The 57,671-nt window shown below is 47.4% G+C and carries 53 protein-coding genes and 1 riboswitch (2 of these 54 only partly in view); of the genes, 21 read left to right on the top strand and 32 right to left on the bottom strand.

Annotated features, from left to right (window positions below):
• Both hemE and nudC read right to left on the bottom strand, forming a co-directional pair.
• Positions 1–952, bottom strand: partial view of a uroporphyrinogen decarboxylase gene (gene hemE / locus CWI76_RS09885; RefSeq protein WP_126760179.1) — the 5' portion only. 125 nt of this gene lie to the left of the window's left edge; 952 of the gene's 1,077 nt are visible here — the first part of the coding sequence; it begins with the start codon at positions 950–952; its stop codon lies off the left edge, out of view.
• 49 nt (positions 953–1,001) lie between these two features.
• On the bottom strand, positions 1,002–1,823 hold the full coding sequence (nudC, locus tag CWI76_RS09880; RefSeq protein WP_126760178.1) for an NAD(+) diphosphatase: 822 nt from the start codon (positions 1,821–1,823) through the stop codon (positions 1,002–1,004).
• Between the two features lie 88 nt (positions 1,824–1,911).
• Between nudC and rsd the strand changes: the two genes are divergently transcribed.
• Entirely contained in the window at positions 1,912–2,382 is a 471-nt protein-coding gene (gene rsd / locus CWI76_RS09875) for a sigma D regulator (RefSeq protein WP_126760177.1), read from the top strand.
• 22 nt (positions 2,383–2,404) lie between these two features.
• Here the strand turns inward: rsd and CWI76_RS09870 are convergent, their stop codons facing one another.
• On the bottom strand, positions 2,405–3,184 hold the full coding sequence (locus CWI76_RS09870) for a BamJ family beta-barrel-assembly machinery protein (protein ID WP_126760176.1): 780 nt from the start codon (positions 3,182–3,184) through the stop codon (positions 2,405–2,407).
• Between the two features lie 87 nt (positions 3,185–3,271).
• Here CWI76_RS09870 and CWI76_RS09865 point away from each other — a divergent pair, with 87 nt between their 5' ends.
• Both CWI76_RS09865 and CWI76_RS09860 read left to right on the top strand, forming a co-directional pair.
• On the top strand, positions 3,272–3,505 hold the full coding sequence (locus tag CWI76_RS09865; RefSeq protein ID WP_126760175.1) for a SlyX family protein: 234 nt from the start codon (positions 3,272–3,274) through the stop codon (positions 3,503–3,505).
• A 67-nt stretch (positions 3,506–3,572) separates the two neighbouring features.
• Positions 3,573–4,451, top strand: coding sequence for a phosphoribulokinase (locus CWI76_RS09860; RefSeq protein ID WP_126760174.1), 879 nt, complete (start codon positions 3,573–3,575; stop codon positions 4,449–4,451).
• Here CWI76_RS09860 and CWI76_RS09855 read toward each other — a convergent pair.
• The 8 genes from CWI76_RS09855 to rpe all read right to left on the bottom strand — a co-directional run bounded on the left by CWI76_RS09855 (position 4,448) and on the right by rpe (position 11,975).
• Positions 4,448–5,296: a 23S rRNA (adenine(2030)-N(6))-methyltransferase RlmJ gene (locus tag CWI76_RS09855; protein WP_126760173.1), complete on the bottom strand. Its 849-nt coding sequence runs from the start codon at positions 5,294–5,296 to the stop codon at positions 4,448–4,450. The two genes, CWI76_RS09860 and CWI76_RS09855, sit on opposite strands and share 4 nt — an antisense overlap.
• On the bottom strand, positions 5,297–5,710 hold the full coding sequence (locus tag CWI76_RS09850) for an OsmC family protein (RefSeq protein ID WP_126760227.1): 414 nt from the start codon (positions 5,708–5,710) through the stop codon (positions 5,297–5,299).
• A gap of 37 nt (positions 5,711–5,747) precedes the next feature.
• Positions 5,748–7,217, bottom strand: coding sequence for a succinylglutamate-semialdehyde dehydrogenase (gene astD, locus CWI76_RS09845; RefSeq protein WP_126760172.1), 1,470 nt, complete (start codon positions 7,215–7,217; stop codon positions 5,748–5,750).
• On the bottom strand, positions 7,217–8,245 hold the full coding sequence (astA, locus tag CWI76_RS09840) for an arginine N-succinyltransferase (protein WP_126760171.1): 1,029 nt from the start codon (positions 8,243–8,245) through the stop codon (positions 7,217–7,219). The genes astD and astA overlap by 1 nt, the downstream gene beginning before the upstream one ends.
• A gap of 18 nt (positions 8,246–8,263) precedes the next feature.
• Complete coding sequence (locus CWI76_RS09835) at positions 8,264–9,478, bottom strand: aspartate aminotransferase family protein (protein WP_126760170.1); 1,215 nt, start codon at positions 9,476–9,478, stop codon at positions 8,264–8,266.
• A gap of 211 nt (positions 9,479–9,689) precedes the next feature.
• Positions 9,690–10,277, bottom strand: a complete 588-nt coding sequence (locus CWI76_RS09830) for an anthranilate synthase component II (protein WP_126760169.1) — start codon at positions 10,275–10,277, stop codon at positions 9,690–9,692.
• Between the two features lie 3 nt (positions 10,278–10,280).
• Positions 10,281–11,285 carry a tryptophan--tRNA ligase gene (gene trpS, locus CWI76_RS09825; protein ID WP_126760168.1) on the bottom strand — a complete coding sequence of 335 codons (1,005 nt, stop codon included), beginning with the start codon at positions 11,283–11,285 and terminating at the stop codon, positions 10,281–10,283.
• Between the two features lie 15 nt (positions 11,286–11,300).
• The gene (gene rpe / locus CWI76_RS09820; protein ID WP_126760167.1) at positions 11,301–11,975 is read right to left on the bottom strand and encodes a ribulose-phosphate 3-epimerase; all 675 of its coding nucleotides are present in this window, start codon (positions 11,973–11,975) and stop codon (positions 11,301–11,303) included.
• A 139-nt stretch (positions 11,976–12,114) separates the two neighbouring features.
• Between rpe and CWI76_RS09815 the strand changes: the two genes are divergently transcribed.
• Both CWI76_RS09815 and CWI76_RS09810 read left to right on the top strand, forming a co-directional pair.
• Positions 12,115–12,417: a hypothetical protein gene (locus tag CWI76_RS09815; protein WP_126760166.1), complete on the top strand. Its 303-nt coding sequence runs from the start codon at positions 12,115–12,117 to the stop codon at positions 12,415–12,417.
• A gap of 6 nt (positions 12,418–12,423) precedes the next feature.
• Complete coding sequence (locus CWI76_RS09810; RefSeq protein WP_126760165.1) at positions 12,424–12,660, top strand: DUF2970 domain-containing protein; 237 nt, start codon at positions 12,424–12,426, stop codon at positions 12,658–12,660.
• Here the strand turns inward: CWI76_RS09810 and prlC are convergent.
• Positions 12,635–14,692, bottom strand: a complete 2,058-nt coding sequence (gene prlC, locus CWI76_RS09805) for an oligopeptidase A (RefSeq protein WP_126760164.1) — start codon at positions 14,690–14,692, stop codon at positions 12,635–12,637. The genes CWI76_RS09810 and prlC overlap by 26 nt on opposite strands.
• 121 nt (positions 14,693–14,813) lie before the next feature.
• Here prlC and CWI76_RS09800 point away from each other — a divergent pair, with 121 nt between their 5' ends.
• On the top strand, positions 14,814–17,108 hold the full coding sequence (locus CWI76_RS09800; RefSeq protein WP_126760163.1) for a S9 family peptidase: 2,295 nt from the start codon (positions 14,814–14,816) through the stop codon (positions 17,106–17,108).
• Here the strand turns inward: CWI76_RS09800 and CWI76_RS09795 are convergent.
• Positions 17,105–17,827, bottom strand: a complete 723-nt coding sequence (locus CWI76_RS09795) for a M48 family metallopeptidase (protein ID WP_126760162.1) — start codon at positions 17,825–17,827, stop codon at positions 17,105–17,107. The two genes, CWI76_RS09800 and CWI76_RS09795, sit on opposite strands and share 4 nt — an antisense overlap.
• Positions 17,828–17,941: 114 nt before the next feature.
• On the opposite strand from CWI76_RS09795, the gene gorA reads away from it, so the two are divergent.
• Complete coding sequence (gene gorA, locus CWI76_RS09790; protein WP_126760161.1) at positions 17,942–19,294, top strand: glutathione-disulfide reductase; 1,353 nt, start codon at positions 17,942–17,944, stop codon at positions 19,292–19,294.
• Here gorA and CWI76_RS09785 read toward each other — a convergent pair.
• The gene (locus CWI76_RS09785; RefSeq protein WP_126760160.1) at positions 19,291–19,965 is read right to left on the bottom strand and encodes a DNA-3-methyladenine glycosylase I; all 675 of its coding nucleotides are present in this window, start codon (positions 19,963–19,965) and stop codon (positions 19,291–19,293) included. The genes gorA and CWI76_RS09785 overlap by 4 nt on opposite strands.
• Positions 19,966–20,070: 105 nt before the next feature.
• On the opposite strand from CWI76_RS09785, the gene CWI76_RS09780 reads away from it, so the two are divergent.
• Together CWI76_RS09780 and CWI76_RS09775 are read left to right on the top strand one after the other, a co-directional pair.
• Entirely contained in the window at positions 20,071–20,817 is a 747-nt protein-coding gene (locus CWI76_RS09780; RefSeq protein WP_126760159.1) for a PepSY domain-containing protein, read from the top strand.
• Positions 20,814–22,406: a PepSY domain-containing protein gene (locus CWI76_RS09775; RefSeq protein ID WP_126760158.1), complete on the top strand. Its 1,593-nt coding sequence runs from the start codon at positions 20,814–20,816 to the stop codon at positions 22,404–22,406. The genes CWI76_RS09780 and CWI76_RS09775 overlap by 4 nt, the downstream gene beginning before the upstream one ends.
• An 18-nt stretch (positions 22,407–22,424) precedes the next feature.
• Here the strand turns inward: CWI76_RS09775 and CWI76_RS09770 are convergent, their stop codons facing one another.
• Positions 22,425–23,873, bottom strand: coding sequence for a DUF3300 domain-containing protein (locus CWI76_RS09770; RefSeq protein ID WP_126760157.1), 1,449 nt, complete (start codon positions 23,871–23,873; stop codon positions 22,425–22,427).
• A gap of 116 nt (positions 23,874–23,989) precedes the next feature.
• Positions 23,990–25,342: an NADP-specific glutamate dehydrogenase gene (gene gdhA / locus CWI76_RS09765; protein WP_126760156.1), complete on the bottom strand. Its 1,353-nt coding sequence runs from the start codon at positions 25,340–25,342 to the stop codon at positions 23,990–23,992.
• A 123-nt stretch (positions 25,343–25,465) separates the two neighbouring features.
• Between gdhA and CWI76_RS09760 the strand changes: the two genes are divergently transcribed.
• Positions 25,466–25,906, top strand: a complete 441-nt coding sequence (locus CWI76_RS09760; protein ID WP_126760155.1) for a DUF488 domain-containing protein — start codon at positions 25,466–25,468, stop codon at positions 25,904–25,906.
• Between the two features lie 2 nt (positions 25,907–25,908).
• Complete coding sequence (locus CWI76_RS09755; RefSeq protein WP_126760154.1) at positions 25,909–26,604, top strand: 2OG-Fe(II) oxygenase; 696 nt, start codon at positions 25,909–25,911, stop codon at positions 26,602–26,604.
• Here CWI76_RS09755 and CWI76_RS09750 read toward each other — a convergent pair.
• On the bottom strand, positions 26,593–27,084 hold the full coding sequence (locus CWI76_RS09750) for an OsmC family protein (RefSeq protein WP_198678605.1): 492 nt from the start codon (positions 27,082–27,084) through the stop codon (positions 26,593–26,595). The genes CWI76_RS09755 and CWI76_RS09750 overlap by 12 nt on opposite strands.
• Before the next feature lie 29 nt (positions 27,085–27,113).
• Here CWI76_RS09750 and CWI76_RS09745 point away from each other — a divergent pair, with 29 nt between their 5' ends.
• The gene (locus CWI76_RS09745; protein WP_126760153.1) at positions 27,114–28,793 is read left to right on the top strand and encodes an NAD-dependent malic enzyme; all 1,680 of its coding nucleotides are present in this window, start codon (positions 27,114–27,116) and stop codon (positions 28,791–28,793) included.
• Between the two features lie 66 nt (positions 28,794–28,859).
• Positions 28,860–29,819 (top strand): hypothetical protein, encoded by a 960-nt coding sequence (locus CWI76_RS09740; RefSeq protein WP_126760152.1) that lies wholly within the window; start codon positions 28,860–28,862, stop codon positions 29,817–29,819.
• 2 nt (positions 29,820–29,821) lie between these two features.
• Here the strand turns inward: CWI76_RS09740 and CWI76_RS09735 are convergent, their stop codons facing one another.
• Positions 29,822–31,030 carry an Nramp family divalent metal transporter gene (locus CWI76_RS09735; RefSeq protein ID WP_126760151.1) on the bottom strand — a complete coding sequence of 403 codons (1,209 nt, stop codon included), beginning with the start codon at positions 31,028–31,030 and terminating at the stop codon, positions 29,822–29,824.
• Between the two features lie 113 nt (positions 31,031–31,143).
• On the opposite strand from CWI76_RS09735, the gene CWI76_RS09730 reads away from it, so the two are divergent.
• Positions 31,144–31,599: a methylated-DNA--[protein]-cysteine S-methyltransferase gene (locus tag CWI76_RS09730; protein ID WP_126760150.1), complete on the top strand. Its 456-nt coding sequence runs from the start codon at positions 31,144–31,146 to the stop codon at positions 31,597–31,599.
• A gap of 24 nt (positions 31,600–31,623) precedes the next feature.
• Here the strand turns inward: CWI76_RS09730 and CWI76_RS09725 are convergent, their stop codons facing one another.
• Complete coding sequence (locus CWI76_RS09725) at positions 31,624–32,142, bottom strand: WYL domain-containing transcriptional regulator (protein ID WP_126760149.1); 519 nt, start codon at positions 32,140–32,142, stop codon at positions 31,624–31,626.
• 198 nt (positions 32,143–32,340) lie between these two features.
• On the opposite strand from CWI76_RS09725, the gene CWI76_RS09720 reads away from it, so the two are divergent.
• Both CWI76_RS09720 and CWI76_RS09715 read left to right on the top strand, forming a co-directional pair.
• Positions 32,341–32,607 (top strand): hypothetical protein, encoded by a 267-nt coding sequence (locus CWI76_RS09720; RefSeq protein ID WP_126760148.1) that lies wholly within the window; start codon positions 32,341–32,343, stop codon positions 32,605–32,607.
• A 137-nt stretch (positions 32,608–32,744) separates the two neighbouring features.
• Positions 32,745–33,665 (top strand): MaoC/PaaZ C-terminal domain-containing protein, encoded by a 921-nt coding sequence (locus CWI76_RS09715; protein WP_241968011.1) that lies wholly within the window; start codon positions 32,745–32,747, stop codon positions 33,663–33,665.
• On the opposite strand, the gene CWI76_RS11710 is transcribed toward CWI76_RS09715, so the two are convergent.
• The 7 genes from CWI76_RS11710 to recC form a co-directional block, all read right to left on the bottom strand.
• Positions 33,666–34,103 (bottom strand): NAD(P)/FAD-dependent oxidoreductase, encoded by a 438-nt coding sequence (locus tag CWI76_RS11710; RefSeq protein ID WP_241968010.1) that lies wholly within the window; start codon positions 34,101–34,103, stop codon positions 33,666–33,668.
• 24 nt (positions 34,104–34,127) lie between these two features.
• Positions 34,128–34,946, bottom strand: a complete 819-nt coding sequence (locus CWI76_RS11705) for an NAD(P)/FAD-dependent oxidoreductase (protein WP_241968009.1) — start codon at positions 34,944–34,946, stop codon at positions 34,128–34,130.
• Between the two features lie 157 nt (positions 34,947–35,103).
• Positions 35,104–37,623 carry an acylase gene (locus CWI76_RS09705; protein WP_126760147.1) on the bottom strand — a complete coding sequence of 840 codons (2,520 nt, stop codon included), beginning with the start codon at positions 37,621–37,623 and terminating at the stop codon, positions 35,104–35,106.
• A 94-nt stretch (positions 37,624–37,717) separates the two neighbouring features.
• On the bottom strand, positions 37,718–38,134 hold the full coding sequence (gene arfB / locus CWI76_RS09700) for an alternative ribosome rescue aminoacyl-tRNA hydrolase ArfB (protein WP_126760146.1): 417 nt from the start codon (positions 38,132–38,134) through the stop codon (positions 37,718–37,720).
• On the bottom strand, positions 38,127–40,061 hold the full coding sequence (gene recD / locus CWI76_RS09695; protein WP_126760145.1) for an exodeoxyribonuclease V subunit alpha: 1,935 nt from the start codon (positions 40,059–40,061) through the stop codon (positions 38,127–38,129). The genes arfB and recD overlap by 8 nt, the downstream gene beginning before the upstream one ends.
• Positions 40,055–43,675 carry an exodeoxyribonuclease V subunit beta gene (gene recB / locus CWI76_RS09690; protein WP_241968008.1) on the bottom strand — a complete coding sequence of 1,207 codons (3,621 nt, stop codon included), beginning with the start codon at positions 43,673–43,675 and terminating at the stop codon, positions 40,055–40,057. Before recB ends, recD begins: the two co-directional genes overlap by 7 nt.
• Entirely contained in the window at positions 43,672–47,142 is a 3,471-nt protein-coding gene (gene recC / locus CWI76_RS09685; protein WP_126760143.1) for an exodeoxyribonuclease V subunit gamma, read from the bottom strand. The genes recB and recC overlap by 4 nt, the downstream gene beginning before the upstream one ends.
• 131 nt (positions 47,143–47,273) lie before the next feature.
• Between recC and CWI76_RS09680 the strand changes: the two genes are divergently transcribed.
• The 4 genes from CWI76_RS09680 to CWI76_RS09665 all read left to right on the top strand — a co-directional run bounded on the left by CWI76_RS09680 (position 47,274) and on the right by CWI76_RS09665 (position 49,683).
• On the top strand, positions 47,274–47,804 hold the full coding sequence (locus CWI76_RS09680; RefSeq protein ID WP_126760142.1) for a protein tyrosine phosphatase family protein: 531 nt from the start codon (positions 47,274–47,276) through the stop codon (positions 47,802–47,804).
• Positions 47,805–47,877: 73 nt separating this feature from the next.
• Positions 47,878–48,807 (top strand): oxygen-dependent tRNA uridine(34) hydroxylase TrhO, encoded by a 930-nt coding sequence (trhO, locus tag CWI76_RS09675; RefSeq protein ID WP_126760141.1) that lies wholly within the window; start codon positions 47,878–47,880, stop codon positions 48,805–48,807.
• An 81-nt stretch (positions 48,808–48,888) separates the two neighbouring features.
• Positions 48,889–49,362, top strand: a complete 474-nt coding sequence (locus CWI76_RS09670) for a Dps family protein (protein ID WP_126760140.1) — start codon at positions 48,889–48,891, stop codon at positions 49,360–49,362.
• Between the two features lie 123 nt (positions 49,363–49,485).
• The gene (locus CWI76_RS09665) at positions 49,486–49,683 is read left to right on the top strand and encodes a DUF3185 family protein (RefSeq protein ID WP_092857114.1); all 198 of its coding nucleotides are present in this window, start codon (positions 49,486–49,488) and stop codon (positions 49,681–49,683) included.
• Between the two features lie 47 nt (positions 49,684–49,730).
• Here CWI76_RS09665 and CWI76_RS09660 read toward each other — a convergent pair whose 3' ends face one another.
• The 6 genes from CWI76_RS09660 to ubiD all read right to left on the bottom strand — a co-directional run bounded on the left by CWI76_RS09660 (position 49,731) and on the right by ubiD (position 56,878).
• A complete protein-coding gene (locus tag CWI76_RS09660) occupies positions 49,731–51,056 on the bottom strand; it encodes an MFS transporter (protein ID WP_126760139.1) in 1,326 nt (441 codons plus the stop codon).
• A 23-nt stretch (positions 51,057–51,079) separates the two neighbouring features.
• Positions 51,080–51,820 carry a phosphotransferase gene (locus CWI76_RS09655; protein WP_157980828.1) on the bottom strand — a complete coding sequence of 247 codons (741 nt, stop codon included), beginning with the start codon at positions 51,818–51,820 and terminating at the stop codon, positions 51,080–51,082.
• A 23-nt stretch (positions 51,821–51,843) separates the two neighbouring features.
• Positions 51,844–52,410 carry a nicotinamide riboside transporter PnuC gene (gene pnuC, locus CWI76_RS09650; protein ID WP_241968007.1) on the bottom strand — a complete coding sequence of 189 codons (567 nt, stop codon included), beginning with the start codon at positions 52,408–52,410 and terminating at the stop codon, positions 51,844–51,846.
• A gap of 14 nt (positions 52,411–52,424) precedes the next feature.
• The gene (locus tag CWI76_RS09645; protein WP_126760136.1) at positions 52,425–54,497 is read right to left on the bottom strand and encodes a TonB-dependent receptor; all 2,073 of its coding nucleotides are present in this window, start codon (positions 54,495–54,497) and stop codon (positions 52,425–52,427) included.
• A 57-nt stretch (positions 54,498–54,554) separates the two neighbouring features.
• A riboswitch (TPP riboswitch) is annotated at positions 54,555–54,674 on the bottom strand.
• 23 nt (positions 54,675–54,697) lie between these two features.
• Positions 54,698–55,396: an NAD(P)H-flavin reductase gene (fre, locus tag CWI76_RS09640; protein WP_126760135.1), complete on the bottom strand. Its 699-nt coding sequence runs from the start codon at positions 55,394–55,396 to the stop codon at positions 54,698–54,700.
• 15 nt (positions 55,397–55,411) lie between these two features.
• Positions 55,412–56,878: a 4-hydroxy-3-polyprenylbenzoate decarboxylase gene (ubiD, locus tag CWI76_RS09635; protein WP_126760134.1), complete on the bottom strand. Its 1,467-nt coding sequence runs from the start codon at positions 56,876–56,878 to the stop codon at positions 55,412–55,414.
• Between the two features lie 106 nt (positions 56,879–56,984).
• Between ubiD and CWI76_RS09630 the strand changes: the two genes are divergently transcribed.
• Positions 56,985–57,671, top strand: partial view of an endonuclease/exonuclease/phosphatase family protein gene (locus CWI76_RS09630; RefSeq protein WP_126760133.1) — the 5' portion only. The gene runs 309 nt beyond the window's last position; the window shows 687 of its 996 coding nt (coding positions 1–687); it begins with the start codon at positions 56,985–56,987; its stop codon lies beyond the right edge, outside the window.

The following is a 57,671-nucleotide window of genomic DNA, read 5'->3' as shown; positions in this document are numbered from 1 at the left end:
TTTCTAATATCGTTGCAACTTCTGCTTCAATGCGCGCTGGCGGAGCGTACAACACACTCGGATCCATATTTCCTTGCAATGCAACCTTATCGTTCACGGCTACTCGTGCAGTACCCAAATCAGTGGTCCAATCGACACCTAAAGCATCACAACCGGTCGCGGCCATATCTGCCAGCCAAGCACCACCATTTTTGGTAAACAAAGTTACCGGCACCTGTCGACCATCGGCGTGGCGAGTTAGGCCATTTACGATTTGCTGCATGTACTTTAATGAAAACTCACGATAATCACGCGGGCTTAATACACCACCCCATGTATCGAATACCATCACTGCTTGAGCACCTGCTGCAATTTGTGCATTCAAGTAGCTGGTCACTGATTGAGCTAGTTTATCTAACAATAAATGCATTGCCTGTGGTTCGCTGAACATCAGCTTTTTTACTTCGCTGAAGTTTTTGGTGCTACCGCCTTCAACCATGTAGGTTGCCAGCGTCCACGGGCTTCCAGAAAAACCAATCAATGGTACTTGGCCATTCAATTCGCGGCGAATAGTGCGCACGGCATCCATTACATAACGAAGCTCTTGTTCCGGATCTGGTACGCCAAGCTTCTGAATACTCGCGATATCACGAACGGGACGTTCAAATTTCGGACCTTCACCTGTTTCAAAATACAGCCCCAGCCCCATCGCATCTGGAATGGTTAGAATGTCTGAAAATAAAATAGCGGCGTCTAACGGAAAGCGACGTAATGGTTGCATAGTCACTTCGCAGGCAAGCTCTGCGTTCTTACACAGCGCCATGAAGTCGCCAGCCTGTTTACGCACTTCACGATACTCTGGCAAGTAGCGCCCCGCTTGGCGCATCATCCAAATAGGTGTGCGTTCAGTAGGCTGACGCAAAAGCGCACGAAGATACAGATCGTTTTTAAGTTCAGACTTTGCTTCAGACATTATAGCTATCCAAGTTACCCTTTAAATTTTGCCGCATATTTTACCAGCATTAGGAATTTCTTTCCTGATCAATTTCAGCTTTTAGGCGTTTAATCAGTTTATTTGCGATGGTTCCCTCTTGCGGTATTCGCGGTAGTTTATTGATGTCGTACCAACCACCTTCTTCTAGCTCAAACGGATCAATACGAATATCGCCGCTCTCCCATTCGGCAATAAACCCAATCATGAGTGAATTCGGGAATGGCCACGATTGGCTGGTAACATAGCGCGGATTTTTAATGCGTACGCCAGCCTCTTCCATCACTTCGCGGATGAGAGTTTGCTCGAGTGGCTCGCCAGCTTCAACAAAACCCGCTAACACTGAATATAAACCCTCGGGGTGCCGCTTACCGCGAGCCAAGAGAACTTGGTTATCTTTACGAATCGCAACGATGATGCATGGCGAAATACGAGGGTAGCAGCGATGCTGACAACTATGGCAGTGCATCGCGATTTCCCAGTCAACCGCTTGCATGCGCGCGCCACAGCGTCCACAAAACCGGTGAGTGGCTAGAAAGTCGGCGATTTGTTTCGCTCTTGCTGCCATAGCAAACAACTCATCATCAGAACCAACAATTAGCTCTCGAACACTCAAAAACTCACCCACTGCATTAAAATTGGTATCGCCGTAATCAGCAATGACTAAGTAACAATGACGCTCTCGCAATTCGCCAATAAACACAGTTTTGTATTCATTTAGATCAGGCAATGGTAAGTCTTCAAGAAGGCCATGCGGTATCTGTTTGGCTTCGGTCATTAATAGTTCGCCACCGGAGATCACAAACCACCATACAGGTTCGTCTTGCGCTGGGCGTTGGTATGGTTTCGTCATGTAAAATAACCTGCAAGTCAGCGAAAATAGTTGACGCTAGCTTAGCATCATCAGTAGATTGGTGGCTATCAATCAAACGGAGAAAGACATGTTAAAGCGTAACGAGCAAGCCAAGCAACGCTGGGGAGGCGCCCACGCTGCCGTGGATACTTGGTTACAAGAACGACAGGCCATGCTTATTGAATACTTCAAACTGGCAGGTCTACCACCCTATGAACGCGAGGCACACGCGCTTCCAGCCGCGCAAGATATTACGCATTTCTGCGAATTGCTCATGGATTACATTTCAGCGGGACATTTTGAAGTGTTTGACACCATCATTCGCAATAGTCAAAAGGCTCCTAAATCAACCCGTGAGCTCGCTGATGAAATTTTCCCATTAATTGGTGACACAACCGAGATTGCGCTTGATTTTAATGATAGCTATGGCGAGGTGACGCCTGAGTCTGAACTGAATGGGTTTGATCGGGATTTATCGAATTTAGGTGAGGCACTTGAGTTACGGATGGAATTTGAAGACCGCCTATTGAACACGCTAGAGCAGCATCAGCTACTCTAGCGTGACCTGAGCGAAGTAAGAATTATTGCTTCGCTTCAATCTCTACTGTTTCTTCTTCGGTTGCTTCCGGATCAACAATGTTGAGCAGTTCAACTTCAAAGATTAACGTCGAGTTCGGTGGAATTTGACCATTACCAGCGCCACGTTCACCGTAAGCAAGATCGGATGGAATAACAAAACGATACTTATCGCCAACGCTCATCAGCTGAACGCCCTCAGTCCAACCAGCAATAACACGATTCAATGGCAACACTAGCGGCTCGCCGCGGTCTACTGAGCTATCGAATACTTCACCGTTTACCAACGTGCCGTGATAATGAACTTCAACTAAATCAGTTGCCGACGGTTGCGCGCCACCTTCAGGCCCTTCTTGCAACACTTCATACTGTAGGCCCGATTCAGTAACGGTAACGCCTTCTTTCTTAGCATTTTCTGCCTGATAAGCTTCACCTTCTGCTTGAGCTTTACCACCAATCACCGTTGCCGTTTGCTCAGCAATTTGAGTTTGCATGGTCGTAATCAACTCTTCAGCTTCTGCTTGTGAAATTTTTGCATCGCCTTTAATGGCATCAACAAAACCAGCAATAACTAGTTCTCGGTCTAAAACAAACTCAGCTTGTTCTTGACGCTCAAGTGTTTCACCAACGTATTCACCCAAGGTTGAACCGAATGCGTAGGCCATTTTGTCTTGCTCAGCCTCTGGTGCTGATTCACTTACAGGAAATTTTTCCTGCTGCTGCATACAGCCAGTTACGGCAAGTGCGATTATTGTCAGCGCCAAAGGCTTTTTAAATTGCTTCATTTATTGTCTCCAGGATTGAATTCTCTGTCAGAGTAAGTTGTAATTCGTCGCGCTGAATATACTACACACAATTAGGGGTGTTTGCCTATGGCTGCGCAACACGAACATGATCTATCACGACGTATCGCCGATTTAGAAAGCCAATTGGCATTCCAAGAAGATACCATTGAAACATTGAATCAATTGGTGACGCAACAAGCGGGTGAATTGCAACATCTACAACGTAAGATGCAATTATTGATCGAAAAGTTCCAACAATTAAATGATAGAGAAGGTGGCACATCGACCAACCCCGCTGACGATATTCCACCGCATTACTAATCTGAACAAAACTTGACCGAGTGTAGCTGACCCCGTATAACATTCTTTCTACGTTTTCGGAGGTTTCATGTCGGTTCAACACCCTATCATCGCAGTTACTGGTTCATCAGGGGCCGGTACAACCACAACCAGTCAGGCTCTGCGGCATATTTTCCGCTCATTAAATGTTGAGGCTGCATTTGTGGAAGGTGATAGTTTTCATCGTTATTCTCGACCTGAGATGGAATTAGCCATTCGCAAGGCGCAAGAGCAAGGTAGGCACATAAGCTATTTCGGTCCTGAAGCAAATGATTTCACCCGGCTTGAAGCTCTGTTCCGAGAATACGGGGCAATCGGAAATGGTGAAATTCGACGTTATTTGCATAGCTTCGATGATGCCGTGCCATACAATCAAGTTCCGGGTACGTTCACGCCGTGGGAACCATTACCGAAAGATACCGACCTACTTTTCTACGAAGGCTTACACGGTGGCGTCGTCGGTGAAGGCTATGATGTTGCCCAGCATGTTGACTTATTAATCGGCATGGTGCCGATTGTTAACCTCGAGTGGATTCAAAAATTACTCCGCGATACTTCTGAACGCGGTCATTCAAGAGAAGCCGTAACGCAAAGTATTGTGCGCAGTATGGAAGATTACATTCATCACATAGTGCCGCAGTTTTCGCGTACTCATATTAACTTCCAGCGGGTACCGACTGTTGATACGTCGAATCCGTTCAGTGCGAAAGACATTCCGTCATTAGATGAAAGCTTTGTGGTCATTCGTTTTCGCGGCATGAAAAATGTCGACTTCCCGTATTATTTACGCATGATTGACGGGGCGTTTATGTCACGTATGAATACCTTAGTGGTGCCGGGAGGCAAAATGGTGTTTGCGATGGAACTAATATTAGCCCCACTGATTGAAGAGATTTTGGAGAAACAGCGCGGCATTAACCGCGCTTAAAGCCAGATACTTTGATATTCTGCACCGCGATCTTGAGCCAACAACGGTGTTAAATAATCCATTATTTCGTTCACTTGCTGAGTTAGACCAAACGGCGGATTAATAAATAGTATGCCGCAGCCATTTAGCTTGGTTCTATCTACTGCTGTACGAATTAATAAATCAACTGCAAATACCTTCTCGACCCCAGCAATTGCTTTCACTTTTTGATGGAAATCGCCGATAGCTAACGGATCTTTAATTGGATACCACACAGCGTATATACCGGTTGCCCAGCGCCGCACACCATCGGTAAGCGCGCGTACCACTTGGTCAAATTCATCACGCTGCTCAAACGGTGGATCAATGAGTACCATGCCACGCTTTTGTGGTGGCGGTAATAACGCTTTTATCGCACCATAACCATTGGTGTGCTCTAACACCTTGATTTGTTTTGCGGCAGGAAATTCGTTGCGTACGTTTTCAGCGAGGGCTCCGCTGTCTTGCGGATGCATCTCACAGAGCGTTAAACTGTCTTGCGGGCGCAAATGCTGAGCACTAAACCAAGGCGAACCTGGGTACCAACGCAGCTCGTTCGGGCTATTTACTTCTTTAACAAAATTAACATAGCGTTGAATGGCATCGGGTAAATCATCGCGCGTTAATAAACGCGCGATACCATCAATTGCTTCACCCGTTTTTTGCGCTTGTTCACCTTGCAGATCATACATACCGATTCCAGCATGCGTATCAAGCAGCCAGAACGGTTTCTCTTTCTGCTGCAGATAATCCAGCGCAACACATTGAAGAACGTGCTTGAAAACATCGGCAAAATTGCCGGCATGGTAACTATGCCGATAATTCATTTAGGCATTCTCGCCTTCATTTTCAATTACGTAGCTGTGCGTCACTTTTACCGATGCTTCGAGCATTTTAGCGACCGAGCAGTACTTGTCTGCTGACAGCGCCACCGCCCGCTCCACATGCTTTTCAGCAACATCTGTACCGGTGACAATGAAGTGAAGATGAACGTGGGTAAATACAGCAGGAACTGTATCGGCACGCTCACCTTTTACTTCACATTGAACGCCAGTTACTTGCTGACGCGCTTTTTCTAAAATACTAACCACATCAACCGAGGAACAACCACCAGCGGCCATCAAGACCAGCTCCATTGGGCTTGCGGCTTCGGTTTTATTACCATCCATTGTCACCGCATGGCCTGAGCCTGATTTGGCCTCAAACACTAAACCGTCACGCCAATTTACTGTTGCATGCATGGTCGCCGCCATTTATTACTCCTCGCTTTATTGTCGGTTAGAATTTAAGACCAGGTGCTAATTTCTCTGGCAAGCTGACATGTTCAGCTTCTACCGAGGCAACTGGGTATGCACAGTAATCAGCGGCGTAGTACGCGCTAGCACGATGATTACCGCTCGCACCAATGCCACCAAATGGTGCAGCACTACTGGCACCAGTAATTGGCTTATTCCAGTTCACGATACCGGCACGAATGCGCTTGAAGAAGTAGCGATAGGTTTCTTCGCTGTCGCATAAAATACCTGCTGAAAGGCCGTATTTGGTGTTATTCGCTTCTTCAATTGCCGCATCAAGGTCGGTGTAACGATAAACTTTTAACAACGGACCAAAGTGCTCGATATCCGGCATTTCAGTTACCTTGGTAACGTCTAAAATACCTGGTGTTACGAAGCCTAGGTTATGGTCTTTCTGCAACATTTTCAGCAGCACTTTAGCGCCAGCGTCAATCAAATCATTTTGCGCTTTGACCATATCCGCAGCTGCTTTTGCCGAAATCATCGCACCCATAAATGGTTGCGGATCGGCTTCATAGTCGCCAACTTGTATGTTTTCAGTCACTTCAATGAGGCGCTTCAATATTGCGTCACCTTGTGGGCTCTTCTCGATAAATAAGCGACGCGCACAGGTACAACGCTGACCTGAGGTAACAAAAGCGGATTGCACAATATCGTGCACCGCAGCATCAATGTCAGCAACATCCTTGACGATCAACGGATTATTACCGCCCATCTCAAGTGCTAAAATTTTATCTGGGCGTCCAGCAAATAATTTGTGAAGCACATGACCCGTGTTTGACGAGCCAGTAAAAAATAAGCCATCAATTTGTGGGTGCGCCGACAATGCTTTGCCGGTATCAACTAGGCCTTGAACTAAATTCAGCACACCGCTTGGAAGCCCTGCTTTTTCCCACATTTTCACCGTAAACTCGGCAACTTTCGGCGTCATTTCGCTTGGCTTGAATATGACTGTATTACCAGCCAACAACGAAGGGACAATATGACCATTTGGTAAATGACCAGGGAAGTTATATGGGCCGTAAACAGCAACAACGCCGTGTGGTTTATGACGCACAAACGCCTTCGCACCTGGCATGGTATTCTCTACGGTACCTGTACGTTCGTGGTAAGCACGCTCAGAAATGGCTACTTTACCAATCATCGCAGCGACTTCGGTCAACGTTTCCCACACTGGCTTGCCTGTTTCTTCAGCAATAATGTGTGCAAATTTTTGCTTATTTTCTTCCAACAATTCAGCGAAACGCTTACAAATAGCTAAACGTTCTTCAAAGCTTTTATCTGCCCACGCAATGAACGCTGCGCGCGCAGCCATAACAGCGGCGTCGACCTGCTCGTCAGTTGCGGCTTTCGCTTCCCAAATAATTTCATTGCGAGCTGGATCAATTGATTGAAATAACTCGCCTTCACCGGCAACCCAGTTGCCATTGATAAATAAATTCTGTTCAGACATTAGTTTGCTCCTGTCAATGTGACAAATCGAACGTAATCGCCTTCTTGCACACGCAGCGCAGCAGCCGCTTCGGCGTCAATAATGACTTGTTCGTGCTGTTCATCAAGTTGTGTTTGAATGGCACGAAACTCAGCAACATTCGTATTACATACAATGAATCGAGGCTTATCATCAGCAACCTTTCCAATGGTTACTGGTAAGCGCTTACTATCCCTAACGCTCTTAATATTCGCCACGTCGGCTTCGACGGTCGGACCGGCATCAAAAATATCGATGTAGCCACGACTACGGAACCCTTCGCTTTGTAGCATACGCAAAGCTGGGCGTGTATTCTCATGAACTTTGCCAATAACTGCTTGTGCTTCTGGTGGCAATAGTTGCACGTAAATAGGTAGCTTCGGCATCAATTCATAGACAAAGGTTTTCTCGCCTATACCTGTTAGGTAGTCAGCTTGGGTGAAATCCATTGAGAAAAAGTTTTTCTGCAACCAACCCCAAAATGGTGATTCACCATTTTCATCCGATACGCCTCGCATTTCGGCAATCGCAATATCGCTAAAGCGGTTGCGAAACTCGGCCATAAATAACATACGAAAGCGCGATAGCACGCGACCATTCATATTTTTGCGAAATGGTTCACGCAAAAACAAAGTGCAAAGTTCACTTACGCCAGTGTAATCGTTACATAACGTTAATGTTTCGAGTGCATTGTAGATATCCAGCTCTTTAGAGTGATGGACTACTTTGCCAATATGATAATGATAGAAGGCATCGGTGAGGCCTACCGCGGCCTCAATTCCACTGCAACCGACAACCTCACCGGTGTCCGTATCTTCCATGACAAAGAGATAACCTTCTTCACCCGGCTCACTCACTTGCTCACGCGCAAACGCTTCTTGCGCGCGCGCAATGCGACGACGCAGCAAGTCCTCGTCGACAGGCAATGACGTGAAACCATATCCAGACTCAACTGCACAGGTGTAAAGCGCCGCATAATCCTGCGGCGCAATCGGACGCACCACTAACATAGCGTGTCTCCGCTTCAATTAACCAGCAAGCTTAGCAACAGCTCGTTCAAATCGCGCCAAACCTTCAACAATATCTTGCTCAGGAATGATCAGCGACGGCGTAAAACGAATCACACTTGGGCCAGCAACTAACACCATCGTGCCTTCGTCAGCCGCAGCATTTAGAAAATCACGCGCTTTACCTTCAAATTGCTCGGTTAATTCAGCACCCAACAACAAGCCTTTACCACGGATATCTTTGAATACGTTGTATTTGTCGTTGATTTTCTGCAGAGCATCTTTGAACAATTGCTCGCGTTTCTTAACGCCCTCAAGCACGTCATTGGTGTTCACCACGTCAAACACCGCTTCGGCAACAGCACATGCCAATGGGTTACCACCATAGGTGCTACCGTGTGTACCTGGCTTCAAGTGTTGCGCGATTTCTGTTGTGGTTAGCATGGCACCAATAGGGAAACCACCACCAAGCGCTTTCGCCGTTGAGAGAATGTCTGGCGCAACACCAAGCTGTTGATAGGCATACAAGCTGCCAGTACGACCAAAGCCAGTTTGAACTTCATCAAAAATCAAGAGCGCATTGTATTTATCGCACAGTGCGCGTACGCCTTTAACGAATTCAACGTCGGGGCTAATGACTCCGCCTTCACCTTGCAACGGCTCCATCATGACCGCGCAGGTTTGCTCTGACATCAGTTTCTCAAGGGCTGCGAGGTCGTTGTAATCAACATGTTCTACCGCCCCTGGTTTCGGTCCAAAACCTTCTGAGTAAGCTGGCTGTCCGCCAACCGTTACAGTAAAGAAAGTGCGACCATGGAAGCCTTTGTTGAAAGCAATAATTTGGTTCTTATCAGCACCGAACTTATCGAGTGCCCAGCGACGTGCTAATTTCAAAGCAGCTTCGTTCGCTTCCGCACCAGAGTTTGCGAAATAGACGCGCTCGGCAAAAGTCGCGTCGGTTAATTTTTTCGCCAAGCGAATAGCTGGTTCATTGGTGAATACGTTACTTAAGTGCCAGAGCTTGTTACCTTGCTCGGTTAACGCCTTCACCATAGCTGGATGACAATGACCTAAACAGTTCACGGCAATACCGCCAGCGAAATCGACGTACTCTTTACCTTCTTGGTCCCAAACGCGAGAGCCTTCACCTTTTACCGGAATCATTTTTGCCGGGTTATAGTTAGGTACCATTACGTCATCGAAGAGTGCGCGATCGACTTTATTCGTCGTTGTCATATGTATCCCTCATTGCTATTCAAATCGGTTCAAATTGACCTTCAAAAGAGGCCGTGTAAAGTGGCTATATTATTGCAGAAAAAAGCATCGCTGTCGTGCTTGAGGTACAGAAAAAGTAGGGGTTTTAGGTAACTTAGCTTGATTTGCAAGCGCCTTGCATAAGTATGCAGAAGCGCCTATTTTGGATGAATATCTAACGCCCTAAATTTACTCAAATTAGGTCGCAAAACTCTAAAAATCGCTGAAAGATGGCATGCCCATGTTCGGTTTCGATCGCTTCTGGGTGATATTGAACGCCCCAAACTGGCAGACTCACGTGACGTATCCCCATCACCTCTTGTTCACCGCTTGCTCGATTCACCCAAGCATCCACAATGAGTTCGTCTGGTAACGTGTCGTGGTCGAGAAGTAGAGAATGATACCGCGCGACTGTAAATGGCGACGGCAGGCCTTGAAATAACCCCTGATTGTTGTGGTGAAGTTCGGAGGTTTTCCCATGCATGACTTGTTTGGCGCGCACGACCTGCGCACCAAACACTTGTCCAATCGCTTGATGACCTAAGCAAACACCCAGTAAGGGAATTTGACCCGCAAACTGTTCGATAACTGGCAACGAAATACCGGCCTCATTTGGCGTACATGGCCCAGGCGATATGACAATACCGGCTAGCGGTAACTGGTTTATCTCTGCAAGGCTAATTTGATCATTACGAACAACTTTGACGTCGGCATTTAATTCACGCAAATAGCGAACCACATTGTGCGTGAACGAGTCATAGTTATCGATCATTAACAGCATAAGTTATGGCCGCGGTACAAACCCAATCACGTCATACACTTGACGCAGCGTTTGCGCTGCATGCGCGCTTGCCGCTTCGGCACCTTTTGCCATCACGTGATCCAGATAAGCGCGGTCATGGCGCAATTCGTTGTAGCGCTGTTGAATTGGCTCCAGCATAGCAACAACAGCTTCCGCTGTATCACCTTTCAAGTGACCATACATTTTGTCTTCGTACTCTGGCACCAGATCAGCAATTGAACGACCGGTTGCTGCCGACAAGATGGATAATAAATTCGATACGCCCGGCTTTTCTTCGGTATCAAAGTAAATACGCGCCTGCTCATCTGAATCCGTTACGGCACGCTTTAGCTTCTTAGTAATTTTTTTCGGATCTTCTAACAACCCAATAAAGTTATTCGGATTATCGTCCGATTTCGACATTTTCTTGGTTGGGTCTTGCAAGCTCATAATTCGAGCGCCAACTTCCGGAATAAATGGGTCAGGTATCGTAAACACCTCGCCATAAAGGTTATTAAAACGCGTAGCGACATCACGAGCGAGTTCAAGATGTTGCTTCTGATCATTACCGACTGGCACTTCATTGGCTTGATACAATAAAATATCAGCAGCCATGAGTGCAGGGTAGGTATACAAGCCTGCATTTATATTATTGGCGTGACGATCCGATTTGTCTTTGAATTGCGTCATGCGATTCAACTCACCCATTTGGGTATAGCAGTTGAGAACCCATGCCAATTGCGCATGTTCCGGCACATGCGACTGAACAAAAATGACGCTTTTCTCTGGATCAAGGCCGCATGCCATGTATAAAGCCAGCCCATCTAAGGTTGCTTCTCGTAGTTTTTCGGGTTCTTGGCGAACCGTAATTGCGTGTAAATCAACCAACATAAAGCGGCAGTCATGAGTGTCTTGCATTTTTACCCACTGACGCAGCGCGCCAATGTAATTACCAATTGAAAGTTGTCCAGATGGCTGACAGCCGCTAAGTACAATGGGTTTACTCATATTCTGTATGTTCCGTTATTTAACTATTGTTGCAAGCTGTTGACGCATTTCGTCAATCACTTGCGCATAATCAGGTTGATTGAAAATGGCTGAACCAGCAACGAACATATCGGCGCCAGCGGCAGCAATTTCAGCGATGTTATCAACTTTCACGCCGCCATCAATTTCAAGACGGATATCGCGACCACTGGCATCAATAATTTGTCGCGCCTGACGCAATTTATCTAACGTGGCTGGGATAAAGGCTTGGCCGCCAAAACCGGGGTTCACTGACATCAACAAAATGACGTCAACTTTATCCAGAACATAGTCGAGGTAATGAAGTGGCGTGGCTGGATTAAACACTAACCCAGCTTGGCAGCCCGCCGCTTTGATTTGCTGTAAAGAGCGATCGATATGTGTTGATGCTTCTGGATGAAAGGTAATAATTGAGGCGCCAGCAGCAGCGAAATCATCAATCATTCTGTCAACCGGCTGAACCATCAAATGCACATCAATCGGTGCGGTAATACCATAGTCACGCAACGCTTTGCACACCATCGGGCCAATGGTTAAATTGGGCACGAAATGGTTATCCATGACATCGAAATGCACAACGTCTGCGCCGGCCGCAAGAACGTTCTCAACCTCTTCGCCAAGCCGAGCAAAATCTGCTGATAATATCGATGGTGCGATTAGAAAGTCGCGCATAGGCACCTCACCTGTTAAAAAGTCGCCATAGTGTACCAAAGGTTAGTGCGCTTAGCAGTCAAAAAAATACGCGAATTAGCTTGGCAGTAGCGCCTTTTTCCTGCTATTTTATGAGTTCATTTATTAACCGGAGGTTCCCATGAAACTGTCAGCGATGTCAGTCATAGTGGCTACAAGCATTGTGCTCACTAGCGCAATGGGGGCTTCTGCGTGGCATACACAGACCAGCAAGTCGCTCGAAGAGTGTCAGGCGCTGATGCAAAATAGCGAACAACCAAATGCTCAACAAGTTTGCCAAGCACAACAGCAAAATGTGACATGGGGTAGTTGGTTTAGTGGTAAAAGCCGTTCAACTCAGTTTCATTTCTTAGATTTATTCGAATTACTGTTTGGTTCGTCAGAATCGAGCAAGCGTGATTACAACCGTCCAATCAGTGGTTAAGCTGCAATGTCTTTCGTTAAGACAAGAGCCAAAACAAATACCGAACAGCCGAACAAACCTTCCGTTTTAGACATTATCATCAGCGTACTAGCTGCGTTGTTTGGCGTTCAGTCTGACAAGAACCGACAGCGCGATTTCAATCACGGTAATCCAGTGATTTACGTCGCGGTCGGTGCCGTATTTGTCATCTTGTTTGTGCTAACACTCGTACTTGTGGTTAGCTGGGTTGTTCCAAACTCGTAATGCCCGAGTGGCGAAGCAACGCATCAACTTGCGGCTCACGACCACGAAACTCTTTGAACAACACCATTGCTTCACGCGAACCACCTCGTTCTAAAATGGCACGTAAAAAATCCTGCCCAGTTTCGCGATTGAAAATGCCTTCTTCTTCAAATCGTGAAAAAGCATCGGCGGATAATACTTCTGCCCACTTATAGCTGTAGTAACCAGCGGCATAGCCACCGGCGAAAATATGTCCAAAGCTGTGTTGGAAGCGATTGTAAGCCGGTGGTTTGCGCACAGCAACTTCATCACGCACGGCATCCAACGTCGATTGAATGGTATCCCCGTGCTCTGGCTTGTAGTCGCGATGAATGCGTAAATCGAACAGGCTAAACTCTAACTGCCGCGCCATTTGCATCGCCGACTGAAAGTTTCGTGCCGCTAGCATGTTATCTAATAATTCTTGTGGCAATGGCTCACCGGTTTCATAGTGACCCGAAATCATCGCCAAAGCTTCTGGCTCCCAACACCAGTTCTCTAAAAACTGTGACGGTAATTCAACTGCATCCCAAGCCACACCATTGATTCCTGACACTCCAGCTACGTCAACTTTGGTCAACATATGGTGCAAGCCATGACCGAATTCATGGAATAACGTGAGCACTTCGTCATGGGTAAATAACGCCGGTTTATCACCGACCGGCTTATTAAAGTTACAGGTGAGATAAGCAACGGGTAACTGCAACGCATGATTTGCGGTAATCCGTCGCACCGCACACTCGGCCATCCATGCGCCACCACGCTTACCTGATCGAGCGTATAAATCTAAAAAGAAACTACCACGTACGTCACCGTTGTTATCGGTAATTACAAAATAGCGTACATTCGGGTGCCAAGAAGCAACGCTGTCTTGCTCCTCAATGTGAATCCCAAATAGCGTTTGTACAACGTTAAACAAGCCTTTAACAACTTGATTCTCAGGGAAGTACGGGCGTAATTGCTCATCAGAAATGGCGTAGCGTTGCTGTTTCAACTTCTCGCTATAATAAGCAACATCCCAAGCATTCAATTCATTCACGCCATAGTGTTCACGGGCAAAATCGAGTACTTCTTGATAATCCGCGCGCGCCTGAGGCAACGAACGCTGTGCTAAGTCTTGTAAGAACTGTTCTACCTGCGTGGTTGATTCGGCCATTTTCGTCGCCAATGATAGTTCTGCATAGTTTTCAAAACCGAGTAAAACGGCCAATTCATGACGCAGTGCCAATGTTTCGGCCATAATCTGCGAGTTATCAAATTGCCCTGCTTGTGGTCCTTGATCCGAGGCGCGTGTGGTAAACGCTTCATACAAGGTGCGCCGCAATTCACTATTATCGGCATAAGTCATCACCGGCAAATAGCTTGGAAAATCTAACCCAAAGCGCCACCCTTTTTGCTCATTCTCTTCGGCTGCGGCTTTAGCGGCGGCAATGGCACTCTCTGGCAATCCTGCTAGCTCACTTTCATCAGTGACTAAATAGTGCCACCCGTCGGTTGCGTCGAGTAAATTATTACTAAACTGCGACGAGAGCTCTGACAATTTTGTCTGAATTTCTGCATAACGTTTTTTCTGCTCTGCCGGCAGGGCAATACCGGAAAGTTCAAAGTCTCGTAACGTATCGGTAATGACTTTACGCTGCGCTTCGGTCAGCTGATTGAACCCCTTGCTCTCTTTTAGCCATTTAAAGGCAAGATACAGCCCTTCATGCTGGCCCACGAAAGTGCCATATTCAGATAATAACGGCAGACATTGGTCATGCGCTTCGCGCAATTCCTTTGAGCTCACCACAGCATTGAGATGTGATACGGGTGACCAGCTGCGCTCTAACAAGTCATCAACTTGCTCAAGGGGTTCAACGAGGCCATCCCAAGTGAAGTCCCCTTTCTCAATAACCGCAGCGATGGTTGCCTTACAATCACGAATGCGTTGCTCAATTGCTGGCACAATGTGCTCAGGTTGAATCGCTTCGAATGGCGGTAAATGGTAATCGCTGAGCAAAGGGTTTTGACTCATGGAACTTCCTCTTGAATAATGCGTGAATACTTTTGTACTGATCTTTTACCGATTTTCTAAAAGTTAGATATGGGGTGCTCGGGCTAATATCAAGGTCAGCACGCAACAACAGGGAATTACAATGACACAAAATACATCCTATTGGCTACGCCAAACTTTCACTGCAGTGACTGCGGTGATTTTTATCTCTGGTTGTAGTTCGTTACCAAGCATGAGTGATACGAGCACCGCATCATCATCGCAAGGTACTGAAACGTTACAATTCGACCAATTATACGGTGAAGGTAAGTTCAATGCACGAGGCGTTGGCCCAACGCGTTGGCTTGCAAATGGTAGTGGTTATACCGTGCTTGAAACGGCCGAAAATGGTGGTCAAGATCTCGTCAGATATCATCCTGAAACACAACAACGCACGGTGCTTGTAGAGGCGGATAACTTGCGCCCTAGCGCAACTGAAGAACCGTTAAACGTTGCCGACTACAGTTGGTCTGAAGACGGCAAGAAATTATTAATTTTCACCAACACCAAACGCTCATGGCGCACTCACACCCTTGGTGATTATTGGGTTTACAACCTATCGACCAAACGCCTTCAAAAGCTTGGCGGCAAGGCTGAACCGTCAACACTGCAATTTGCAAAGTTTGACCCACAAGCAACCCGTGTTGCTTACGTGATGAAAAACAACATCTATGTTGAAGACTTGAACTCAAAGAAAATTACCCAGTTGACCAAAGACGGTGACGAAACCATTGTTAACGGCACCTTCGATTGGGTCAACGAAGAAGAATTTTTCTTACGTGATGGTTTCCGCTGGAGCCCTGACGGCCGTTCAATTGCGTATTGGCAGTTGGATACCGAAGGAACGCCGTTGTTTACCATGATCAATAACACCGATTCGTTGTATCCAACGCTCAAACAATTTCCATATCCGAAAGTTGGTGAAACCAACGCAGCCATGCGCATTGGCGTGATGCCGGCAAATGGCGGCGATACGACTTGGATGAAAGTGCCGGGCGATCCTCGTCAAAATTATTTAGTGCGGATGCAGTGGGCCGGTAATAGCTCACAATTGCTAATTCAGCAACTGACTCGCTCGCAAGCAGTCAATAAAGCCTACCTAGCCAATGCACGCTCTGGTGCGGTGCGCGAGTTATTGCAAGAAGTGACTGAGAGCTGGGCTGAGTACGTTGATGACTTACAGTTTATTGACGGCGGTAAATCATTCACCTGGTTAAGTGAGCGCAGTGGTTTTCGTCATATCTATGTCGTACAGCGAGATACAGGGCGCTTGAGTACAATTACCCGTGGTAACTGGGACGTCATTGAAGTACTTCAAATTAATGAAGACGACGGTTGGGTTTACTTTATTGCATCGCCGGAAACACCATTAGAGCGCTATTTGTTCCGTGCGAGCCTTGATGGTAGCGGTAAACTAGAGCGGTTAACGCCAGATCAACCAGGTACCCATAGCTATCAGCTCTCAGCTGATGCCAAGTACGCAGTACACACCTATTCAGACGTTGATAACATGCCTGTGGTCGACATGATTTCACTGCCCGACCATCGCCGTATTCGTGTCATCAAGGATAACCAGAATGCGCAAGATGCGTTTGATCAATTGAAACGCGGCATGTTTGAGTTCTTTCAAGTGGAAGCGCAAGACGGCTTAAAGCTCGATGGCTTTTTGATGAAGCCGGCTGACTTCGATGCCAGCAAAAAATATCCAATCGTGTTCTATGTATACGGTGAACCTTGGGGACAAACCGTTGCAAATAGTTGGGGCGGTGAGCGCTTTTTATTCCATACCTACTTAACTCAGCAAGGCTACATTGTTGCTTCGGTCGATAACCGCGGGACCCGTTCGCCGCGCGGTTTTGAATGGCGCCGTTCAATTTATAAAAATCTGGGTGACATTACCGTTCGTGATCAGCACGATGCACTCCAAGCCATGTTAAAGCGCTGGGATTTCATTGATGGCGATCGCGTGGGCATTTGGGGACACAGTGGTGGCGGTTCACAAACCTTGAACGCATTGTTCCGCTACCCAGAAGCCTACCATGTCGGGATGGCATTAGCGCCAGTACCTGATCTCACCCTTTACGATACGATTTATCAAGAACGCTATTCAGGCTTGTTGCCCGAGTCGGCAGACCGTTATCGCGAAACGTCAGCAATTACTCACGCGGCAAACCTACAAGGTGATTTGTTATTGGTGCATGGCACCGGCGATGACAATGTTCACTTTCAAGGTTCCGAGCGCTTAGTCAATGAATTGATAAAGCATGGTAAGCAATTCGACTATTTTGCCTACCCAAATCGTACCCACGGGATTAGCGAAGGCAAAGGCACCACGCAACATTTACGCACCATGATGGTCGAATTTTTGAAAGAGAATTTACCAGTGAGTGCACCTTAATCATCACTGTAATCTAAATACTGGTTGTTCAGCACGGTTACGCCGTGCTGACGCAACCACTGTTCAGCCTCTTCATAATCCGGCGAATGCGTCGCCACCAATTGCCAAAATGCTTTACTGTGGTTGAACTCGCGCAAATGGCACAATTCATGAATCACCACGTTGCGTACAACCCATTCTGGCGCCAGCCATAACTTCCAGGTGAAACGCAGTTCGCGTTTACGCGTGCAATGACCCCATTTACTGGTGAAGTCACCCACTGACCAGCCGGCGGGAGTTAACTCGTGAGTTTGCGGCCACGAATCGAAAAAAGCATCGAGCCACGCTCTGGCCTCAATTTTGTACCAATCAATGATCGTGCGCTTCGGTTCATGATCACGATTACTGCGTGCCGTGGTGGTTACAAATAATTCGCTGCCGTAGCGTTGTGCTGTTTTGCGCGTTGCAACCGCTACTTTGAGTTTTAACGGTTGCCCCAGCCAGCGCAAACGTTCACCCGACTGCCATTCACGCGGCGTTAAGCTTGCAAGCCGCTTTTGCTGACGATTTAAATGCTTTGAAATCCATTCGTGCTTCTGTTGCACAAAGTCGGCAATGGTCGCCTCTGACATATGCCAAGGAGCCTGCACTTCCAATTTTCCTTGGGCAACTTTTAGGGCTAAGTTGCGCCGTTTCTTGCTGCGATTGATTTGGTAGATAAGGCTCATCGATTTTTTCATTGGTTAATTCTGTTCATTGGCGGGCTGTTGCATTGCACCCGCTGTCTTTTTCGGCGATCATAGCCTGATTCACATTATGAACCATTACTCTAGCATGTCACAGGAGTTGAGCACATGACCCGACATTATGATTATCTTGCCATTGGCGCCGGTAGCGGCGGCATTGCATCAGCTAACCGAGCAGCAATTCGTGGTGCTAAAGCAGCCGTTATCGAAGCTAAAGCAGTTGGCGGAACCTGTGTCAACGTCGGCTGTGTTCCGAAAAAAGTCATGTGGTATGGCGCACACATAGCCGAGGCCATCAAATACAGTTCAGCGTACGGTTTTAATATCGAACAAAAAGGTTTCGATTGGAGTACCTTAGTCAAAAATCGCGAAGCCTACATTGAGCGTATTCATGGCGGCTACAAACGGGGTTTTGAAAGCAATGGCGTTGATTATATCGAAGGCTTTGCGCGCTTTGTGGATTCACGCACCGTTGAAGTAAATGGTGAGCACATTACCGCAGACCACATTACCATCGCGGTTGGTGGCCGAGCGATGATCCCTGACGTGCCCGGCGCAGAGTATGGTATTGATTCTGATGGATTCTTTGCCTTAACTGAACGCCCCAACAAAGCTGTAGTGGTTGGCGCCGGTTATATCGCTGTTGAAATTGCTGGCGTGTTGCATGCTCTTGGTTCCGACGCGCATTTATTGGTGCGCGGTGATCGTCCATTGCGTTATTTCGACCACGACATTACCGATGCTTTGCTTGAACGCCTCAAGCAAGATGGCCCTACGTTACATACCGGCTGTATTGTTGCACGAGTCGAAAAGAATAATGATGGTTTACTCTCTATCCACTGTGACAACGGTGAATTGATTGAAGGCGTTGATTGCTTAGTTTGGGCGATTGGTCGTGAACCGGCTACTGATAAGATTAATCTAGAGGCTGCTGGTGTGACCGCCGATGCCCATGGTTTTATCCGCACCGACAAATACCAAAACACCAACGTCAAAGGCATTTATGCCGTCGGCGATATTACTGGTGAGGCACAGCTCACACCAGTTGCGATTAAGGCAGGTCGCCTGTTAGCCGAGCGTCTATTTAATAAAGACATGCCTGATGCACATATGGATTACAGCCAAATTCCGACAATTGTGTTTAGTCACCCAACCATTGGTACTGTTGGCTTAACGGAAACCGAGGCCCGCGAAGTACATGGTGATAACGTGAAAGTGTATCGCTCGCAGTTTGCGGCAATGTACAATGCCGTAACACCACATCGCGCGCTGAGCACATTCAAACTCGTTTGTGTTGGTCCTGAAGAGCGTGTAATCGGTTTGCACGGCATCGGCGAAGGGATGGACGAAATTCTGCAAGGCTTCGCGGTTGCCATGAAAATGGGCGCCACAAAAGCCGATTTCGATGCCACGGTTGCACTTCATCCAACCAGCGCCGAAGAATTTGTGACGTTGCGCTAACCTTTCACATCAATCGTCATGGACAATATTCGAGACAGATGGCTGTACGGCAGCCCTGTCTCGCTGTGCCATTGATTAAACGTATCTTGAATTTGCTTTGCGCCGCGACGGCTATACGGCGACGCATCAAGTAAGTTGTGATTACGCAACGCCGTTAGGTTATCTGGGGTTAATAGATAGCCATCCCAACCAAGGCGCCGTAGTACGTGCTGTGCCGCCGTGCCACCTAACCGAGCGCCATGCTGTTTAAAGAATCGAAGTAACTCAGCCTGCTCTGCTGATGGCCACTGCGCTAAAAACTTACCGAAACTACCATGTTGCTCAGCCACTTCAACAATCATGCGAGCATTGACTGGAACCGTCGCGATTTTTTGCAAATTGCGCACAATACGTTCGTCACGCGCCAGCTCATCAAGGCGTTCTGGCGGCACTTGCTGCCAATATAATGGTAAAAAACCAGCAAAAGCAGCTTCAAACCCCGCCCACTTATTTTCAATAACACGCCAGGCGAAGCCAGCGCGAAACACACAGCGCGTCATTTCAGCAAGCACCTGATTATCTGAAACGTTTTCAAGATCACCTTTGGTTGCGAGCTTTGGCATGCGCTGTTTAATTGCTTGCTCGCCGCCGTGACGTTTCATGGCGCGCTCATAGAAATAATCAAATTTCATTTTCTCTCATCATCTTTATAGGAATCAGCATCAAAGTTTTATACCATTTGTTAGTTACAATAAACGGAATCACCTACCGTTTCATCCATTAATCTAGAGTACCCTATGACAATAGCAGCCGGGCAGGCGAAACAGAGTTCGAGTAAGTGGCGAGTTTGGCATCGCTGGTTATCACTAATATTTGGCGTACAGATGGTTATTTGGAGCATAAGTGGCGCCTACATGGTGTTCTTCGAACTCAGCTTTATTCACGGCAATCACCTCGTTCAATCCACTCCGCAAGAGCTACCAAACGCGACGAGTGTACGCTCGGTGCAAGATGTGATTGATGCCTATCCCCGCGCTCGCGAAGTGACATTGCAATCGGCATTCGTCGACGGCGAATGGGTTGCTGTTTATAAAATATTTGCGCACCGCCAGACCTTTTTAGTGAATGCTCAAACACTGCATACGGTAGAATTTAATGAAGCTGATATCCGCGCTAATGCAGAGCGACTTTACGCCCCGAGCAAGCCGGCTCCCATTGCAAGCGTTTTATTGCTAACGCAGAATGCACCGTCTGAAATCAGCCCAAGCTTGTTACCTATTTGGCAAGTTAATTTCGACGATTTTGGCAGCTCTAGCTTTTATATGTCGCCAATTACCGGTGAACTAATTACCAAACGTCATGATTTCTGGCGCGGCTTTGATATCTTCTGGATGTTACACATCATGGATTATGAAACCCGTGAAGATATCACCAACTGGTTACTTCGCAGTTTTATTCTTGGTACTGGCCTTTTGAGTATCACCGGCATTGTCTTGTTGGTTTTCACCATTGGTCGCTCACGTCGCAAAGGAGCGCAATCATGATGCGCTTTGCTCAATGGCTTCACCGCTGGGTTGGGCTTGTTATGCTCATTCAAGTGGTATTGTGGGTTGTCAGTGGCTTTTACTTTTCGACACAAGGGCATCATGCGATGTCTGGGCACCAATACAAAGTAAATCCTACCGGGTTGGTTATCCGCCACACTATGCCAGAAGTTGGTATTGACGAAGTTTGGCAGCGTTATCCGCGCGCGCTGTCAATCAAGCTCTATCGCGTTGCAGATGAGCCACAGTATCGCATTGAACTTGCATCCGAGCGTGTCTATTTACACGGCGACACCGGTCAACCTTGGCATACTAACGCTGAACAAGCGAAACAGTTAGCAGTTGCCACCTACGATGGTCCCGGCAGCGTAAACTCAGTGGTGCCGATTACCGAAACAAATGAATTAGTCGACTGGCACGGCCAAGGTTACCAAGTTTTATTTGATGATGACCTTAACACGCGTGTTTACGTTGATGCAGCTAATGGCCAAGTCATTGATCATCGCAATACGCCATGGCTCATTGCGGATTGGGCATTTAAATTGCACTTTATGGACTATTCAGGTGCACGCAGCTTTAACCACTTATTAATTTATACCGCTGCGCTGTTAGCCTTGTGGTTTACGTTATCTGGTGCCTTGTTATTGGTGCAAAACCTGCGTCGCGGCGATTTTAATCCGCGGCGCAAACCGACACTGTTAGAATCGCTGCAGCATCAAAATAAACCGATTGCTAGCGGCTGCGGAGGCGGCGGTACCTGTGGCTTATGTAAGGTGAAAATAACTGAGCCAACAACTGTGACCACGGCCGAAAGTCATCTGTTAACGGCAACAGAGCTAAGTGCAGGAATTCGACTTGCTTGCCAACATCGCGATCATGGCCAAATTGTCACGTTGTTAAATGACCAAGTGCGCGACTTTGAGCTGACCCTAGTTGGTAAATATGAACATTCTGAGGCCATTACTGAAATGGTCTTCGATAGTGCGCCTGTCTGCGACTATCAAGCGGGACAATTTATGCAATTTAAAATACCCACCGCCAATAGCGGCGCGCTGTTTCGCCATTATTCCTTTGCGACCAAGCCAGGCGGCAATCAACAGCTTCACTTTTTGGTTCGCCGTGTACCTGGCACCAAAGAGTTTCCGCGAGCAGGTGTTGGTTCATCTTATTTGCTAAGTTTACAGGTCGGCGATTCGGTTAACGCTTTTGGCCCATTTGGCGACTTCGTTGCCACGGATTCCAGCGAAACTAGTCGTGAGCAAATTTATATTGCTGGCGGCGTAGGTATCGCGCCAATTCATGCCCTAGTTGCAAATGAGCACGCAAGACAACGTCACCTGTTTCATGGCGCGCGCACTGAGGAAGAACTTATTTTTGCCGATGATTTTCGTGCCGACGCATCGTTACATTACTATCCAGTGATAGATAAATTTGTGCACGAAGAAGTAGCGACGTGGTTGGAGCAGAACCCTGGCGATTATGACTTTTATGTCTGCGGCCCGCCGGCAATGCTAGCGGCCACACTGCAACTGTTGGCAGACAAAAAAATACCGAAGTCTCGCATTCGTTACGACGACTTCGGTATTTAACTTAACGATTGCGTTTCTTTAGAAATCTTGCATTCGGTTTTGCTTCGCTCGATTGTTCGAAGCCGCTGGCCGATTGACCTGCCCGCGAGGTGCCGCTTTTGCTGGTGCCTCATAGTGCTTCGAACTTTTCACAGTAGCACGCGGTTGTTGGTAACTTGGCTGTGGTTTCGGCGTTGCTCGCGGCGTAACCGTCACAGCACGTTCACTTACTTGCGGCTGTTTTGGCGCACGCATATAAGGTTCACGTACGTCACGGTTTTTTACCTTAGGTTGAACACGAACATTCCGCTCACGTACCACAGAATCACCCCACTGAGGCGATTTACTGCGTGGTGTTACTTTTACTTCAGTTCGCGATTCCACCGCCACCTGAGCTGGTTTTCTGTCGCGCAACGTGCGCACAATGCGATCTTGCTCTGGGCGCTTATTGCGCTGAGTAACAACGTTGCGAGCAGTTACCTGCGGTTGCGCTGGTTGCGCTCGCGGTGATGTCATCACGCGTTGGTGATTCACTGCTCGCTGAGACACTTCCGGTCTGACGATTTCATCACGACCATATTTGCCACCGTTGACCATATAGTATTTCGGCCGTTCGGGCTGCAAATCGCGATGGCGATAATCAACACCTCGACGATGACGCGGATTGTGATACCAACGTTTGCTGTCTTTACCCGTCATATAATAATCACGACGTTTTTTCGGCGGCTCACGATAATAATGGTGGTTGATCACCACATAACGCTGTGGCCAATAGAAGTGACTAAAATAATAACGGCTTGGTATCGAGTAGCTAATACCCCAATAAATACCTGACCCAATACTTACGGTAAGCGTTGGGCGCGACCAGAAAACTGGTTGGTAATCATGCCAGCGCCACGAACCATAGACGACCCGCGGGTCATAGTAAGGCACATAAACCACTTCGCGACGAACGTTTTCAATAACAATCGTACGATCTTCGCGCGCGACATTCACGTGCTGGTTTGAACGCAGGTTACCGGCAACATAAGCATCATCACGTAACACTTGAACACGTTCTAACACTTCATCTTGTTGAGCTAGAAATGCCTCGCCGATGGCTTGTGTCCACTGCAGGTCATCACTCATCTGCTTCAACACCTCAGGCGTGCCTACTAGAGCCTTGACACTAGCATCCCACGTCTCACCAGCAGCGCGTTCCAGCGCCTGCTGCGGTGACAAATGCTCATGACGGCGAACCCAGCGCTCCGCTTCAACCACTTCCAATGGGTAGGTTGCGGCAATCAATACATGCGAAAGTAAGCTATCCGGATACAGTGCAATTGGCGCAAGTAACCGATCTAATTCAGCCTTTGAATAATAGACAACTTGCTGCTGCGTCGTTTCAGCCTGCGCTACTTGAGGTGCAATAACGAGTCCGGTGACTCCCATTGCACATAGCATTGCGACAGCACTGAAACCGCGCTTAACCTGGTGAATTTGCATCATAATGCCTCCAAACGGCAGATAGCGAAAAGCTATCAGTTACTAGTTTAGTCGCACTGCTGAGCAATTTAGTTTCATCTAAACAATTATTTTTTGTAAAGATTAGGTTAACCAATTGATTATACAAGGCCTTGTTCTAACATGGCATCGGCCACTCGTTTAAAACCAGCAATATTGGCACCTAGTACTAAATTGCGCGGCTTGCCGTACTGTTCAGCCGTGCGTGAAATATCCTTATAAATATTTTTCATTACCTGCTTTAAGCGCTCATCAACTTGTTCAAACGTCCAACGTTGCATACTGGCGTTTTGCGCCATTTCAAGTTGACTCGTGGCTACACCCCCGGCATTGGAGGCTTTACCAGGACCATAAGCAATTGAACTTTGTTGTACCGCATCGAAAGCAGCTTCTGTAAGCGGCATATTCGCGCCCTCGACAATGCCCAAACAACCATTTTCTAAAAGGCATTCAATATCTTCTCGTGTCACTTCATTTTGAGTCGCACATGGGAAGGCTAAATCGACTTTGTAGCGCCAAACTTGATGACCGTTTTCGGGGTAATCTTTGCGAGGCGTGTATTCTGCTTCAGAATGCGTTTCCAAATATTTTTCTAAGCGCTCGTGTTGCTGCTCTTTCAAGCGTTTCACTAGATCTAAATCAATACCGGCTTGATGATAAATCGTCCCTGAAGAGTCACTGCAAGTAACCGGCTTAGCACCAAGCTCATAGAGCTTCTCCATCGTGTAGATTGCCACGTTACCTGAGCCAGATACGGCACAGCACTTTCCTTCAAGCTCCTCATCACGGTCTGCCATCATGTAATTGGCAAAGTAAACACATCCAAACCCAGTTGCCTCTTTGCGCACGAAAGAGCCTCCCCAAGCCAAGCCTTTTCCTGTTAACACGCCGTCAAACGAATTCGCGAGTCGCTTGTATTGTCCGAACAAAAAGCCAAGTTCGCGTGTACCAACACCAATATCGCCAGCCGGTACATCCGTTGTCGGGCCGATATGACGGAACAACTCGGACATAAATGACTGGCAAAACCGCATGATTTCAGCTTCAGATTTACCTTTTGGATCAAAGTTTGCGCCGCCTTTACCTCCACCGATTGGTAACCCTGTTAGCGCATTTTTAAAGATTTGCTCAAAGCCAAGAAATTTAATAATGGAACCATTAACGCTCGGATGAAAGCGCAAGCCACCTTTATACGGCCCCAATGCGGAATTGAACTCAATACGGTAACCTTTATTCACTTGAACTTGACCATTGTCGTCAAGCCAAGGCACACGAAACATGATTTGTCGCTCTGGCTCAACAAGACGGGCAATGATGGCTTGTTCACGATACTTTGGGTGCTGCTCGAGAATTGGCTCTAAACTCTCGAGTACATCTTCGACTGCTTGATAGAACTCAGTTTGAGCTGGGCTGGTCTGTTGCAATTGTTCAATGGTATCGTGAATATATGTCATACACGGGTCCTTTTTTGTGCATTAAAAGTATTATTAACATTAGTCTCTTAGAACGGCTAAAAAAAGGAAAAAGCTCATAATTGAAACAATTCATTCAATTGATAACTCGCAATTAGGCATCAAATGACTACTTCATACTCGATAAAATTTAAGCGCGTTTATGACGCAGCAGAGGATAGCGATGGTATTCGCATATTGGTTGACCGACTATGGCCGCGTGGGGTGAAGAAAGAAGCGTTATCGCATCAAGATTGGTGTAAAGACGCCTGCCCGTCGAATGAATTGCGAAAATCTTATCACGCTAAAGAAATCGACTATGAACGCTTTGCCAAACGCTATTTCGACGAGCTTAGCGCTAACCCAGATAATTTAACGCCACTATTGCGCTACGCTCGACAATCGCAAGTAACACTGCTTAGCGCCGTGAAGACGTTTGAATATTCGCACCTTCCAGTGCTAAAACATGCCATGATTGAGGCACTAAAATTAGAAGACCAACAAGCCGACGACGATAAACTGAGTTCACCGGTATGTTTTGGTAAAGATTTCAACTATTGGGGATAACAGTGACCACAGATTTTATTGAAGTTTATGACGACGCCTTACCTGCTGAGTTTTGTGAACAGTTTATTCGACGCTTCGAGCAAAGCCCACATAAACAGCAAGGGCGCACTGGCGGTGGTGTTGATACTGACAAAAAAAGAAGCGAAGACCTCTATCTCAACCAACATCAAGACTATGCCGATGACTTACGCACTATATGCGATATCACCACGCGCTACGCGTTGGAGTACTTCAAGAAATACCACTTTGCGCTGATTGCGCCGGTAGCCCTGAAGGTCAGGCATCCAAAGACTGGCGCGCCAGTGAATTTAACTCACGAAAACTTTGACGAAGTGGTTGCTGGAAATGAACAAGCGTACATGCAATTGCTTTACCGACTCGGCCCCATTCAAGCGCAGAAGTATTTAAAAGATCACGGGAATTACAATTATTGGCACTGCGAAGTTTTTCCTGAGAAAAACAGTGTCGAGGCTTTGCATCGCAGTTTGTTGTTCATGTTTTACTTAAATGATGTGGATGAAGGCGGCACGACTGATTTTTACTATCAACAGCGCAGCATCAAACCGAAGCGTGGGCGCATGGTGATAGCACCCGGCTATTTCACCCACACCCACCGTGGTACGGTACCCATATCGAATGATAAATACATTCTCACTAGCTGGATTCTGATGAACTCAGGTCAGCAGCTATTCGGGTGACTTCAATACTTGACCATCTTCATCCAGCACCGTGACATCCACATGAATACCGTTGCGAACGCTCTGGGTGACCACGCAAAAATTTTCAAACTGTTCAAGTACACGGTCTAGTTTGTCAATATTATCAGCCGCTTGCCCAAGATTTAACTCAACTTGCATGGCACTAATGCGTAAGCGGCCATCCACGCGTTCCATATCGCCTTGCACTTTAGCGGTGACTTTACCTGGGTCACCTTTGAATTTTCGAATGGCAAACATTAAGCTCGCCGCCAAGCAATTCGCAACAGCTGCTGCCAATAATTGACTTGGCCCTGGGCCTTCGCCATTTCCGACCGGTTCGTGCTCGTCAGTAATAATTTGCCCAAACTCACCAAAATCGACTTCAAACTTATAATTATCAATCAACGCAAGTTTTACTTCGAATGCCGGATTTTCCATGTGTTCCTCCAGTTTTTCTGCAATAATTACCGATTCATCCATGTCATCACGTCGCGCGAGGAGAATGATTCATGAAGAATCCGCTGTATATTCCTTATGCAGGCCCTAATTTGCTTGAAACGCCGCTATTAAACAAAGGTAGCGCGTTCACCCGAGAAGAGCGAGCTGCGTTTAACCTTACCGGATTATTACCGCCTCGGTATGAAACCATTGAGGAACAGGTTAAGCGTTGTTACATGCAGTATTCAAGCTTTGACACTGCCATCAATAAGCATATTTATCTGCGTGCGATTCAAGATAATAACGAAACGTTGTTTTATCGATTATTACAGCAACATCTTGAAGAGATGATGCCGATCATTTATACGCCAACTGTAGGCGATGCCTGCGAACAATTCTCTGATATTTATCGTAGTTCTCGTGGATTATTTATTTCCTATGAAGATCGTGACCAGATGGAAGATATTCTTCGCAATGCCACGAAACGAAAGGTAAAAGTTATTGTGGTCACCGACGGTGAGCGGATTCTTGGTCTTGGCGACCAAGGTATTGGTGGCATGGGGATACCGATTGGTAAGTTGAGTTTATACACCGCTTGTGGAGGTATTAGCCCAGCGTACACGTTACCGGTATGTTTGGATGTTGGCACCAATAACGAAAAGCTTTTGAACGATCCGATGTACATGGGAGCACGGCATAAACGGATTGATCAAAGTGAATATAATGCATTTGTTGATCGGTTCATGAAAGCAGCACGCCGCCGTTGGCCAGAAGCAATGATTCAGTTTGAAGATTTTGCACAGCCGAACGCAATGCCACTGCTACGTAAATACCGTGATGAATATTGCTGTTTTAATGATGACATCCAAGGTACTGCTGCCGTGACAGTCGGTACACTTTTAGCTGCCTGCCGAAGCAAAGGCGTGCAATTAAAAGATCAGAAAGTGGCGTTTGTTGGTGCCGGTTCAGCTGGCTGCGGTATTGCTGAGCAAATCATTCAGCAAATGGTCGCGGAAGGACTAACCGATGAACAAGCTCGTCGTAATATTTATATGGTCGACCGATTTGGCCTACTAACCGAAGGCATGAGCGACCTACGCGATTTCCAGCAAGCATTGGCACAGCCGTTAGAACATCTCTCCGATTGGCAACACAGCGGTGACTATGCATCGCTACTCGATGTTATGCACTGCGCCAAGCCAGCTATCTTAATTGGCGTTTCAGGGCAGCCTGGGTTGTTCACCGAGCAGGTTATTCGAGCGATGCACCAATACACCGAAAAACCAATTATTTTTCCACTTTCGAATCCGTCACGACAAATAGAAGCACATCCCGCGCATGTCATTGAATGGACCAACGGTGAGGCCATCATAGCTACTGGTAGCCCTTTCGATGCGATTCGATATAAGGGCATCGATTATCCAATAGCGCAATGTAATAACAGCTATATTTTCCCTGGGATTGGTCTCGGTGTGATTGCCGTGAAAGCACGAATCATTTCAGATGAGATGCTGATGGCTGCGAGTAATACGCTAGCTGACGAATCACCTCGAGTACGCGGTGAAGGTGATAGCTTATTACCAGGCATACCCCAAATTTCTGAACTGAGTAAAAAAATTGCTTTCAACGTTGGGAAAGTCGCTCAGCAACAAGGGCTCGCCCTTGAAGTGAGTGACGAAACGCTACGTGAACGCATCGACGCCAATTTCTGGCGTCCGGAGTATCGCCGCTATAAGCGTGTAAGCATTTAGTCAAGGCAACTGGCGATTCGACCTATTTCCTTGTATGTTCAATACATAGCGACGCAAGGAGGTCGAATGCGCTGGTGGATAATAGGCCTGTTGCTACTAGTGGTAACACCGGGAGCACTGGGCCAGTCTAAAGAAACGGAAAAACCCACCGAAGACGAAAAGGCCATGATCGATTCGTTTCGGGAGGGATTAACAAAATCGGTGAATACCACTGCGGCTTGGCTCGACTCTTTTTTTGCCGAGGATATTGATTCGGATGCCTACGACACGGCCTCAGGCAGCTTGCGCGTAACCCCAGAATGGGATGAATACGATGGCTTTAGACTCGACTCTAGCTTTCGCGCAACGGTTGTATTCCCGCACGCAGAAAGAAAGTTCTCGGCAATCATTGGTCGTGGTGATTTCGACGACTTTATTAATGATACCCAACAATCTCGCCCTTCAGTAATTCGTCGTGATCAATCAGATGAAGAATGGATGCTTGGCCTCGGTTTTGACCCGCAAGTAAGTAATAAACATAGTCTTTCATTTGGCGCCGGCATTCGCGGCGGATTAGCCCTAGACACCTACCTTCGCGCCCGTTACAAATACGAATCGATAATCGGAGACAATATTGAATTCTTCACGCAAAGTGTTGCTTTTTGGCGCGATAGTGACGGGTTTGGTATCGCTCAGACTTTTGAATTTGATGCTGCGCTATCAGATAATTGGTTTTCGAAAAGCTGGGTAAAAGGAACATTTGCCGAACGCACTGAAGGAGTGCGCTGGCATGCTTCGCAGAAAATTTATTATATGTACCATTTTGAACGAGCTATTGCTGGTGAAGTGTGGTGGTACGGTGAAACCGAACTTGATGTACCGATGCAAGATTATGGTTTGCGAGCGTTACACCGTAGTCGTTTTAAGCGAGAGTGGCTGTTTTTAGAGGGATGGGTAGGCTTGCATTGGCCACGAGAAACCCTCGATGAACAACGCAAGCCGCGATGGATGGTCGGCTTAGAACTCGAATTACTATTCGGCAATTAAGATTAAAGCCAGCCAAATGCAGCAGCGATACTCCGCGCCCCTAGGCCTACTGCAATGAAGCACACGATGATTCCGAGTATATTTTGTTGCCAAGAATTTCGATGTTTGCCAAGGCGTGGTTGATTACATACCCAAACCAAGAACACCGCTATAAATGGCAGTAATATGCCATTCGCCACTTGCGCAAATATAATAACCTCAATTGGCTTTAAGCCTAATGACGCAACCACGACACCTATACTTAAAATGGCTAACCAAATGGTGCGGAATTTTTTGTCTTTCAGGCTGTTGGAGTAACCTAAAACGCCACTTAAAGCATAGGCTGATGCTAACGGCGCCGTGAGTGACGACGACAAACCAGCAGCAAATAATCCCAATGCCATAAATGTCGTTGCCGCATCGCCAAACAGCGGCTGCAATGCCTGACCGAGATCAGCTGCACCTTCAATCGTCAGTGCTTTACCGAAGAATGCTGATGCTGCAGTTGCTACAATTGCAAGAGAGATAAGGCCACCCAACGGAATTGAGATATAGATATCTTGACGCGCTTCGTCGAGTTGTTCAGGAGAATGCCATTTTTCGGCGCAACTTGACGCATGTAAAAACAAATTATAAGGCACCACCGTAGTACCGATAAGTGCGACTACCATCAATATACTGCCAGTCGGCACCGATGGAACGAGAAGGCCGGCAAATAGAGCAGCCCAATCTGGCTGCGTCAAAATGAATGTTGCCAAAAATGCCACACTCATTAATAAAACCAGCCCAATTAAGACTTTTTCTACCAACTTGTAACTACCCTGCCATAATATGACACCGGCCAAGCCACCGAGTAAAACTGGAATATATTGGCCGTCAAAAGGTACTAGATCCGCAAGCCCCATGCGAGCGCCACTAATATTTCCGCCTTGATAAACACTATTACCAATAACGACTGCTGCAAAAATCAATAGCACAACCAGTTGTCGCACCCAAGGTTGTTTAATTGCTGCGCGAATGTTTTCCCCCAACCCTTGCTGGGTCACAACGCCAAGACGTGCTGACATCTCTTGCAAAATCATGGTAGCGAGCACTGAAAAAACCAACGCCCACATGAGTGCATAACCATAATTGGCACCCGCTAATGAAGCGGTCACTACTGTCCCCGGACCAATAAATGCGGCTGCCACGAGCGCGGCAGGCCCCATACTAAAACGTCGTCGTGTTGTCATTCTTTACCCGCTTTTTGTTATCGTTATTGTCGTATTCAGAGCTTCTCAGTTGGCAGCGTTGTCAGTAGCATGCTAAATAATAATAACAGCCCAACACCTACTTTAGGATAGCTATGTATCAAGACAGTTTTGAAAGCCCAATCGGTCCGGTGACCGTCAGCAGCCGTGACGGAGAGTTTATCTGTGAAATTGCATTTGCGGAACCCGACGGGTTCCCGTCATGCAATGTCACCAGAATTGGCAAGCAACAGCTTCAAGAATATTTCAACCGCAAACGCAAACGGTTTAATTTACCCTTGAAAGCAGAAGGCACGGAATTTCAACACCGGGTTTGGAAACAGTTGACGACGTTAGAATATGGGCAATTGGCCAGTTATCGAGACATTGCTGAAGCCATCGGCAACCCGAAAGGAAATCGCGCGGTTGGTATGGCAAATAGTCGTAATCCCATTGCCATTGTTGTTCCGTGTCATCGTGTTATTGGTGCCGACGGCAGTATTACCGGCTATGCGGGTGGTATTGAGAAAAAAGCATTTTTACTCTACCACGAAGGCGCTGTGTTCGATTAAATCAAGAATACTCAGGAAAAGCCGTTAACCTTTGCCGTTGTAGCGCGCGTGCATTCTACTTACGTGTGCTTCAATTTCACTTCGCAGTGAGAGCGGTTCTACCACTTCAATGTGTTCGCCACAGCTCAAAATCCAAGCGACTAAGTCTTTAGTCACGGGTTGTACAAAGGTAAGATAGAAACTGAGTCCATTGCGCTCGATATGTTGTTCTGGGTGTAGCGGATTATTCGTCACCAAATTCAGCATACCGTTTGAGCATTTTAGTTTGATGCGGGCTAAAGAGCCGTGTGTCGTGTTATCAGGTAAATCGGGGAACGGCAGATGGGGAGCCGTTTTTGAGAGGCTCCAGCCGAACGGCTTTGAGCGATCGTCGGCAATTAACGGAAAAACTTCCGATAATTCATTCAAATTCCGCTGTATGGTACGAACACTGACATCTACCCCATGCTCTGAGAGTCTTTTTCGCAACGACTGTACATCTACTTTTTGCGGCTCACGTGGAATATGTTGTAGCAGCATTAAATATCGTAAAACACTCTGCACCGACGAGCTCCTTGTCTATTGCGGTATGACATCCATCATACCTTGACTGTGCGTCAGAACCTGTCGCATCAGTTACATATTTGTAAAACTACAGCAAAATCAACCTATGTCACATTGTATATCGGCCGGATAAGCGCTTTACTTAGTATAGCTGGCTAATCAGACTAGCACTCGCAATAAGCCAGATAGGAGGTTCAGATGGTTCGATTTGCCCTAATGATGTTGCTTGCATTGAGCGTTGTGAACGTAGCAACGGCACAAGATCGGAATGCACAAAAAGGTCAACAAACGGCTGAAGAAGCGAAAGAGAAGGCCGCTAAAGCCGAAGCTGAACGCGAAGCGCTACGCGCTCAAATGAAAGCTGAAAAAGAAGCTTTGCAAAAAGAGCGGAAAGAACAAAGCAGCAAGCTCAAAGCAAAGTCCAAGAAAAAGGACGATAATGGCGACAATGGCGACAATCGCTAAAAGCTGATCGCAAAAGTCAATTTATTCCGCTAAGGGCCGCATCAATGCGGCCCTTTTTTTACTGTGGTAAGGTCTGTTATTCGCGTCGCTAGGTGTATACTCAGGAACTAGTTGTGCTATACATAGATGCACGTTGCGTGAATATATTTAAGGAAGAAGCTTTAATGCAAGTCGAGCAACCGGATACATTGCCAAACCTCCCTGGAATGTTTTTTCGTTCGTTATTTACTGTTGCGAGAAATGACCAGGAAGTTGCAGAGCCACAAACTCTGGATGCTGAATTCAGCGCGCCAGCGTTTTCTGCTGCGCAATTAAAGCGGTACCACGAAGCATTCAACGGCTTTATTAGCGAGGTTCCATTAACTCTCATTTATTGCCTAGCGCAACGCGTCCATCTCGCTCAAATGCTTGGGGAGCACTTCCCATGGCCTGCACCAGGGCTCGTTCACGTTAGTAACAATATTGAACAACACAGTGATATTAATGCTGACGATGGGTTCATTTTAAGAGCGTCAATTAAGCTACCCGCACGTGGTCCTAAAGTGTCACCGCGTCGCTTACGTCCGCTCTTTACAGTTGAGTTCTGGCAACGAGACAACCACGTCGCAACCTGTGTCAGTGAATATCAGGTGATGCCAAAGCAAGTTGATCGACCACGTCGAGCAAAAGAGAGTAAAACGTCCGAGCCACCAAGCGACGATTGGAAACGCCTCGATACTTGGAAGTTAGCCGGCAAAGTTGCTCGCGACTATGCTCGTCTGTCCGGTGACTTTAATCCGATTCACCTACACCCGTTACTTTCTCGGTGGTTTGGCTTTGATCAACCGATTATTCACGGCATGTACATGTCAGGGCGTGCCCAAGCTGAAGTCGAGCGCGCTGCGAAACGGCCAGTCGTCAAAATTGATGTTGCGTTTAAACGCCCTGTGCCACTGCCTGCAAAGGTTTCCCTTTGGCAACAGTTGAACGAAGGCGGTGATAGCGGCCAATATCAGATTTGCGGCGCCGAAGACCACCTTCAACGATTAGAAGGTAGCTTCAGCTTCGCGAACGACTAGTTACTTCTTCGGTTTGAGTCGTTCAACACCCATAAAGCGCAGTGAAAGCTTTTCATAAATTGGCTCAGAAGTACCGCGACGCACCTTATACATAAAGTATTTCTCGAAAGCGACTTTGGCCCAGTGTACCCAGCGACCACTGCCAGTCCAATTACGATTACGTGGCGGATTTTGAGGAATCGCTAAAAATGCCGCACCAGTATTTCCCATATCCGCCAAACACAAGGCACTGAGCGTTGGCTCTACCAACTCATCGGTACCAGCTTCTAGTGCTTCGATATTTGAAACAATGGCTGACGTCATCGACTCAATCATCAAGCCTGTCTTCGGAGCGCCTACTGGCACCGGTGTGGCTTCAATTGGAGGAATCGCCACACAGACACCTGCAGCAAAAATATTTGGATACTTCGGTGAGCGCTGATATTTGTCGGTTATCACAAATCCTTTCGGGTTACATAACTCTTAGACAGCTGCCACCGCCGGTGACCCCTTGAAGGGCGGCAAGAACATCGCATGTTTGTAATCGAGCTGATGTTGTTTGATTACCTCGCCCGCTTCATTGAGCTCATCAAAATAACAAACTCCATCTATCAATTTCGTTACTTTGGCATTGCAAATCCATTTAATGCCGTGTTCACGGAACTTATGTTCCATTAAGCCCTTAGAGTCGCCGACACCGCCAAGTCCCATATGCCCAATATAAGGCTCTGGTGTCACAAAAGTAATCGGTACGCGATCACGAATTTTCTTCTTGCGCAGCTCATATTCCAATGACAGAACATATTCATAAGCTGGACCAAAACAGCTAGCGCCGGGAAGTGCACCAATAATCACGGAGCCTGGGTTTTCGCACAGTTTAAGATAATCTTGATGAGACGTTACGGCGTGATCAACAGTGCAAATAGATTGTGATCCCCCTATATCCGGACCCGCACCCTCGACGGCAGCAAAATCTAACTTGGGTCCAGTACAAAGCACCAAGTAGTCATATATCAGCTCGCCACCATCATGGAGAACCAAGGTATTCTCTTTTGCTTTTATTTCTTTTACGCCAGCGGGAGAAAATTCAATATCACGCTTACTAAAGAAATCACCAATTGGCATCACGACATCATCGCGTTTGCGCGTGCCAAGTGCCACCCAAGGGTTTGACGGTACAAAATTAAATTCAGCACCTTCACCGATAACGGTAACTTTCGCCCCTTTTCCAAGTTTCTCGCGTAGTTCAAAGGCGACCGATACACCGCCTAAACCAGCACCAACAACTGCAACATGTGCCATAACGAAATGTCCTACGTTGTTCAAATAATGTTCATTGACTATGTGCAAGCATTTGTATTTCGTCAATAGCTAAAATAAAAAATATTGATCTAACCTGTCAATAAAAAAGGGCAGTTGAGAAATCTCAGCTGCCCTTTTTAGGTTTATCAAGTACCTATTAGCGTAAACTATCACCACTCAATGTGGCTGTTCTAGCTGCGTTCGCATCAATATCGTCTTGCTGGAAATGAAGTGAGCGTAACTGCGGTTGCTCAGAATACAACAAGGTCTGGTCAAGATAATGGTCTGATAACACATTCGAACTCTGGGAGTAACTTAACAATCCATCAGCTTTAGGACCATCCGCGGTGAATTCCATGGCGAACATCCAGCTTGAGCCGTACGTAATGTGATAACCGCCCGCTTCTGCACTCAAATCTGATCCAGCTAGTAATGGATAACGATGACGGGGAAGAATCGTTCCGTCATTGCTCATATTGCTCCGAAACACGTTAAAACCACCTTCAATGTTATGAGCTCCACCCCATGGTAACTTCACGCCAGACGCTGTGCCGTCTGGGTTACTACGCTCGACAAATTGCACGCTACCAAGTGTTGCGGATGGGTTAAGACCAGCATCAACAATGCGCTGCTGCGCCGTCGCTAATTGTTGCAACACCGTGTTGTTCGCGTCCAAAGTATTTGGTGTGGTGGTGGGTTGTTCAGGATCATAGGCAACTTGCCATTGCGGGTCACGGTTAAACTCAAAAGCAAACTCGCGGAACATCATCGCACCTTGGCTTTCAAGGTTCATACGTCCGTCCCATCGTGCTAGCGCATCGCAAGCTGGCGTAATAACCACCGTACTTGAATCCGCCATTGTTACAGGCGTTGCGCCTTGAGATTCGCACAATACCAAGAGGTCTTCCAGCACGGCTTCACCAAGGAAATTACGATTGCCAATGAGTCGGTCGACTAAATCTTCACGAGTAAATCGGCCGTCGACTGAGCCACCTTCTGCCAGCATTTTTTGCCCAAGGCGAGAACGTAACGACTGTTGGTTGCCCACTGGCCCCCACAGCGGTGAAAGCCCTTCAATTGGCGCCGCTGGATTGGTTAGCCAAAAACTATCGTTGGAATTTTGCACGAAATCGTTACGCTCAAGTTGCGGCGCCTGTTCAAACGGCACGGTGCCTTGTGGCATAAACGCACTATCGTCGCCTGGAAAGATAAATAATCCAGCTTGTTCGGTTAGTGTTTGGTAAAGCGGGTTTTCAGCCCATACTGCTAGCGCATCCGGAAGAATATGTGGCACCGAGGAACCATCGGTGAAAAAAGCATTACCTTGCGCATCAACTGCCATCGCATTGTTGAACACCGTGCCGGTATAGTCGACAAAGGTCTGTTTATAGGCATCAATGCTGTCTGCCATATTCATACCTAACCAATGATCAAACAAATCATAGTTTGGCAGGTTGGCATCATATAGTGCATAAGCAACATCTTGCCCAGTGCCATCAGTACCCCATGGCAGGGCGTTAGGAATCACGACAATTGGACCGAACTCGCTATAGTAGCTGGTCTTGCGCAATGTCATATAGGTACCCGGACCAGTTGCCACACGAATATCGTGGGTTTTCGTGGTCATCGGTACACTCTCACCGTCAAGCAAATAGCTGGTGCCCTCACTGTCTTCAGGATCAAGTGTCAGACGGTGAATGGTGAAACGTGAAGCCGTAGAAAACGTGTGCGTCCATGCCACATTTTCATTGAAACCAATGTTTACAATGCCCGGCATGCCTGACAATGAACCACCAACCACTTTAAGGTGACCTGGTATTTCAATACCGAATTGCCAGAAACGTTGGTTACCGGTATGAGGGAAGTGTGGGTTAGCAATTAACATCCCCTGTTCGGTCGCGCTGAGCTCACTGCCTATCGCCCAGCCGTTAGAGCCTGACTCAGTTGGGTTGGTATCTGGAATACCCACGGTGCTGATGTCAAAATTCAACGCGACAGGCTCGCCCGACTCACTTGTCACAAACGTTTGATTATTTGGTACACCTAAGAACAACGGCCCAGTGAAGTTTGCCGCGCCCGGTAATAAAGCAACCCCTTGCGCATAAGTCATCAAATCGATTGGGGTAATATCTTGTACCCAAGGCTGCCCAGCACAGGTTGGATCCATGTCGGCTTCAGCGGTTTCATTAATGTACTTGTTATAACCTGCTGCGTAACCGGTCAGCAACGCTTGTGCTTTTTCACTGATTTGTTCAAAGCCTGCTTCGGCATTGTCGCGAATACCAAGCGTCAAGAAGCCAAAGTCGGTAAGTAAATTCTCGGAGTCTCCCGAACCAGGTACGGCATCAGGACCAAAATAGAACGCGCGTTTCGAGTTAAATTTAACGATCTGGTCGGCCAATATACACAAATTATCTTGAGCAAAGGCATAACCAACCCCAAAACCCAAGCTTTCTAAATTATCGGCTTTAACATACGGAACACCGTAATTGGTCCATGTAACATCAGCGTTTAAATTACCTGCGGGAGCAAATGTCGCGATGCTATCTGGTGGAGTGAGATTCCCTGTAGGTGGTTCAGCTTCGCTCGAGCTATCGCCACAGGCTGTGATTAAAAAAAAGCTACCGGACAACACCAATGGCGTGAGTAAATTAAATTTTTTGGTTTTATTTTTCATGAGCTTACCTGGTTGTTCTGAGAAATAAAGTTTGTATAAAACTTGTAAACAACCGCAGTATGGATCGAACTGGTCGGAGCTGCAAGCTCAAAAATTAATCGACTTTACCGCGCATTGCTTTAATCGATGCGCGCTTTTTCTTGGCATCAACGCGGCGTTGTTGAGCTGCCTTGGAGGGCTTGGTGGGAATTCGTTTTTTGCGAGTTGCGCCAACACTACGAACTAATGCGATGAATTGCTCAAGTGCTAACTCACGATTGGTAAGCTGGCTACGTGTCTCTTGGCACTTAATAATAATTTTGCCGCTTTGCGTGATGCGATGGTCGCGTAGTGCCAATAACCGCTCTTTGTACATATCAGGTAACGAAGAAGCGCGGATATCAAAAATCAGCTGAGCCGCAGTGGATACTTTATTGACATTCTGCCCGCCTGCGCCTGATGAACGAATAAATTGCCATTCAATTTCGCGTTCGGGAATGAATACACGCTGCGATATCTGAATATCACCCATCGGCTAATCCTCCACTTCGTTGGATGCGACGCTCGACTGCTTTTAACACTAACTGGGGATTCGCGCACAGCAGCGTGAATTGCTCTTTCGCACGGGTGATGCCGGTATATAACAATTCTTTGGTCAAAATTGGCACGTCGTGCTCCGGTAACACCATGACTGTGTGAGTAAATTCCGACCCTTGCGATTTGTGAATCGTCATCGCAAACGCAGTATCGACCTGAGTGAGACGGCTTGGCAACAACCAGCGTATATTGCCCTCTGTCGTTGCAAAGGCAACGCGCAATGGTTCATTTGGTTGCCGTCGCAAGACGATGCCGATATCGCCATTGCGCAAATCAAGACTGTAATCGTTATGGGTAACCATGACTGGTCTTCCTTCAAACCAACCATGATCGGCCGCTAAATCACCAAATAACCAATAACTAATACGTTGATTAAACTGGTGCATTCCCCATTCGCCTTCACGCACAGCGGTAAGAATCTGAAACTGCTCAAGTTGTTTAAGAATGTCTGCCGCCCAAACATCTGTTTCAGCAGCGCTACTCGATTCTGGCCGTGCCTGAATTAATGTCAATAACGGCGCATAGCCTTCTTCAACCATTTGTTGAACAGACTGATGATTGGGTCTTGAGACAGCGCGCATGCGTATATTGTCAAATTCTGCCTGCGCCGCGGCCATCGCGTCGCTATCGCGCAGCCATTTTTCTAACCACGTCCGCTGTTGTCGATTGACTTCGTCGGCTAATTTCCCAATGCCTTTGTTTGGATCAAAGCGGCGACTCTCATGAAACATAGTGGTGTGTTGCAAGTATGGCCAATTTTCGCCATCGGCATCGGTTTTATCTGCTGGCAACGCAACATCGGCAGTCGCATTTAACCAATTAGTTAACTCCGGCGTATAGTGCCCGTGCTCGGCTTGTTCACATAACTGCCCCAATATAGCGCCAGCCTCGACTGAGGCCAGCTGATCTTTATCACCCAGTAAAATGAGTCGAGCATGTGATGGCAGCGCCTGAACCACCGCAGCCATCATTTCAATATCTACCATCGATGCTTCGTCAATTATCACAACATCGGTGTGCAATGGGTTGTCCTTGTTATGACGAAAGCCACGGCTGTTTGGTAAGGTTCCGAGCAATCGATGCAGTGTCACAGCTTCGGTTGGAATATCGGCTTTCACATCATCAATGCTTGCTAAAGTCAGTAATTCATTGCCGATGGATTCACTCATACGCGCGGCGGCTTTCCCGGTCGGCGCAGCGAGTCTAATTCGCAGCGGTTCCGACTGCCCTCGCAACTTCTGTAAAGTCGCCAACAATCGGACCACGGTGTAGGTTTTACCAGTTCCAGGCCCACCGGTTACAATGGTGAACAAGCTGCGCATTGCCATCGCACAAGCGGTGCGTTGCCAACTGATTGTTTGTTGTTGACCAAACAACTCATCTAAAACTTGCTTCAAGTGCTTCGGGTTTACTTGTTGCAACGATGCCATGCGCGCTGCTAAGTCAGTTTTAATTTGTTGTTCATAACAAAAATAACGACGTAAATACAAACGCTGCTGTTGGAGTACTAAAGGGCTATTTTCTGGCTTTACTGCCGGCGAGCAAAGCAACACTTCAAGTGCGTTTTGTAACGACATACCCGCCGAGACGTTGGCCAAAACTTGGTGCGGCATTTGACAAACTTGCAAACTCTCAACGCTGGCATGCTCTGGCGGTAAACCCAATGTTTGCTCAGGTGCAGCGTATAACTGTGCTAAATCAAGACAAGGATGACCACGCCCCAGTTGATAACTAACCAACGCCGCCAGTAAAACAACGGTTGCTTGGTCATCATCGAGTTGCTGCGCGAGTTGTTGCGCAAGGCTGAGATCAATCGCGCGTATCCAACCATGCTGATACCAAAGTTGCAATTGCGCTAGCATGGTAACACCTCCGCCACGCTAAATAGCTCGGCTAATTGCTCAATCAACTGCCGCGGCGGTTTGTCATAAAAAACGCCCGCAGACGGTGCTTCGATACCACGTAAAAACAAATACACCGCACCACCAACATGCTGATCGTAATCATAGAGTTCGCCAAGACGTACGCCGAGAAGCTTATGCAGCGCAACTAAATAGATGACGTACTGAAGGTCATATCGGCTGCTCAAGATTTTGTCGCGCATTGCATCCGCAGTGTATGCCATTTCGTTTGGACCTAAATAATTTGATTTATAATCAGCAACGTAATATTTCCCGTTGTGTTCAAACACCAAATCGATAAAGCCTTTAAGCATGCCGTTTAATTGCATCGGTAGCACTTTCGGACGGTCATAGCCGCGCAATACCTGTTCACGAACTAACGCATCAATACGCTGTGCATCGAGCTCGGGCGCAGGAAACCAAAATTCGGGCTCCGCTTTAAGTTTCTGCAAGTCAGCCAACCTCATTTCGGTCCCATTGAAATGCATCGGTTTTGCAAGCATTGTCGCTAACCAATGCGTTAACACTTCTTGGTGAGCTGCCCAAGGTTCGAGTTGCGAGCGCTCAACTACAAATTCCTGCAATTTGGCTGGGTTTTCGTGTAGCAGTGCGAAACCTTCTTCGGCTGCATCCTCGAGTAGGTTATGTAAATACGTACCGGCATCCGCACCTTTCGGAAAACCATGTATCGTATCTAAACTTGGTGCCGTTAGTTGCACTGGCTGCTGATCATGTTGTTCTTCAAGCGCATTCGCACTATTGACATCATCAACAGCTACCCAATCACCGTACTTCAATGCACTGTAGCTCGCGACCCACCAGCTCTCGAAACGAAAGCTTGCTGGCATTCGACAATAATTGATTGCTGTTTGAGCAGCCTGTGATGGCTGATACCACGTCTGTGCGATGTCGTCAGCAACGTCATTACGATGACAATGCAAAGGCGGTTGCCATTGGCTCAACTCCAGCTGGCTACCGCCACTTAGCACATAATTAATCGCGGTATCGTGAAGCGTATTAAACGGCGCCAAACCAATAAACGTAGCAAACTGAGCTCGGGTAACAGCCACGTAAAGTTTGCGAATATCTTCCTCGAGTCGTTCTTGGTCAAGCTTCGCCGCAATGGTTTCATCGTCACCGGCAAGCGCAACCTGAATATTGCCATCGCTATCGTGATAAACAGCTGGGAATCGAACTCGCTTATCCTTTGTTTTCGTGCAAGCAATAAATGGCAAATAAACCAACGGATACTGCAAGCCTTTCGATTTATGAATCGTGATAACTTGTACCAATTGGCTATCACTTTCTAGACGCACCTGTTGCTCTTTTGAATCAGTGCTACTTCCTTCTCGCGCCAACTCAATATGCTCAGCTAAATAGCGCAGAATACCTGACATGCCCTCGCTAACAGCAGCCTGTTGCTGCAGTAGTTCGGTGATATGTAACAAATCCGTCAGTTGCCGTTCACCGTCTACTTCGCGCAGTAATCGAGCTGGAACGTCATAGTCATGCAGTAAGCGCTGAATCATGGCGAGAACGCCATGATATTGCCAGCGCAGGTGATAAGCCAAAAAGCGCTCTGCAAAACTATCCCAACGCAGTTCATCATTCAGAGTTAGGTCAATGTCGGTCAACGACAAATCCAACAACCGACTGACTAAAGCGGCTCGCAATAAGCTCGGGTCGCGCGGTTGTGCGCAAGCTTGCAATACCCGCAACAATTCCACTGCAAGTGGGCTACTAAACACCGAATCACGGTCAGATAAGTAAACGCTTTGAATACCGCGCTCGCGTAACGCCTGACGAATAATTTTCGCTTCTACGCCGCTATTTACCAACACCGCCACATCGCTCGGTTTAACGCGCTGTAACTCGCCGTTCTCAACAAAGCCAGCCTGCGGGTTGTTGAGCAACTGCGCAATATGTTCAGCATGCCAATTAGCCATTATTGCGTTGAGATTAGCATTATTTTGCTTGCCTTCAGCCGTATAACAATCGAACTGTAAAGCGGCGGGCGCAACACCATCAATTTCAAAACGCTGTTTCAATCCGTTTGCCGATACCGGTATAAATGGTAATGGATCGTCTCCTGAGGCTGGATCGCGAAAATGAAATGGCCCCTTCGGCGTTTCTTTTGCCTCTAAAAACAACGCATTACTTGCATCAACCATCGCTTGAGTCGAGCGATAATTGGTTGCCAAGGTGTAATGCCGACCGCTGGTCGCGGTACGGGCTTTTAGATACGTATGGATATCAGCATTGCGAAATGAATAAATGGCCTGCTTCGGGTCACCAATTAGGAATATTCCCGTACCTGCCTGGGGCGTTTCAAGCTGATATACCTTATCAAATATCGCGTATTGAACTGGGTCGGTATCCTGAAATTCATCAACCATAGAAATTGGAAACTGTTGCCGAATGGTATCTGCAAGCGCGTCTCCAAACTCACCATATAACGCATAACGCAATCGGGTCAGCATGTCATCAAAACCCATTTCGGCACGTTGTTGCTGTAGCGTAGCGAAGCGCTTTTGAAACCATTGTGCGGCGTGTTGCAGTAGCCCAGAGCGAGGCGTTGGGATGTTTTCAAACGCTTCTCTTAATGCAGTGAGTTGTTGCCATAAGGGGTGCTCAGGCACGTCCCCTTTCAGCGCATCTTGGAAGCCACCCATAGTGAACCGATCCCACCCTGTTTTCGGCTCAAAACTTGGCACTAGCGGCGCATTCGCTTGGTGCAACGACGTCGCCCACTCGCGCAGCTGCGCCAGCCATTTAGCGACCGAATCAACACGCATTTTATTGCCATTTAGGCGTTTTTCGTCGCGCAGTTTAGCTAAAATCGCTTCGCCTTCTTCAATCCATTGTGGCCAACTGGCATGGTGAAAATTGTCTCGAATTGCCTGCTGTGCTTGCATCGTTTTTTGTAACACAGCAGATGGCGCTGATAGGCTACTTGGCTGACCATGATTCAAGATCGGTCTAACCGCGTTCAACAATGCTTCAGGATCGGCAAACTCATTGATGACAAGCTGATATTGTTGTAGCTCGGCTTCAGTGTAAACACTAATAAATGTCCGCCAATAGTCTTCACTAACTTGCTGCCACAGTGCCTGAGTATCGGTATTTAGTTGCTGCGTAAACAAGCTACCACTGGCAAAAGCATGCTCACGCAACATCCGGTTACACCAACCATGAATGGTATGTACTGCAGCTTCGTCCATTGCTTGCGCCGCCAAATCAAGTAAGCGAGCATAGCCGGCCAATTCATCCACGGCGTACGCCGCTTTCAAAGCCTGCAAAAAGCCATCGCGTACATCAATATCGCCACGGAAGTAGGCGGCAGCTTCACTCAAATTAGCGCGAATTCGATTGCGTAGCTCTTCGGTTGCTGCATCGGTAAAGGTTACGACTAAAATTTCATCTGGGGTATAACAACGTTGGCATTCGTGGCCAAGCACTAAACGTAAATAAAGCGCTGCAATGGTATAGGTTTTACCCGTACCGGCACTTGCTTCAATTAACCGACTGCCCTCGAGTGGAAACGTCAACGGCTGTAATTTATTAATGGCACTCACCCTGCCACCTCCGTTGTTGGCATGCTCAGAAATAAATGCTGCATCATTGGTTGATACAGCGCTTGCGCCATATCATTCAATGTATCGGTTGCCGTCAAACTGGCATAGTCAGGGAAGTAGCGCGCCGTATAGACTGCTCGTAACTTTTGTGCGGTGTGATTGAACCCTGATTCATCATAGAATTCCTGAGCTTTTGGATGGATGGCATTGACAGATTCTTGCGCAAAAGCCTGTTGCCAGTCTTTGTGATTTTCCTTGATTCCCTCAAATGCGGTTTCTAATTCCAATGGCAGTGGCTGCTGAAGCCCTGCGTGAACCCAATGCATCACAACAGTTAGCAATTCCAGCGCTTGTTGTTGTTTCATGGGCGCGAATTCAATCACGCCCTCGCGTCCCAATAGGCAACTGCGTGTCATATGAAGCGTGTTGAGTAATAGATGCTCTAGCCATAACTTCACCGCATGCTGCGGACGCGGGCGATACGCTTTGCGATTGCTATCAACAATAACCGATGGCGTAACCTGCAGCCAGAGTCGCTCACCTCGGCTGTTCTGCTGAAGTGATGCAAAGGTTGCTTCAACGCTTAGTCCATTCGCAAATTTATGGGCAACTTGCACCGTTCCAATCTGCTCGCGATAAACATCAAAAAAACTGCTGGCTCGTTCTAACAAGCCTTGCGTGTCGGCAAGCAAATTATCCCGCATGAATAAACCGGACGCACCAAGTGGTAGTTCGCCAGCGCGCTGATAGCGTTCGAGCATGGCAGCAATAGTTGCTTCGGCTTTCGCGACATCGTGTTGTTCACGTAGACATCGCATAGCTTGCTGTAACGTTGGTTGAAGCAGTTGCCAGCGCTCTAAACCATCAAGTGCAAATCGCTCTTCATCTCGAAGTGTATGCGTTTGTTCCTGTAAATAGGTATTGAGGCGTACCTGGGTAAACAGTTTTGCCGATTCCTTCATGAAGTCACTGAGTTGTTTTACTGTCAGAGCGCGAGGCGGCACCCACTCAGTAAGCTGCTGTTTTCGTGGCGCATCCGTTGCCGATTCGCCGTGCACAACATGCCACTCTTCAGCGAAACTAAATAAGTCATTCAGCTGTGGCTGTGACAGTTTGAAATAATCGCGATGGAAAGGCTGCAGTCGATGCTCGACTACCCAGGCGTTGCCATCACTGCGCTCGCCATATACCTGCTGAATGTGCTCGAGAAATTGGCTGACTAATACTGACGGCGGCTTTTCGCTGTTGTCACGAATGCTTCTTCCTTGCCAGCTGATATATAGCAACTGCTGGGCGGACAAAATAGCTTCCAAAAATAGGTAACGATCATCTTCACGGCGAGAACGGTCACCGGGCCGATAGTCGCGCGCCATTAAATCAAAATCGAATGGCTTCTGGGTACGCGGATAGTCACCGTCGTTCATTCCCAATAAACAAACATATTTAAACGGGATAGCACGCATAGGCATTAGCGTTGCAAAGTTAACGCGACCCGCTAAGAAGCGTTGGTTCAAGCTGGGCTCATCGACTTGGCTGAACCAACTTTCGAGCACAACAGTTAGTGCAACCGGCTCATCAAGGGCGGCACTTTGCGTCGCTTCCAGCCATTCTTGTAAGCGTTGCTGAAGTCGGTTCAGCAAAACGACGTCGGCGTCGGATTCAGGCAAAAACAAGCGCCCGAGCAATGCATTGAGATAGGTTGCCCATTGCACCGGTGTGCGTTCTTGTCTGGCTTGCTCAAAATGTTCGTTCAACACCATGACGAACTGATGTAATGCGCCAACGATATCCGCGTCCAAGCCACCAACATCAACCAATGGTTCAATCTGCTGCCAGCCAGGGTCAAAACCTTCCACTTCTCCAACGGCATACCCAAATAGCATGCGCTGTAATCCAAACAGCCAAGTGTTTTGGTGTTCAGCGGGCAACTGTAATTGTGCCCGATGATGCTCATCTAGCGCCCACCGTATACCCGATGCATCAATCCACCGTTGTAGGGTGGTTAATTGATCGGCATGAAGGCCAAACCGTTTTTGAATGGCGGTTACTTGCAACAAATCGAACAACTCACTGGCGTTTGCGCGTTGCTGGCCAATGGTCAAGATATATTCCAGCGCGATTAGCATCGGATGCTGATGCCGTGCGCCTTGGTCGGCTAAACTATACGGAATACATCTTGCATCATCGCGCTCGTAACGTCCGAACACGGCATCAATATGCGGTGCATACTGATCGATATCGGGTACCATAACCATGACATCACGAGGCTTTAAACTCGGGTCAGCCGCAAATCGTGCCAATAACTGATCGTGTAGAATTTCGACTTCGCGTTGCGGGCTGTGGGCACAGTGAAATTGGATCGCGCTATCATCTAAAACAATACCTTGCCACTGTTGTTGCGCTTCATGAGGCGAGTTGAGATGTAAAATATCATAGCGAATCGCGTCGAGAACGGATGGTTTTTCCGGCAACGTTTGCTCAAACATATCAAGTTTTAACGTCGGAAATTCATGACGCAATTCGTTCGTTTCATCAAAGAAATCGAGTAATCGAATATAGTCGCGCCCTTGTTTACCCCAGGATGCTAGTAGCGGGTGACTATATGCGTGCAGCTCATCGGTATTCACAGAATCTGGGCGCTGATGACGACGTTGATGGCGTGCTTTCACTTCCTTGTCGTAAATGTCTTTACCGTCAATGATATCAGCCCAGTAATACTGACAGGGGTTGTGCACACACAAAACCACTTGCGTGAACCGGCTCAGAGCCTGTAACACCTCGAGCGTTTGCTTCGGCAAACTGGAGATACCAAACACCACCACCCGCGGTGGTAAATTAGACGGTCGCTGGCCAGCTGCGCGTTCGCGACAGGTGTCGATAAATTTTTGGTGTAAATAGGCGCGGTTATTCCAGCGCGAATCACCGACATCGGCCAATAAATAACGCCACAATAACGGTTGCCATGCTTGGCCATCGGAGACCGCTAATGAGCCACCAGCCGCCCAATCGCTTAGCCAGTCGGCGCGATAAATTTGGTACTGATCATATAAATCGGCAAGGCGTTCGCTTAACTGGAAACATTTTCGCTGTTCCAAATCATCAGCCATATAGCGCCGTAACGGCTCAAACTCAGGTTCGTTAAGATGTTGCGGTAGAATGCGTAAAATTCGCCAGGTTAGACGATCTTTATCGAATGGTGAATGCCGCGGCAGATCATTGCCCAATACCGCGCGATAAGCCTGCCATTGAAATCGTGCCGGTAAGGTCACATCAACCATCGCTGCAATACCTAGATCGCGAGCAAGATGCTGCTTTAGCCACTGAGCAATACCATTGGATTGAACCAATATGGTCTCGCTATCTAAAACGCCGATGGGATAGTGACGATTCATTGATACCACAAGGTCGGTTAAATCCTGTAACCGATGGCTATGGGCAACTATAAATCCTGGGGTAAGCTGACTCATGACTGTTCCTCTGCATGTGTAATTGCCATCCTAACCAAATACCGAGCCTGAAACCAGCCAAATCAAAGGTGATCTTGTGCCACAGAGCCGCTATATTTACTGCAACCTGAACCAGAGTAAGGAGTCTTTCCATGCAACGCGTTTATCTCTTAGTTTTAGCGCTACTATCTGTTCTATTTTTATCCGCCTGTGATGAACAACAGCCCGTCAATAAAATTCCTGTCGCCGTTGCTGACGTGCCAAACATTCATCACCCAAATGAACAGCATTTTACCGCTGGTAAACCAGCAAAAGACGACCTCGTGAAGTTAAAAGAACAAGGTGTTACAGCCGTTATCAATTTACTGACCGATAGCGACATGAACAACGACGATCAAGAAGCCCAGTGGGCACAGGAACTCGAGCTGGAATACTATCGTGTGCCAGTGGGCGGGCCAAGTGACCTCACTCGTGACAGTGTTGCCGACTTTGACCGAGCACTTGCCGCAACACAGGGCCAAACCACACTAATTCATTGTTCAAGCAGTAACCGCGTTGGCGCTATGATGGCTCTACATGCCGCTTGGTATGACAATGCATCCACCGAACAAGCGCTGCAAATCGGACGGGATTACGGCCTTAAGAGTCTTGAGACCGCAGTACAAAAACTGCTTAGCGAATAAAATTGTGGTAGAATGCGCGCGCAAATTTTGACCTCGGATTTACGTTCCGAATCGCCAAAGAAGGAAATAACAGATGTATATTTGCGCCGCACTCTACAAGTTTGTGGAATTTAATGATTTTGAAGCCTTTCGTGAGCCTCTTTATAACTGCATGCTCAAAAACGAAGTGAAAGGTACGTTGTTGTTAGCACGAGAAGGAATTAACGGCACTATTTGTGGTACCCGCGAAGGTGTCGACAATGTGTTAGCCTTTATTCGTAGCCAAGAAGCCTTTGCTGATATTGAGCATAAAGAATCACCAAGCGATAAGCAGGCGTTTTACCGCACCAAAGTAAAACTGAAAAAAGAAATCGTTACCATGGGCATTGATTGGGTTGACCCGAAGAACGTGGTGGGCACCTATGTTGAACCAAGTGACTGGAACGATTTGATTCGTGATCCTGAGGTTCTGTTAATTGACACACGCAATGACTACGAATATGCAGTAGGTACGTTCGAGGGCGCAATTAACCCAAAAACCGACTCTTTCCGTGAATTTCCACAGTACGTGAAAGATCATCTCGATCCGGAAAAGCACAAAAAAGTTGCGATGTTTTGTACCGGCGGTATTCGCTGCGAGAAATCAACAGCTTATTTGAAATCTATCGGCTTTGATGAGGTTTATCACCTTAAAGGCGGCATTCTAAAGTACCTAGAAGAAGTACCGGAAGAAGACACCACCTGGCAAGGTGATTGTTTTGTGTTTGATCAACGCGTGACTGTTCGCCACGGCTTGCAACAAGGTGATTACGATCAATGTTATGCGTGTCGGATGCCAATTACTGACGAAGAAAAACAGTCAGAGCACTATGTAAAAGGTGTGAGCTGTCCGCACTGCCATGACAAGACAACACCTGAGCAAAAACAACGGTTTGCGGAACGTGAAAAACAAATTCAATTGGCCAAGAAACGAGGCGAACAACACATTCGTGATGGCAAAGTCGATGAGCTTAATCGAGTTTAATCGTTGCTACCTATAACTTGAAATAGTCTATACTCGTCCATAGATAAAAGTTATAAATTAAATCCAAACAAGGAGTTAAACATGCAACAGTTGAATGTGATTGGTATTGACCACCATCATGCCGAGCAGCTTGCGGAACGTTTGAATCAGTTGTTAGCCAACTATCAAGTAATGTATATGAATGTTCGTGGTTTTCACTGGAACATTAAAGGTAAGGAGTTTTTCGAACTTCATGCGAAGTTTGAAGAAACCTACAATGACTTACTTTTAAAGGTTGACGAAGTTGCTGAGCGCATTCTCACGTTAGGTCAGCGCCCGTTACATGCTTATTCGACTTATATCAAAGCAAGCGAAATTCAAGAGGCGAAAGATATTCACGACGGGAAGGCCTGTGTACGTGAAATTCTTGATAGCTATCGTGTCATTATTCGCCTGCAACGCGAGATTCTTGAAATTGCCGGCGAAGCGAGCGACGAAGGTACCGCGTCATTAATGAGCGATTACATCAAAGAACAAGAGAAAACGTCTTGGATGTTAACCTCTTATTTAGGCTAATTCCTACCTCATGAAAGACCGCGCAAATTAGCGCGGTTTTTTTATCCCTTTCGCAAATTCTATTATTTTTGCTATGCTGAATCGGTAGTACCTTAATCCATGAAAATAAAAAGGAAAAATTCGATGAACAAAGTCATTGGAATCGTTCTGTTAGTGGTAGGTGTTATTTTGCTGTATTTTGGTTGGGAAGCGTATAACTCAGTTGCCTCTGAAGCGACACAAGCGCTTACTGGCGAAACAACTGACGAAGCAATGTGGTACTTAATTGGTGGCGCTGTTGCTGTGATTGTCGGTTTATATGGCGTCATTCGCGGCAAGTAAAAGCAAGCTTTAAACGAAAGCGAGCCTTGCTGGCTCGCTTTTTTTTCTTAATCCTGTTGGACGTTTGGTAAACTGAGCGCACGAAGCGACGCAACAACACCCAAGATAATTAATAAGCCAATCACCGCTTCGACACCCGCAAAACTTTCTAAGACACCGAGTAAAATACCGAGCAATAAGACCATACCGAGCACCGTATTGGAAACGGCTGTATATTGCGCACGTGTTTCTTGCGTTGCCATATCCACCAAATACGTCTTCCGTCCTACGCGCGCGCCGTGATGTGACACTGCGGCACTAAAAATAAGCAGTCCCGCTAACCATTGCTGGGCCAACAACTCGGGGCTTAATACATACAATGCTAAGGCTATTGCCATCACTAGCGTTGCCATAGCCGCTGCCGCCGCCATCACATGATGACTTGCGCTATCTGACCATTTACCCCAAAACCGTCCTGCCAACATTCCGGCTAAACCGCTTGCCAACATAAGTCCGCCCAAACTCGTTAGGCTACCCTCGCCACTGCGCTGAATCATCACCACGATGTATGGAATCGCAAATGCAGAAGCCACGAGCAAGGCTCGAGTAAGAACAAACTGGCCAAAGTTTTTGTCTTGCCACAACAAGCGTATCGATTTAAGAGCTTCAATGAGGGCATTGCCGCCGCCTTCAGTGGCACCAGGAACTTCCGGCACACTCGCGTACACAGCGGCGGCAACCAGCCACAAAAGCGCTGCAAACGTCAGGAGCAAAATGAATAACCAAGCATCGCCCTCGTCACCAACATTGGTAAACTGTGGTGCAAAAATAATGACTAATGCTGTCGCCAACGACAGAAACCCTGCCACTGATGCAGCAAGCCCAGAAAGTCGGCCACGCCGAGTTTTCGAAATGGTTTTGCCTTGCACGTCTTTTATCGCAACCGAGCACACACCGCGAGATAAACTAAAGAGCGCCAGCAACGTCACCACGGCCCAACCTAAAAACGTGCCTTCAGTAAACACAATAGCAGCCACCATGCCAAGCAGCGACAGCGCTTGTCCGACACTACCAGCGACCCAAAACCACTTTCGAACTGGTGTTTGGCGCATTTGTTGCGCAATGAATAACTGTGGTAATAATGCCAACGACTCTCGCAGCGGTACAAGCGCACTAATAAACACACTTGGTGCCCCCAGTGCGGTCAGCATCCACGGTAATACTAAACGAGCGCTAACTAATGAGTCGCCTAATTTAGTTAGCGTCAATGACCATAAATGCGCCATAAAGGCTTGGGGTTGATCGTTACAAGCACTTTCCGGAATATCTTTGCAAACACGAGCATCTTCATCCTCAGCTAATAATCCGTACATACGATCAGTAAGCTTCGACATAGGCTCTCCTCGTGCGCGCAAGTTTAAAGATGATGATGTTGGAGGTGGTGGTGTAGTTCGTACCAAAGTTGACTGATGGTTTGAGAAAGCTCAAGCCAGTTCTGTAAGTGCTGACTATCAACGCGTTCTCCGGAGGCACCTTCATAGGCGTTGATAAAGGCCCGTTGCTCAGAACGCTCGAGTTGATTTACTTGAATACAATTGGCCAAATCAAAGTAACGTTCACCCAAGCCCGAATATTCCCAATCAATCACTTGCGGTGGTTGACTGAGAAAAACGTGATGAAAGGCTAAATCGTTGTGGCAAAAAACGGGATTGTTGCCAAAGCTATCTAATAACTTTCGTTGCTGCTGTAGTCGCTTCTGAAACTGTCTTGCGCGTTCGGGTTCATACTGAGCTAAGTTATCGCAGTAACGTTGCACACGGCTACGTAAAGACCAAACTGGGACATCCACAGGTAAACGATGAATGTGTGCACTGATTTCACCAAGCCGTTGAATTTTTGTTCCCATCGATTTGCTATCGTGAGACAGATCAGGCGTTTCAATAAAAGCTTGGAGCATGAGACCTTGAACTGCATCATAATGCAGCACTTCTGGGGCTAAACCATGATTAAACAGTATCTGTTGCACCGCGACTTCTTGGTCGCGGTCGAGGCCATAAGGATGGTCGAAGCGGAAATGCTTAAGTACATATACGCCACTCGTCGACGTGATTTTGTATACGTCATTGGCGACGCCCCGCAACAACGGTTCGGTTTTCATCACTCCGTGTATCGGTAAATTTGTTAACCAGTGTTGTTGCATAATTCCTTTTGACTCCGGCGCCAATTCCACATGGCATATAATATCAATAATATGTAGATCGCAAAAAGTCCGCTGGTTTTCTCAAACCCTTTAATTGCATAGAGATAAATATACACACTATCAATAACAAGCCAATATAACCAATTAGAAAATAGCTTGCGGGTGAGCAACCAAGTTGCAAACAGGCTGTAGACAGTGGTGAAACTGTCCAGCCAAACTTGATCGGCATCGGTGTAAAGTTCAAGTAACCAAGCGCACCCGCTTGCAACAAACGCCAGCGCAACAATGGCTCGCACATGCCACCACCAAGAATAGTCAGCAACATCTTGCGCCGGTGCTTGCGCCACACCAAATCGCCATTGCCACCAACCATAGGCTGAAAGCGCCACGTAGATGGCTTGCAGCCCCGACTCCATATAGAGCTGCACTTGAAACATTAAATAGGTATAAATTGCGCAACTAATTGCCCCAGCTAACCAACACCAAACAGATTGGCGTGCGGCTAACCACAAATACAGCAACGCAAAGGCAATGGCGATATTTTCCAAACACTCGCTCCCAATTACATTGCGTAATTAAATGTTATACCAATGCGACGTGGTTCGCCCCACTGGACATAAGTCGTAGGTTGATATTCATCTCGCGGGTCGTTGCCGAAGAAGAATCCACGTGTGGCATAATCTTCATCTGTTAAATTACGTCCCCACAACGTAATACGCCACGCATCAAGTTGCCACTTTAAACTGGCATGCAACAAATTGTACGACTCGCTTTGGCTGTTGTGCGAGTCAGAAAAATAGAAACTGTCTTTGCTATCGACTTGCACCGTGGCACTCAAGTTTTCGGTCACTTGCCACTTGATACCGGTATTCACCTGATAACCCGGTGCCTGCGCTTGCTCGCGACCTTCCATATCAATGCCGTCTTCGGTAATAAAGCCTTCAATCTCTGTTTCGAGTAAGCCAACGTTCGCAAACCACCACAGCTGTGGTGTGAGCTCTAAATTGAGTTCAGCTTCAAGACCATGTACTTTTCCACCGGCCGCATTTTCAATGTAACCAATAAACGTTTGCGCGCGGTTTATCCAGCTTTTCAGCTGCACATCATCACGATTTTGTGCAAACAAAGCCACATTAAGCGATAACGTATCATCGGCATTAATGAACTTGTAACCGGCTTCTAGGCTGGTTAAATACTCCGGGGCAAAGCTCGAGCGCTGCAGCAAAAACGCTTCAAGTTCGGGATTATCAGTGGCTTTGCCTAGCGCTTCTGCGTTGACACCACCGGTTTTGTAGCCACGAGACCAAGTTAAATACATCATCCGCCCAACAGCAGGGTTATAACTTAAGCTGACGCGTCCACCGAGCATGGTGTCTCGAGGTGTTACTGCCACAGAATTGGAATCGTCATAGGCGTTACGATATCGCTCGAGGCGTAATCCGGTGGTCAACTGCCATCGATCGCTCACGTATTGCGTGACTTCGCCGTAAAGTGCATGGCGCTTGCTTTCATAGTCACTATTAAACGTATCATCGGCATAGGTATCCCAGTTCATGAACTCGCGGCGCAAGGATTCGTCGCGACTCAGGTGATACCAACCGACAACCCAATCGGTTGCTAGTCCCATAACATTAATCGGCTGGGTACTAAGCCAACGAGCTTCTAACGTATGATCAAGACGTTCACGCCAGTATGCATCAGTCGATGAATACTCCCAACCCGGAGCAATACCGACATAGCTCCAATCTTCGTCATAGCTGTAAAGCGTATCAGTGCTTAATACACTATAACTAAACACGGTTTCATGTGTCTCCGCGCCACTATATGTTAATGCTAAACGTGCGGCCTTCATGGTCGCATCGTCTTCACCAGGCTCGTCTGACAAGGTTTGTCGCGTATTATCGAGTGAAAATGCGTCATAGCCATTATCTTGGCGATACAGGTGCGCAGTTGATCGTAATTGCCAATGGTCAGCAAGATCAGTCCACACATTGAAACGTGCGATGCGCTCTGAGCGCGACTGAGTATCGTCGCGTTGCAGATAAGTGTTTTCAGTAAAGCCATCATCAGCTTGTTGATATACACTCAACCGAGCACGGCCAAGAGCGCCTAGCTCACCACCGACAGCAACGCCGCCCTCAACAGCGCCATAATTCGCGGCGCCGATTTGCCAAAAACCATCAAACTCAGCGCGCGCTGCGGTACTCTCAAGCACTAACATGCCAGCCATGCCATCAGCACCAAAGCGACCACTTTGCGGTCCGCGATAGACTTCTACTTGGCTAATGTCGAAAAGCTGCGCCGCCTGTCCTAAACCGCTGTAATTGATACCGTCAATGAGTATCCCAACGGACGGATTAATTGGATCAACAAACTGACTACGTTCGCCAATACCGCGTATCTGCAAAAAACGCGCACGCGAACTCCCGCTGGAGAAATTTAGATTCGGGATAACGTTGAGTACATCTTCCATATGCGTGCCATGGCGTTGTCCCATAGCATCTGAAGTGAGTACTGACACACTTGTCGGCGCCTCATTGACATATAGCGAACGATAGTGACCTTGAACAGCAATACGTTCAATCGGGTCTTCGCCAGCAATTGCTGCAACGAATAATAAAGCAGGTGATAACATGGATTATTTCCTCAATAACTTATTCAGAAACAATCCGGTCGGGCAGGTTTTATAATGGAGTTTGATTGCTACCATCCCTACGCCAGTATTAACCGGATCAGGTGCAAAGGGTTCGCAATACTGCATCTCAGCCAAACTGCACAAACCTGTGTCAGCAAGGCACCCCTTGGTAAATTGCGCGGCGAGTATAACAGAACTGGTTAGATAAACGCCAGCGCATCGCCATAAAGTTGCGACAGCGGTAATCCTTGAGCATGGAATGCATCACGAATCACTCGAACCATTTCGAAGCGTCCAGCTACATAAATATCCGCTTCGTTGAGGTCAGTCTGTTCAGCCATCACTGCGTGGTGAACCAATCCTTGAGCGCCATGCCACGATTCAGGCGCCTGTTCAACGACTGGGCGATAGTGCATATTTTCGTGATGTGCAGAAAGCTCTTGTAACTGCTTATCCAGATACAGATCTTCCGGCTTGCGTCCGCCCCAGTATAACGTCACGGGACGCTTGGAAGCACTTCGCAAATGCGCTTGTAGAATCGACCAGGTATAAGAAAAGCCGGTGCCACCAGCAATTAAAATGATCGGTCGTTCACTATCGCTTCGAAGCCATGCCTCGCCAAGCGGCGCTTCAATCGTGATTTCACCCGTATCACGCATCTTTTGTAGTACTTCCATCGCATACGGATTATCCGACGTAGCGCCTATATGGAGTTCCAGCTCTGAGGTTTTCGAAGGGCATGATGCAATCGAGAACGGCCGTTTGTCACGTTCACCCATCACCACTTGAATGTATTGCCCTGCTTGGAACTCAATCGATTCCGGCAACGCTAAAACAATGCGATAAACATTTGGCGTCAAATTTTCTATGGTCGCTACACGACACACGAATTGTTTCATAACAGCTTTATTTCCTTAGAGAATATCCAATTCGTCCCACAACGCATCAACACGTTGCTTCACTTCAGCATCCATAACAATAGGAACGCCCCATTCGCGATCCGTCTCCCCCGGCCATTTATTTGTTGCATCCATGCCCATTTTAGAGCCAAGACCGGATACCGGTGATGCGAAATCAAGATAATCAATTGGTGTATTTTCGACCAAAACAGTATCGCGCGCTGGATCCATCCGTGTTGTCATAGCCCAAATGACGTCTTTCCAGTCACGCGCGTTCACATCGTCATCGCAAACAATCACAAATTTGGTATACATGAACTGCCGTAAGAAACTCCACACGCCCATCATCACGCGTTTGGCGTGACCAGCATATTGTTTCTTCATCGTTACTACGGCAACGCGATACGAACAGCCTTCAGGTGGCAAATAAAAATCGACGATTTCTGGAAATTGCTTTTGTAGTAATGGCACAAACACTTCATTCAGCGCAACGCCTAGTACCGCTGGTTCATCGGGGGGCCGGCCGGTATAGGTACTATGATAAATTGGTTTTTCACGCATAGTGACATGAGTCACCGTAAATACTGGGAACTCATCCACTTCATTGTAATAGCCGGTGTGATCGCCATAAGGTCCTTCCGGCGCCATCTCATCAGGCGCAATATAACCTTCGAGAATTATTTCTGCGTGCGCTGGCACCTGTAAATCATTACTAATGCACTTCGCTACTTCGGTTTTCCCATCACGTAACAACCCAGCAAAGGCGTATTCGGACAAGCTATCGGGCACTGGCGTAACAGCACCCAAAATCGTCGCCGGATCAGCTCCAAGAGCAACAGCAACGGGAAAGTTCTCGCCCGGATGTGCGCGCTTCCATTCTTGAAAATCAAGTGCGCCACCACGGTGCGACAACCAGCGCATGATGACCTTGTTTTTACCGAGCAACTGCTGGCGGTAAATACCTAAATTTTGCCGCTCTTTATGTGGCCCACGAGTTACCGTTAATCCCCAGGTAATAAGTGGTGCTACATCACCTGGCCAGCAATGTTGAATGGGTAACTGAGTTAGATCAACATCGTCGCCCGAGATCACGACTGACTGACATGGAGCCTTTTTTAACTGCTTCGGCGACATGCTGAGTACTTTCTTGTACATCGGCAACATATTAATCGCGTCACGAAAGCCCTTCGGCGGCTCGGGTTCCTTCAAAAATGCGAGTAATTTACCAACATCACGCAGCGCCTCGACTGATTCTTGACCCATGCCCAAAGCAACACGCTCCGGGGTACCAAACAAATTGGCCAGCACCGGAATGTCATGACCTTTCACGTTCTCAAATAACAATGCAGGACCACCCGCCTTCAACGTGCGGTCGGCAATCTCGGTCATCTCAAGATAGGGATCAATTTCATGCTGTATGCGCTTTAACTCACCGCGCTTCTCTAACAACGCCATGAAATCGCGTAGGTCTTGATATTTCACTTAGGCTCTCGCTGTGGTTAATGATTTACCAATAAGTCAGGGCGCAGTATAAATGTTTTTGTTATAGTTTTCAGCGCTGACTCGACGAACTCATAGGGATATCGTAATGCTGGCTTTTTGGATCATCACACTGGTGACTGGTTTACTTGCACTTACCAGCCTATTACCACTATTGAACAAGACAATTTGGTGGGTGCGCATTTGGGATTTCCCACGCTTGCAACAAAGTGCCGTGGCGTTACTACTCCTGATTGCGAGCGCGGTTTTTTTACCCGCTAATCAGCTCACCACATGGTTGCTAGTGGCGATTCAATTGTTATGCGGTGGCTGGCAGTTCTGGTGGATCTTCCCCTACACGCCGTTTGCCGCACGCACCGTCAAACGCTACAAGCGCAAGCGCGATGAGCCACATGTTGACGAACATATTCGACTATTAACCGTGAATGTATTAGAGCCAAACCGCCGCGGTGTCGAACTGACGCAAATCATTAATGACAACCGACCTGATATTATCGTTGCAGTGGAAACAGACGAATGGTGGGAACAGCAGTTCAGCGATATTGAAGATGACTTGCCGCATGTTATCCGCAAGCCGCAAAATAACTTATACGGCATGATGGTTTATTCGAAATGGCCCATGACCAACATCGAAGTCACCGATTTGATCCAAGAAGGCGTTCCATCAATGCATTTTGATTTGCAGCTCCCGACCCGTGTCGTGCGCATGCACTGCGTCCACCCAGCGCCACCAAGCCCGACTGAAAATGAAAAATCAAAGCAACGTGATAACGAA

Origin of the sequence: Pseudidiomarina marina, from assembly GCF_003987045.1 — a bacterium.
GTDB lineage: Bacteria > Pseudomonadota > Gammaproteobacteria > Enterobacterales > Alteromonadaceae > Pseudidiomarina > Pseudidiomarina marina.
Note: the sequence above shows the minus strand (reverse complement) of the source record. Positions and strands in the feature narration are given on the sequence as shown.

Coding starts and splice junctions, on each gene's coding strand:
- nudC (WP_126760178.1), bottom strand. CDS start 1,823: ATGACGAAACCATACCAACGCCCAGCGCAAGACGAACCTGTATGGTGG.
- rsd (WP_126760177.1), top strand. CDS start 1,912: ATGTTAAAGCGTAACGAGCAAGCCAAGCAACGCTGGGGAGGCGCCCAC.
- CWI76_RS09870 (WP_126760176.1), bottom strand. CDS start 3,184: ATGAAGCAATTTAAAAAGCCTTTGGCGCTGACAATAATCGCACTTGCC.
- CWI76_RS09865 (WP_126760175.1), top strand. CDS start 3,272: ATGGCTGCGCAACACGAACATGATCTATCACGACGTATCGCCGATTTA.
- CWI76_RS09860 (WP_126760174.1), top strand. CDS start 3,573: ATGTCGGTTCAACACCCTATCATCGCAGTTACTGGTTCATCAGGGGCC.
- CWI76_RS09855 (WP_126760173.1), bottom strand. CDS start 5,296: ATGAATTATCGGCATAGTTACCATGCCGGCAATTTTGCCGATGTTTTC.
- CWI76_RS09850 (WP_126760227.1), bottom strand. CDS start 5,710: ATGCATGCAACAGTAAATTGGCGTGACGGTTTAGTGTTTGAGGCCAAA.
- astD (WP_126760172.1), bottom strand. CDS start 7,217: ATGTCTGAACAGAATTTATTTATCAATGGCAACTGGGTTGCCGGTGAA.
- astA (WP_126760171.1), bottom strand. CDS start 8,245: ATGTTAGTGGTGCGTCCGATTGCGCCGCAGGATTATGCGGCGCTTTAC.
- CWI76_RS09835 (WP_126760170.1), bottom strand. CDS start 9,478: ATGACAACGACGAATAAAGTCGATCGCGCACTCTTCGATGACGTAATG.
- CWI76_RS09830 (WP_126760169.1), bottom strand. CDS start 10,277: ATGCTGTTAATGATCGATAACTATGACTCGTTCACGCACAATGTGGTT.
- trpS (WP_126760168.1), bottom strand. CDS start 11,285: ATGAGTAAACCCATTGTACTTAGCGGCTGTCAGCCATCTGGACAACTT.
- rpe (WP_126760167.1), bottom strand. CDS start 11,975: ATGCGCGACTTTCTAATCGCACCATCGATATTATCAGCAGATTTTGCT.
- CWI76_RS09815 (WP_126760166.1), top strand. CDS start 12,115: ATGAAACTGTCAGCGATGTCAGTCATAGTGGCTACAAGCATTGTGCTC.
- CWI76_RS09810 (WP_126760165.1), top strand. CDS start 12,424: ATGTCTTTCGTTAAGACAAGAGCCAAAACAAATACCGAACAGCCGAAC.
- prlC (WP_126760164.1), bottom strand. CDS start 14,692: ATGAGTCAAAACCCTTTGCTCAGCGATTACCATTTACCGCCATTCGAA.
- CWI76_RS09800 (WP_126760163.1), top strand. CDS start 14,814: ATGACACAAAATACATCCTATTGGCTACGCCAAACTTTCACTGCAGTG.
- CWI76_RS09795 (WP_126760162.1), bottom strand. CDS start 17,827: ATGAAAAAATCGATGAGCCTTATCTACCAAATCAATCGCAGCAAGAAA.
- gorA (WP_126760161.1), top strand. CDS start 17,942: ATGACCCGACATTATGATTATCTTGCCATTGGCGCCGGTAGCGGCGGC.
- CWI76_RS09785 (WP_126760160.1), bottom strand. CDS start 19,965: ATGAAATTTGATTATTTCTATGAGCGCGCCATGAAACGTCACGGCGGC.
- CWI76_RS09780 (WP_126760159.1), top strand. CDS start 20,071: ATGACAATAGCAGCCGGGCAGGCGAAACAGAGTTCGAGTAAGTGGCGA.
- CWI76_RS09775 (WP_126760158.1), top strand. CDS start 20,814: ATGATGCGCTTTGCTCAATGGCTTCACCGCTGGGTTGGGCTTGTTATG.
- CWI76_RS09770 (WP_126760157.1), bottom strand. CDS start 23,873: ATGATGCAAATTCACCAGGTTAAGCGCGGTTTCAGTGCTGTCGCAATG.
- gdhA (WP_126760156.1), bottom strand. CDS start 25,342: ATGACATATATTCACGATACCATTGAACAATTGCAACAGACCAGCCCA.
- CWI76_RS09760 (WP_126760155.1), top strand. CDS start 25,466: ATGACTACTTCATACTCGATAAAATTTAAGCGCGTTTATGACGCAGCA.
- CWI76_RS09750 (WP_198678605.1), bottom strand. CDS start 27,084: ATGGATGAATCGGTAATTATTGCAGAAAAACTGGAGGAACACATGGAA.
- CWI76_RS09745 (WP_126760153.1), top strand. CDS start 27,114: ATGAAGAATCCGCTGTATATTCCTTATGCAGGCCCTAATTTGCTTGAA.
- CWI76_RS09740 (WP_126760152.1), top strand. CDS start 28,860: ATGCGCTGGTGGATAATAGGCCTGTTGCTACTAGTGGTAACACCGGGA.
- CWI76_RS09735 (WP_126760151.1), bottom strand. CDS start 31,030: ATGACAACACGACGACGTTTTAGTATGGGGCCTGCCGCGCTCGTGGCA.
- CWI76_RS09730 (WP_126760150.1), top strand. CDS start 31,144: ATGTATCAAGACAGTTTTGAAAGCCCAATCGGTCCGGTGACCGTCAGC.
- CWI76_RS09720 (WP_126760148.1), top strand. CDS start 32,341: ATGGTTCGATTTGCCCTAATGATGTTGCTTGCATTGAGCGTTGTGAAC.
- CWI76_RS11705 (WP_241968009.1), bottom strand. CDS start 34,946: ATGGCACATGTTGCAGTTGTTGGTGCTGGTTTAGGCGGTGTATCGGTC.
- CWI76_RS09705 (WP_126760147.1), bottom strand. CDS start 37,623: ATGAAAAATAAAACCAAAAAATTTAATTTACTCACGCCATTGGTGTTG.
- arfB (WP_126760146.1), bottom strand. CDS start 38,134: ATGGGTGATATTCAGATATCGCAGCGTGTATTCATTCCCGAACGCGAA.
- recD (WP_126760145.1), bottom strand. CDS start 40,061: ATGCTAGCGCAATTGCAACTTTGGTATCAGCATGGTTGGATACGCGCG.
- recC (WP_126760143.1), bottom strand. CDS start 47,142: ATGAGTCAGCTTACCCCAGGATTTATAGTTGCCCATAGCCATCGGTTA.
- CWI76_RS09680 (WP_126760142.1), top strand. CDS start 47,274: ATGCAACGCGTTTATCTCTTAGTTTTAGCGCTACTATCTGTTCTATTT.
- trhO (WP_126760141.1), top strand. CDS start 47,878: ATGTATATTTGCGCCGCACTCTACAAGTTTGTGGAATTTAATGATTTT.
- CWI76_RS09670 (WP_126760140.1), top strand. CDS start 48,889: ATGCAACAGTTGAATGTGATTGGTATTGACCACCATCATGCCGAGCAG.
- CWI76_RS09665 (WP_092857114.1), top strand. CDS start 49,486: ATGAACAAAGTCATTGGAATCGTTCTGTTAGTGGTAGGTGTTATTTTG.
- CWI76_RS09660 (WP_126760139.1), bottom strand. CDS start 51,056: ATGTCGAAGCTTACTGATCGTATGTACGGATTATTAGCTGAGGATGAA.
- CWI76_RS09655 (WP_157980828.1), bottom strand. CDS start 51,820: ATGAAAACCGAACCGTTGTTGCGGGGCGTCGCCAATGACGTATACAAA.
- CWI76_RS09645 (WP_126760136.1), bottom strand. CDS start 54,497: ATGTTATCACCTGCTTTATTATTCGTTGCAGCAATTGCTGGCGAAGAC.
- fre (WP_126760135.1), bottom strand. CDS start 55,396: ATGAAACAATTCGTGTGTCGTGTAGCGACCATAGAAAATTTGACGCCA.